This is a genomic window from Fastidiosibacter lacustris (assembly GCF_003428155.1).
GTDB lineage: Bacteria > Pseudomonadota > Gammaproteobacteria > Francisellales > Francisellaceae > Caedibacter > Caedibacter lacustris.
On record NZ_QLIR01000002.1, the window covers coordinates 115,343 to 173,013 of the forward strand.

Sequence of the window (57,671 nt, forward strand, 5' to 3'; positions counted from 1 at the left end):
CATGGTGGGTTCTGTGCTAATCCAAAGGATGACTCAAGAGCAAGATTTTAATCGATTTAACTCTGTTTTTTTCAGTACTTCACAAAAGGGGCAGATTGCACCAGAAGTCATAAATGGTAATGCAATACTTCAAGATGCTTATGATATGAAGCTGCTTACAGAAATGAATGTCCTTGTAACTTGTCAGGGTAGTGAGTATAGCCAGCGAGTGTTGCCACAATTAAGAAAGCTGGGTTGGAAAGGTTTTTGGATTGATGCAGCATCGTATTATCGCATGGAGCAAGAAAGTATGATTGTGCTAGATCCGATTAATCGTAAAAAAATAGATGCAGCATTGAATTCGGGTATTAAGAACTATATTGGTAGCAATTGTACAGTCAGTCTTATGATGTTAGCTATTCAAGGTTTAATCAATGCAGATCTGATCAATTGGATTTCAGTGATGAGCTACCAAGCAGTATCAGGAGCAGGAGCCAATGCCATGCAAGAGCTTTTACAGCAAACAGCAATTTTAGATCGTGATGTAGTGGCGACAGGCGATATTTTAGAAACTGAAAAAGCAATACGACTTAAGTCACAAAGTGAAGCTTTTCCGTGTATGAATTTCATGACAGCTATGGCATTTAATGTGTTGCCATTTATTGATACGGTATTGCCAAATGGTCAAAGTAAAGAGGAATGGAAAATTCAAGCTGAACTAAATAAAATCTTGACAAGAGCAGATTTGATTGCAATTGATGGTATTTGTGTACGTGTTCCTGTATTAAGAGCACATAGTCAAGCGTTAACTATTGAGCTTAAAAAAACAGTTAGCTTAAGAGAAATAGAAACGTTGTTAAGTTCAGCTAATCCTTGGGTGAGGTTTGTTGAAAATACTCCACAAGAAACAGCAAAATATTTAACACCTATGGCGGTGACAGACACCTTGAATATTAGTGTAGGACGTGTTAAAAGGACAAATTTATCTAATCGTCATATTCAGCTATTTACAGTTGGTGATCAATTATTGTGGGGAGCGGCAGAACCGCTAAGAAGAATGTTAAATATTTGTGTGATGGAGCAATAATTTTGGCTATGTGCAGCATCCAGTCCTTGATTTACCAATAGATTTAACTAATATAACGATAAATATTTACAGGAACCCTTTATAAAGGAGATAGCTAACATGAAAAACTATATTGCTTTTTTAAGACGTGCTTTGCTTGTGTTGTCCATGCTACCACTAACCATTATGGCTTCGTACGCAACTGGGACACAAAACAATGCATTTTCTGCAATGACAGGACCGCTTCAACAAATTATGGATGTCATCTCAGGTCCAATTGCGCAAATGGCGGGTGTTATTTGTATTGTGATAGCGGGTCTAGGCATTGCTTTTGGTGAAGGTGGCAGTGGTGTTAGACGTTTATTTCAGGTTGTGATGGGGCTTGCGATTGCCTTTACTGCTGCAAGCTTGATTTCTGGACTATTTAATCGTGGGTCAGGTCTTATTTTCTAAACGTCCATTTCTAGTGGTATGCTTGTGTTTATGATTGTGAGTTTAATGCTTGCAGTAGATAAAGAGCAAGAGGCAAGCTTTCATCTTACAATTTAAGCGTTGCAATAATTTAGAGCTTGATTGAGTGGTTTAAAACTCTAAATATGTTTTGAAAATATATTAAAGGATGTGGTTTAAATGGCAGTGCCAGGTTTTGTGATTAGAATACATAATTCGTTGACAACACCATTGTTAACAGCAGGGGTACCTAGACAGTTTTTTATTTTAAATGGGACTTTGGGGGCAGCAATTGTTCTTGGTATGCAGTCTTGGTATGGTATTCCAATTTTCATCGTTTTGCATACTGTAGCAGTACTGATGACAAAGAAAGATCCACAGTTTTTTCAGGTCATGGTGCGACATATTAAACAAAAAAATTATTATGGTGTATAAGAGATATGTTCAATATTGCTGAGTTTCGCAAAAAACCTGACAGAATTACCGATTTATTGCCGTGGGCAGTGCTTGTTGATAAAGGTGTAATATTGAACAAAGATGGATCATTTCAAAAGACATTTGGTTTTCGTGGACCTGATTTGGAATCATCTACACAATCTCAACTTGTCTCAATTACAGCAAGGCTAAACAATACCTTAAAAAGGTTAGGTTCAGGCTGGGCATTGTATATTGAGGCAAGACGCAAGCCTGCAATGCGTTACCCTTCGGAGAATTATTTCCCCGATCCAGTAAGTTGGCTTATGGATGTTGAGCGTAAGGATCTATTCGAACGTAAGGGTGAAAACTATGAAAGTGAATATTTTTTAACTTTCCAATATTTACCGCAAAGAGAATCAGTATCCAAGTTATCAGGACTGTTTGTCAAAGAGAAAAAAAGTGATGATGAGCACGATACTGGTTACAAAAAACTGATGAATTATTTTTTGGCAACGATCAATCAACTGTACGATATCATGCAAGATTTCATGTATGAGATTGATGAGTTAAGCGATGAAGAAACGCTGACTTATTTGCATAATTGTATATCAGAGCGTGCACATAAGGTGACTGTACCGGACAATCCAAGCTATTTAGATGGAGTATTGGCAGATACGCCACTGTTAGGAGGGCTTGAACCTAAACTTGGTGAGTATTATTTAAAAACTATTTCTATCTTAGGTTTCCCAACAACTTCGGTGCCAGCTATTTTGGATGGTTTGAATCATTTACCGTTACAGTATCGTTGGGTCACACGTTTTTTGCCGTTAGACAAAGATGAAGCAGAAAAAGTACTCAAAAGTTATAAACGCCAATGGTTTGCTAAACGAAAAGGTGGTTTAACTATCTTAAAAGAGGTGATGTCCAAAAGCGAAAGTGCAATGGTTGATAGTGCAGCTGTGCAAAAATCCAATGATGCAGATGAAGCATTGTCAGAGCTATCAGATGATTTGGTATCTTTTGGCTACTACACGGCAACGGTGACGGTTTGGGATGCCGATAGGGAAAAAGTTTATGAGAAGCAGCGTGAAGTTGAACGGGTGGTAAATGGTTTAGGTTTTGTAACTGTTTCTGAAACGATTAATTCAGTTGAAGCTTGGCTATCGTCTATTCCTGGACAAGCAAATGCTAACGTGCGGACGCCTCTAATGCACAGTTTGAACTTAGCACATCTGTTACCATTTTCTGCCGTTTGGGCCGGACCAGAGATGAATATGCACTTGAATGCACCACCACTGTTGTATGCGCGTACTGCAGGCAATACGCCATTTAGGCTGTCTAACCATATTGGCGATGTTGGACATCAGATGATTTTAGGACCAACAGGAGCTGGTAAGTCAGTATTATTAAATGTGATGGCAGCACAGTTTCTGCGTTATCAAAATGCGCAAGTCTTTATTTTTGATAAAGGTGGTAGTTTTTTTGCATTAACTCAAGGGGTTAAAGGGCACTTTTATGAAGTTGGAGATGTTGGTAAGGGTGGTTTGGTGTTTCAACCTTTGGCTGAGATTGATCAAAATAGTGAACGAGTATGGGCACATGACTGGGTGCTTGGACTTTTGGAGAATGAGAAGGTTGAAATTACACCAGAAGTAAAAGAAACAGTTTGGCTTGCACTTATTAATCTCTCAGAAGTTCCCAAGGAGCAAAGGACTCTAACGGGTTTAAGGTCTTTCGTTCAAGATAGGGCACTTAGAATGGCGTTGGACTCCTATGTATTAGGTGGTCCATATGGAGAAATTTTAGATTGTGATGAAGAGCATTTTAGTGATGCAAATTGGCAATGCTTTGAAATGGAACGCTTAATGGCGATGCCAAAGATTATTGCTCCTGTACTTGCTTATATCTTTCATGTATTAGAAAAACGATTTAATGGTTGCCCAAGTTTGATGATTTTAGATGAAGCATGGCTTTTCTTAGATCACCCAATTTTTGCATCAAAAATCAAAGAGTGGCTAAAAACGCTTAGAAAGTTAAATGTATCGGTTATTTTTGCTACACAATCCGTGGATGATGCCATTAAATCTCCTTTAGTATCAGCACTTAACGAGTCGTGTCCATCACGAATTTTCTTACCAAATGATCGTTCAATGGAGCCTGCTGTATCACAAGGTTATGAATCATTAGGGCTGAATTTAAGGCAAGTGCAAATTTTAGGGCACGCGATTCCGAAACGACAATATTATTTTCAATCACACAAAGGGAATTGTTTGTTTGATTTGGGTTTAGGTCCAATTGCATTGGCATTTTGTGCAGTAAGTAAACCTCAAGAGAGAAAATACATGTGTGAGATTTTGGCGCAGAATAAAGGTTATAACTATTTTCTAAAAAGTTATTTACATGGCAAAGGATTGGATTGGGCATATGAAATAATAGAAAAGCATTATAAAGGAGTAGACTTAAATGCAACCCAATAGCTTTCCTTTTGGTAAGGAGGTTCAGTCTTATCGTCAAGCTGAGGTCATAACACCCTTTCAAAAGCAGAATCAGTTATTTGATAAACCAATCGGACAGCTTGTCTATAAGTCATATATTTGGCGCGTAGTATTTTTTTGTGGTGTTGGATTCAATTTTATTTTAACGCTTATTTTAATCGCTTACTTTAATACTATTCCTTATAAAATTTTGGTTGAACAGATAACAAATAAGGGTTTTTTAAAGTCCCCGCCTCAAATTTTAAGCCCAAATTACATTGTAAATGAAGCTGTTGTGGCTGAGTTTATCAAATCTATGTTATTAAGTGTAAAGGGTGATAAAGCGTATGAAAGTTTTGTTGATGAAGTATCATGGTCGATTTTACAAGCTGGTTTAAAAAGTTTTAACAAAACACAGATGACACAATCTGTATTTAAAAATTTCATGATTAACGGTAACAACTTTAGCGTTGAATTAGTCGATAAAAACAACAAAGCAATTTTGATGATTTCTGGGAGGTTTGTTCATCAGCCACTTGAAACACAAAAACAGGTGAATATAAATCCTTTAGGAATTTATATTCAAAAACTGACAATCCAAAGGTTGTAATGAATGAAAGAAGAGCAACAAGGTAAAACAAACTATCAACGAGCCTATGAAGAGTGGGAAGCTCGTATTGGTAGTGCTAAAAAGCAAGCACGTAATTGGATGATGGCAAGCATTGCGATTTTGATTATTTGTATTTTATTAGTGCTAGCAATTATCATCGAAGCAAATAGACAAAAAATGTATGTTTACGTTGCCGAAGTAAAACCACAAGAAAGTGTTGTCAATGTCCAAACAGCTTCACAGAGTTATGTTCCAACGGTGGCGCAGAAAATTTCGTTTGCAAGTGACTTCATTAAGAATATTACTGAAATTCCGCTTGATCCTATTGTTTTAAATCGCCAATGGCAAGCAGCACTACTTTCTGTATCAGGGCGAGCAGAAGATCAACTCAAACAAGTGTATCAAGCGCTTAACCCGTTAAAGTTGATTGGTGATAAAACCATTACCACAGTGGTGACAAATGCAAATGAAGCGAGTAATAATAGTTTTGAAATCACGTTTCAAACGACAACTTATAACAGAGATGGTGCAGTTGAGAGTGTAAAAATTTACTCTGGAATTTTTACTTTCTCACCCAGCATTCCACCAAAAACTTTAAACCAAATGATCATTAATCCATTAGGGTTAAAATTAGGGTTCTTCTCATTTAGCGAAAAAGGATCAAGTCAATGAAATTGAAAAAAATAAGCCATTTACTTCCAATAACCACTATTGTAATGCTAGGTTGTGCAACCAATAGTTATCAAGGTGATATTGATTCAGGTAAATTTGTTGAAGCAAAGCAAGAAGGTAGTGCAGGTGCTAAAGTAATTCGTGAGTATATTCCTGTGCCTATGCCAGGACAACTTCGCCCTGTACCAAATGCAGAAGTTGAAAAAACGACACAAAAACCAATTTTGACAAAAGAGCAAGTAGTTGCACAAGCGAATAAAAATGCACAACACTTTCCGGATCAAAACGATTTCTTTAATGCAATGATGACATATAGTTATATGCCAGGTGCGATGTACACAATTTATACAGCACCTCTTAACATTACAGATATCGTCTTTGAACCTAATGAAAAAATCATTTCGCAAGCAGCAGGTGATACACTTAGATGGCAGATAGCATCTACTTATAGTGGCGAAGGAAAAGATTTGCGTTGGCATATTTTAGTTAAGCCACAAAAATCTGACCTTACTAACTCAATGATTATCACAACAAATAAGCGGACGTATCACGTGATCTTGAAATCAGTAGATCCAGATCAGGCAATGGTTTCAGTTAGATGGCAATACCCAAGTGATATGGTGCAAGGCTTTAATGGTGGTAATTTAGGGAATTTGAATGCTGGAGTTGAAAATAGTACATTACTGCCACCACCACAACAATTATCAGGTATGGATTTAAATTTATCAGAGATGAAGTTTAACTATACTTGGAGCATGTTAAAAGGTGATACGCCAGCGTGGTACCCTGAGCAGATCTTTAGCTCAGGACATCAAACTTATATCAAATTCCCACATGAAGTCGTAGTCAGTAATGCGACGATGCCTGTCCCATTTATTAAATCAAATGATGGTGGTTATGGTACGGCAAACTTCAACTGGCGGATGAAAGGCGATTATATGATTGTCGATACAGTAATCAAAGATGCATATTTGAAAATTGGAACAAAACAATCTGGTGAAACAGTCGTTGAAATTTCACAAAAATAAATATAATCAAGGGTTATTATGGCTAAGAAAGAGCAAGATAAACTTTCGGTAAGAACAACGCCACCAAGGTCATCTGAGCTAAACAAAAAGTTAATTACGTTCGTTGGCGGAGCATTATTACTTATCATTATCGTTGCATTTATTTTTTCAATTAATGCACCTAAAAAAACAACCACAGACATCAATAGCTCGAATCTTAGTGCCCATTCATCAGGACAGAATCTCAAGGTTTCAGATGAACTGTCTAGCTATAAAGATGCACAAGCAATTCGTAAAAAGCTAGGGATGGATCAACCCGTTAAGGTCGTTCAACAGGAGAATCCAGAGTTGCAGCGCATGATTAATCAGCAGCGCTCACAACTGCAAGAGTTGCAAGTGCAAATTAATAACCTGAAAACTCAACCAATAGCACCACAAAAACCAACTGAGCCAAGTTACTCACCAATGGATCGGGAGGCGATGAATGCGCCGATTTTCTTTGGTGGTGGAGCGCCTCGCCCAATTCCACAAGATAATCAGCAGCCAGAAAAAGCAGCTCAAGATGGTCAACAAACTGGAAAAACAGCAGAAGAGCAGAGAGAGAACTTCATGAAAGGCGGGCTTACGGCTAAGGATATTACCAATCAAAACATAATTCAAAAACCCATATCTGACAACGTCATTATGGCGGGTAACTCAATTCCTGCGATTTTGCAAACAAAAATTATTTCAGACTTGCCAGGTACAATTGTTGCTCGTGTGTCAAAAGATGTCTACGATACTTTAAGTGGAGGGGTGTTACTGATCCCACGTGGTAGTTCCTTGATTGGTCAGTATAACTCTCAAACTGTCTATGGTGATACCAGTGTCCAGGTAAAATTTATTCGTTTGATTAGACCAGATGGTACATCAATTATTTTACCAAATCAGCAAGGCATGGATGACTCAGGAGTATCAGGCTTAGCAGATGAAGTGAATAATCACTGGGGACAACTCATTGGTGCTGCGGCATTATCAACTGTATTTAATGTGCCAGCAGTAGCGGCTCAGGTAGCCAGCCAACAAAGTGGTGCAGTTTGTACTGTCAATAGCGATGGAACCAAAAGCTGTACACCCGACTATGGCCAAGTAGCGCAAAGCTCAGTATTGCAAAGCTTAGGTCAAACAGCAACTCAAGTAGGTGGTAAGGTTACAGAGCGTGCAATGAATATTAAACCTACAATTACTATTAACGCAGGTAAAGAATTTTCTGTTTTGGTCACTAAAGACACTTATTTACCGCCTTATGGGCAGAGTGAATAATGAAGCGCGGAATAATTTTACTGTTGACGATATTGAGCTTACATGCCTATGGCAATGACTATGGTTCGGATAATGGTAACAATATGTATGGTAATACTCCTGCAACCTCAGCAACTAATAATAGCAGTAATAACAATAATAATGCGCAAGGAAATCAGCAGCTTCTGCAAGAGATGAATAAGAAAACCTCTAAAGGTTTGAAAGTTTTTGATAAATTGTTACGGGATGACGGTCAATCAAAAGAAGACTTTCTTGCCGATGTGGGACAAAATCCAACTGCTGATCAGTTTGAAGGTGGTGATAGTAGTGGTGGTCGTGTTGAAAACCCGTTTGCAAAAATATTGGGTGCTGATGCACAAAGTAATCAATAGGTAAATTATGGCAGATGTAACAAATGTTTTAGGTACACGGTTATTAGACGATATCCAGTTTGGATTTATTGGGCAGATCAATCAGCAGCTTAGCACATTACAGAATTCTGCTTTAGCATTGTTAGCAATTGTTGCAGGATTAGAGCTTGTTATATTTGGATTAGTCTGGATTATTAAACATGACGAAGGTGTAGGCAATCTTATCGTTAAGATCATTAAGATTGGTTTTTTCTTTACAATCGTTAAGTATTTCCCCGAATTGCTAAACATGATTTTAGTTACCTTTCTTAAAGTAGGTTATATTATAGCACCTGAAAAATCGCAAGCGTTATTGTATAGTCCTGGTAAGGTTTGGGTGATAGGTTTTAAAGCTGGAGTGTCGACGATGAAGATCTCAGTAGAGTATGGTACATTTAATGTGGGACTTTCTATGCTTTACTTGATTTTAGGAATGGGACTTCTCTTGATTTTTGCTGCTATTGGTGCGCAGATTATTATTTCTGTAGTATTATTCTATTTTGTTGCGGTTTTATCATTAATTGTGGTGCCTTTAGGTGTGTTTAAACCGACTCAGGATTTATTCTATAAAGCGATTCAGCATTTGTTGCGTACAGGCGTTAGATTGCTAGCAGTGATTTTTATTTTAGGAGTTGCATTTACATTGTTCCAAAGCTTAAAAATTACATCAATTAGTGATTCAACCAGTTTAGAGAAACCATTAGCATTATTTTTTACGTCGTTTATCTTACTGATTCTGATTTATACTTTGCCTTCTTATTTGGCAAGAGCAGTTGGTAAACCGGGTGGCAATATCTTCCAAAATATGATGGCCCCTGCAACGGCAAATGTTGTCGTATCACCGTCGATGCAATCCACACATGTTTCAGTATCTCCTGTGGGAGCTGCTGCGTCTATGCATGGTGTAGCAGGTTCTAGTGTCGCAATGGGTGGAGCGGTACAATCAGGTGCTACTATTGTATCAGGTGGATCTTATGCAGGTAGTGGAAATACAAATGTCAACGTTTCAACCACTGTTCAAGGTGCTTCACTTAATAGTCGTAAGCAAGACAAAGTAGCAGAGGCTTCAACTGTTAACAAGAGTATTTCCGATAGTACCATACGTAAAATTAAAGAAGATTAAAATAAATGATCCGCTTTGAAGCACTTTATAAGGGACTTATTACCATTGTAATTTTTTACGTTATATATTGGATATTGTACACCTTTCATATAGGTTTTATTAAACAACTTACACCAAGTATGCCACAAGGGTGGTATTTTACTTATCCAGTGATTGCGTTAGATAAAGGTGATAACGTTGTTTTTATGCCTAATACGCAAACAGAAGATTATGTAGTTGAACGTGGTTGGTTGCCAACTGGAGTGCCATTTATAAAGAAAGTTGTTGGATTACCTGGGGATTTTCTATGTATAAAGGATCAATCCGTTTATATTAATGAGAAGTGGATTGCAAGCGTATATATCAAAGATGATAAAGGCAGGTCATTACCTGTATTTAGGTACTGTGCACAAATCCCAAAAGATCAATATTTTATGCAAGGTGTTGCCCATTCTCATTCTTTTGATAGTCGATATTATGGGCTTGTTAGCCGTAACCAAATTGTGAGTAAGGCAATAAAGTTATGATACAAAGAGTATTAATTGAAGAACGCCAATTAAACATGCTAAGAACAGCATTTGGTCAGCAGATTATGGCGTATTTATATGATGATAAAATTATTGAAATCATGTTAAACCCAGATGGTCGAGTACATTATGAACGTATTGGTGAGGGAAAGGTTGCAACCGATATTTATATTCCAGCAGAGCAAAGTGAGAATATCGTTAAGCTTGTTGCTTCATTTAAGAATCACGTGGCTAATGAGGAGCACCCTGAAGTAGCTGCTGAGTTGCCATTCCAAGGTGCACGTTTTCAAGGTTGGTTACCTCCTGTTGTAAATCGTGCTTGTTTTTCGATCCGAAGACGTGCGATTGCAATTTTTACTTTGGACCAATACGTTGAGCAAGGTGCATTAACCAATAATCAGTCAGAAGGGTTAAAACGTGCTGTGCATGAACGTAAAAACATTGTCGTGGTTGGCGGAACGGGTTCAGGTAAAACCACATTTTGTAATGCATTATTGGCTGAACTAACAGGTAGTCAAGATCGTGTGCTGGTGATAGAGGATTTACCAGAGTTACAGGTAGACGTTGACGATTTGGTGTCGATGACAACAACCTCTTTTGTTAGTATGCGGGAATTAGTAAAGGGTTCGTTGAGAATGCGTCCAGATCGGATTATTATTGGCGAAGTTCGAGATGGTTCTGCCTTGGACTTGTTGAAAGCTTGGAATACAGGGCACCCAGGGGGAGTATGTACGATTCACGCCAACAGCGTAGAATCAACACCTTACCGCTTTGAGGATTTGATTCAAGAAGCCGTAGTAACTGTACCTAGAACACTTATTTTACAAGCAATAGACCTTATTGTTTTTATTGCCAGAGATAGAGCAGGCAAGCGTAAGATTACCGATTTGGTTGAATTATCTGGTTATCAAAATAATCAATATCTATTAACGCCTTATAAAGTATAGTATTTACACTGTTTTTCTTACGAAGCTTAGTTATACTATAGACAGTTTTATTTAATGGACTAATGTGCATGTTGTCATTTTTGTTATCACGCTTGCAAAGCAGAACACTTATTGCAATTGATTGGTCAGATCGCTATTTGCGCATAGTCGTTTTAAAGAAAAAAGCTATAGGTCAGTATGTATTGGAAGTCGCAGATTGCGAAGTATTGGAAGCAGGGATCATCGAGAATAATCAAATTATTGATTTCGCAACTGTGGCTGAAACGCTCATCGATTTGTTAAAACGAAATAAGGTGAAGAGCAAAAAAGTAGGATTTGTCTTAAGCAGCACCAATGTTATTAGCAAAACAATACAGATAGATAAAGGACTTAACGAAACACAACTTAAAGATGCGATCTTATTAGACTTCAATAAATACGTTTCTTATCCGGTTGAAGATACATTTTTTGATTTTAAGTTAATACCACAAAGTGATAGTACTAGCCAAGCACTATTACTTATTGCAGCACATAAAGACCACATTGAACAATATCAACGTTTGGCTAAAATCTGTAGGTTATCGATTGAGGTTATTGATGTTGATAGTTATGTGTTGCAGCGTTATATGCAGATTTTTCATGTCAGTTATAATGAAGATTATAATGTGCTCGTCTGTTTGAATTATAAACGATTTAAGATTCACATCTTTGATAATGATAATATTTACCTAGCTGAACATAAAAGCGTTTCTGCAAGCTTAAACGAAGAAGACTATTTGAATACACTTTCCGCTTGGCTTATACGTAATTTGCAGATGTTTGATGTATCTAATAAAGGTAAAAAACTTGAGCGATTGATGCTTTATGGTGATCGTGTTGAGATTGATAATTTGACGCAAGTAGTAAAAGACTTTACAGGGCTAGAGGCCATAATGATCAATCCTTTTACTCATTTGTTGAATATGAACCAAGCTCAACAAATTAAGCATGGTGCAGGTTATGTCCTTACGGTTGGTTTAGCAACAAGAGAAGGAATCAGCTGATGCACGAATTTAACTTATTGCCGTGGCGACAAATTTGTCAAAAGAGGCATTTGCAAGCACTTCTTTTTGACTTGATTTTCGTAGCACTAATAGGTGTTTTAATTACAATTATTTGGGTGATCATCGCTTCACAAGGATTGTCGAATCAATATAAGCGCAATAATTATTTAAAAGAGCAAACTACAGTTTATGCAAAAGAAAATGCTCGCATCGTTAAATTAGAGGAGGAAAAGATAGCATTATTGGGAAAAATTGAGCTATTAAACAATTTAGAAACTGAGCGTCAGAGAGTATTATCAGTTTGGTCGGGCTTATCTTCAGCTTTGCCTACATCCGTTTATCTAACGAGCATCCACAAAAATAAAAATGAACTTTCATTTGAAGGACGTGCTGAGCATAGTAAAGCAGTTGCACAATTGATGCGTGCCTTAGAAAACGATCCAACTTTTGATAGACCAGTGTTATCTAATATTAGTTTAATTGGTAAGCCTGGTTATGGTGCTGAGAATGCCTTTAAAATAACTGTTAACATTACTCAAAAAATAAAAAAGGAACCACAATGAAGAAGTTGATAATTGTGGTATTGGATAGCTTAAGCGTACAACCATTTTGGATCAAGCTTATTTTAAACTTAATCACCCTATTGTTCGTAATAGGGCTAGGTTATGTTACTGTAGTGAGTATGCGTTATCAACAAAGAGAAAATGCCTTTGCTCTTGAGTCTCAGTATAAAGAACAGTTGGTTAAGAGTATTTCACGTAGTAAGGCGTTACCTATATTGGCACAGCAAGTAGAAACCTTACAAGAAATATTTAACTATTCGCTTGATGCGTTGCCTACCGATAGTGAGCTACCACAATTAATAGAACAGCTATCAGATTTAGCCTTTCAAAATGGACTGCGTGTTAAGTTACTCAATCCACAACCATTGGAGTATAAAGAAAATTATGCAATTTTGGATATAGATCTGTCTTGTGATGGAACTTTTGAGCAATTGTCTAATTTCGTTAATAAACTAGAAACATTACCGCGTATTATATTGATTGAAAACTATCGTATTGTGCCTTATACCTCAGTCAGTGAATATGGGATATTACAAATGAGTATGAGCTTGCAAACTTTTAGCTTGAAGCTCAAACCAAATATGGGAGAAAACCAATGAAGGTTTGGTGCTTGATTTGGTTAGTAACACTTATGTTGTTGCTTTGTGGAAAAAATGCGCTTGCCATGCAAACGGATTTAGTAAGTTACGTAAATGAAATTTCGGCTAAAACACCCGCACAGGAAATAGCACCTTTACCAAAAATTAACGTAGTAAAAGTTCAACAGCTGAATTTAACCAACCTGCGTAATCCATTTGACACCCCAGCAAAACTACTCGTCAAAGAAGCACCTAAACAAGTTGTTGATGATAATAAGTACCAACCAAATTTAGCACGTAAAAGGCTGCCTTTAGAGCAAATTCCACTTGAAGACTTAAGATTTTCAGGTGTAATTGAACAAGGCGATCAAATTTGGGCTATTATAACCAACATTAAAAATCATCATGCAAATGTTGTACAACTTGGAGACTATCTGGGGCGAGATTATGGACGGATAGAGAAAATTACGGCAGAGTATGTAGAGATAGACGAGCGTAAAAAAGGAAAAGAAGGGAAATGGTACAAAGTAACAACGCTTTTAAAATTAAATCAGGTGGCTAAAAATGCTGAAAACTAAAGCACTTAAGTTATCTGTATCTATACTAACATGCGTTTTTACTTTGTCAGTAGATGCAAGTATTTTGCATTTTGGTTCGTTTTTAACGCTTGAATTAGATTTGTCAAAATATTTAAATCAATCAGCTGTGATTGATAAAAAAAGTGATGCTCCTGTTCCAAAAACAAATTTAGCTGTCATTCAAGGTACTACGGTAAAAGAAATAAATTCGCCAGAAAATATTTTAGAAGTAATAAAAAACCAAACAAATTTAACTAATATTTCGCATACGCATCGATTTATTGAGGATATTCGCTATCAGCGTTCAGTGAATAATGGTGGGGTATTGAAACTGCTGTGGGAAAAACAACCGGAAGCAATTGATTTCTTGGAACATAAAAATACTTTAGTGATCACATTTAAGAATACAAGCATTGCAGATTATTGGTTACATAGTATTGATACTACAATATTTAATACAATTGTGTCTTCGCTTGATTTGCAGCAAGAAGGCAGTTCACTTATTATGATTATGCGGATGGATGTCCCATTTCACTATACTCATAAAACAACAAGTACAGGACTTGAAGTAGAAATTAGTAATAAGCAAACGGAAATCGATGGATTTAGCGTTAATAAGAAAATTTCACTTAAATTTCAAGATGTACCGATCAGGTCACTTTTGCAAACAATGGCCCAATTTGCTGGTTTAAACTTAGTCATAAGTGATGGGGTTGAAGGGCAGGTATCATTGAGTCTCACTCAAGTACCGTGGGAGAAAGCACTTAATATCATTTTGTTATCAAAGAGCTTAGGGAAGCGGTTGATGGGGAGCATACTCTATATCGCACCTAATGCAGAGATTGCGGCACAAAATCAAGAGGCTGCGGTAGCTGAGCAAGCCAATCAAGCAGCAGCACCACTGACAACAGAATATATTCATTTAAACTACGCCAAAGCTGAAAATGTGATGAAGATGCTAGAATCTAGTAAACAGGGATTTTTGTCTTCACGCGGTTCGATAGCAACAGATGAGCGTACCAATATGTTGATTGTGACGGATACCAAAGACTATATCAGTGGCATTCGCTCGATGATTAATAATTTAGATGAGCCTGTTGATCAAGTGCTTATTGAGGCACGCATCGTTGAAGTATCAAAAAAGTCAGCATTTGATTTAGGACTTGGTTATAAAGCAAATAATGGCAAAGATAGTAGTATTAGTATCTTACCTAATTATCAAGATCCATCTAAACCAAGCCAAGGTTCAACCAATGCAACTTTAGCGTTTGCAGGTTTGTTTGGTGGGATTGATCTTACTCTTGAGTTATCTGCATTAGAAACAGAAGGAGATGCAAAAATCATTTCATCTCCACACTTGGTTGTAGCAGAGAATACAGAAGCATTTATTAAGCAAGGTAAAGAGATTCCATATAATGAAAGTAGTGCTTCGGGAGCTGCTAGTGTTGCGTTTAAAGAAGCAGTATTAGAGCTTAAAGTGAAACCTCAAGTCGCCCCAAACGGGGATGTTATTTTGGATGTTACCGTTAAAAAAGATGCGCCATCTACTGATGCGGAATTAAGCACAAGTGGAGAACCTGCATTAGACAAAAGGGAAATAAAAACAAAATTGATGATTAAAAATGGTCAAACAGTTGTTTTAGGCGGTATTTATGAAAAAACGATTGAATACTCTAAGAGTAAAGTTCCATTTTTAGGTGATATTCCACTTTTGGGTTGGTTATTTAGTAGTGTCAGTAATAGGGTTGAGAATAAGGAGTTATTGATTTTTATTACTCCTAAAATTATTAAAAGCGAAACAAAGATTTAGATTTTTAAACAAAGAACTTACGTTATTTATGGCTTATTTTGCTAGTTTCCCTAGACTCTTTAAAATTAAGCCAAGCATCTGTGCTGAACTCCCCTAGATATAATCGATGACTCAGAGCAGGCATTAGCGTAAACTTTTAATCGCTATATAACGTAGCACGAGGCATCTTCTATCGTGAATTATTTTGTAGTATTACGCAAAACAGTTTGTGATGGATATATAAAATTGATGGAGGAAATTATGCCAAATCAAACTAAAAAAGTAGCCGTATTATTAGCAGGGTGTGGTTCATTAGATGGCAGTGAAATTCATGAAGCTGTATTAACGTTATTGTCATTATCAAAACGTGGTATTGACTATGAGGTTATTGCCCCGAATAAAAATCAACACCATGTGATCAATCACATCACAGGCCAAGAAATGTCAGAAAATCGTAATATGCTGGTTGAGGCGGCTCGTATTGCAAGAGGTAAGATAAAAGACTTGGCTCAAGTGCAGCCATATGATTATAGTGCACTTGTCCTACCAGGTGGTTTTGGCGCAGCCAAAAACCTATGTGATTTTGCTTTTAAGCAAGATGCAACCTATCAGGTTGACTCACAAGTGAAAAAGTTTATTGAAGCGTTTAAAGGTGAGCATAAACCAGTTGGTTTTATTTGTATTGCACCTGTGATTGCAGCCGAAATTTACCCAAGCGTAAGCTTAACAATTGGTCAAGATGAGGCAATAGCGAACATACTTCAACAAAAAGGTGCAAAACACGTTAAGGAATGTGTCAGTAGTGTATGTATAGATCATGACAATCAAGTAGTGACAACGCCTGCATATATGTTAGGAAAATCGATCGCTGAGGTAGCTGAAGGTATTGATAAATTAATTGAAGCAGTTGCCAGCTTGATAGATGAGAAAATTCATGTTTAATGTCTTAATCAAGATAAAAACGTGTAACACGAGGGTTAATGGCGGTAAGTATGGCATAGCTTGAAGTACCAATTTGTTTGGCAATCTGATCAACAGTCAGTTTTGGTACACCAAACAAAGTCACGACATCTCCAATTTTGATATCATGATTTGCACCAATTTCAATTGCCATTAAATCCATCGAAACTTTGCCCGCAGTGGGATAGGGGATATCGTTAATTAACACAGTTGTCCCATTTGGTGTAGATTGTGGATAACCATCACCATAACCGATACTGGCAATTGCGATATACGTGTCTTCTTCAGCAATATATCTACGATTGTAACCAACCGATTCACCTTTTTTGATCGGCTGAATGGCAATCACATGGCTGTGTAAAGACATCACGGAGTGAAGTGTACAACCAAGATCTTTTGCATCTTGCGCACAAGCTCCATATAAAGCAAGACCAATTCGAATCGTGTTGGTTTTATCAATGTTAGCATTCAGTAGAGAGGCAGCAGAGTTAAATGCACTGATATTGACAAGTTGTTTATCTTGAATAAGTTGATAAAAACGGGTTAATTGTAACTGGGTAAAACTTTGATCTTTATTTTCTGATTCTGCTAAATGAGTTAAGGCGTTTAGTGGTTTTTGATAGAACTGGGCCTTGTTGTATAAATCATTAAACTCGTTATAATTTAAGCCTAAACGATTCATTCCAGTATTGACTTTAAGCCATATTTCAGCGTTGCATCTTTTAAAATAAGGTACAAGTAATTCATATTGGTAAGTGCTATGAATGATAGGGATGAGGCTGTGATTGATCAACTTTTGTGTCATTTGTTGACAGAAAAAGCCGGAAAAAATAATGATTTTAGTATTTATGCCATAATCGCGTAGCTCAATACCTTCTTCAATACTCGCAACGCCAAAATAATCGCATAAACCATCTAGTGCATGTGCAATTTCAATTGCGCCATGACCATAAGCGTTTGCTTTGAGCATGACAATCACTTTTTTGTGTGGATGTAGTACTTTAATGTTGTGTAAATTTTGGTGTAAGTTTGTAAGGTGAATATCTGCAAAAGCTCGCAGATTGTGGTAGTTATTCATAACAAAAAGGCAAATAAAGTTAAAAAATTTAACGATGTGTTTAGGATAACGCCTTTTAGAGTAAGTACAAGTTGTTTTGCGAGGCTATTGTTCTTAATAAATCATTTACCCTGAAATCTTTACTCTTTTTCGATGGTGACCAGTACCCTCTAATTTTGATAAAAGTTTACCGCAAAAATCGCTTGTGGGTTTTATTGGTAATGGTAATATAAAACTTCGTCAAATATCTAAGACTATAATACATAAATTATGTCGGAAACTTATACAATGCTATCGGTTTCAAGGATGAAACAACTCGGTGGTATTTTACTTATTGCAGGCACATCAATTGGTGCAGGCATGTTAGGTATTCCCTATGTGGTAGCCGCGATTGGTTTTAAAAGCGCAGTGGTTTTGCTTTTTATTAACTGGATCATCATGTTGGCTACAGCATTACTGATTGTAGAAGTGAACATTAGGCAGCCGTTATCGGCGGATTTAAATACGATGGCTTATGCTACGTTAGGTAGAGTGGGGCAATTCATTAACTGGATTGCCTACTTATTGCTATTATATGCTTTAACAACTGCTTATATTTCTATGGGTGGGAGTTTGCTTAATCAATATGTTTTACATTTATCAAGCTCAAGTGGTTATGGCGCTTTATTGTTTACGCTTCTGTTCGGGATGGTGATTTATTTTGGTACATCAGCCGTTGATCAGCTCAACAAAGTGTTTTTTACACTTAAGACTGTGTGTTTTATAGCGATTATTGTGGTCGTTGTGCCTTATGTACAAACCAATTTGTTAGAAAGTGATAGTTTGGGTATTGGTTATGCTTGGTATGCCTTTCCAATTTTAATTACTTCTTTTGGTTTTCATATAGTGATCCCGACAATCCGTAATTATTTTAAAAACGATCAGGCCCTGAAAAAAATCGTTATAATTGGTGCCAGTGTACCATTTGTGGTATATGTTATTTGGGTTGCTATAACTTTAGGAGTCATTCCAGTATTAGGAAATTATGGCTTTCAATATTTAATGAAACATAACATAGATTTAGGGTTAGCTTATCACAACCTTCTGAATGTAGATGTAGTCAGTGGATTTATTGTTGGTTTTTCTAACGTTGCAGTTACGACTTCATTTTTAGGAGTAACTTTAGCGTTATTTCATTTTAACCAGGATACTTATAAGCTTAAAAAAACGATGAAAGCGCGACTTGTGAATTTTGTAATCACCTATGTTCCGCCGTTAATATTTGCTGTATTTTTTGTCAATGGCTTTTTAGCTGCTTTAGGCTATGCTAGTATCTTTGTCTGTATTTTATTAATCATATTGCCAGCCTGCATGACATGGTCATTAAGACAAAAAGAAAAGCGTAATGGGTTATTGAGTAAGGCTTATCTTTTGCTGTTAATTGTAACGGGTGTATTTATCGTTATTCTCCAATTATTGGCAAGCATAGGACTTTTAGCAGTATTATCGTGATTTAACTTGAGTTTTCGAGTTTTTTTAGTAATAATTCGCACATCGAGTTTACGTCTGAATAATATTTCTGCTAAACCTTGCTATGTAGCGCTCTTTCTACTTTTATGAAAGTAAATAACGAATACGTGGAAAATACGTAAACTTTTAGGCTTAATATTGATTTTTCTACGTATTATTGATTTCACTCGCTCAGTGCTGGCGTGTTAAAGGTATGCGTAGTGTAGTGTAAAATTCTTGAAATAAGGGAATTCATGTCCGAAGAGAATCAAATTACTTATGAAGAAGTGTCAGCGATTGCTGATCGGTTAAATAAGGAGGGTCGTCGAGTCACCCTGGAGTATGTGCGTAGAGAGTTAGGTAAAGGTACACATGCACAAATTGCTGTATTTTTAGGTAGGTGGCAAAAAGAAAATACGCATTTATCGGAACAGGAAAAATCAAAAAATAGAACTCAATGTTTTCGTGACAAAAACCATGATAGGTCAAACGCTCAAGGTAAAGAAAGATCTAATATGCTTCGAAGACCTGATATGTCAACCTTTAAAGAGCATCGAACTCATCGACAACAGCAAGATGAACTAGAATCATTGCAAAAGCGAGCTTTCGCTCGTAATTCGAAACCCCAATTTATCACAAATGGGAATGGGGAAGAATCGTATGAATCTATTGCACCAATGGAAGAGCTAACGACAGAGCGTTTACAAAAAGAGCCAGTCATTATTCAAAAGTTATTTCAAGCAATGATCGCGATTAAAGCAGCAAGGGCAGTGGCACTAGAAGAGTATCAACAAGCCCAAAGCGAGCTCTTAAGCACTCGCATGGAGTGTGATCAAAAAGTGCGTGAATTTAAAAAATACGCTAATGAGCAGTTATTGGCATTGCAAAGTGAATATAGCCGTCTTAAAGCAATTACTGAACGTGAAGTCATTGCTATTCGTCAACAGCTAGACATATAATAATATTGCTAAGTTGGTCAGACAGTCGCGTCTTACCACGTTATTACATTAGTGTTTAGCTTAAAATTATTGTCTAAAGATTAAGATGTAAAAAGTGGTAGGGTGAGGAAAGTCCGGGCTTCACAGAGCAAGATGCCAGGTAATGCCTGGGAGGTGTGAACCTACGGAAAGTGCAACAGAGAGTAGACCGCCGATGGTATCTAAATATACACAGGTAAGGGTGAAACGGTGTGGTAAGAGCACACCGCGCTTTTGGTAACAAAAGTGGCACGGTAAACCCCATCTGAAGCAAGGTCAAATAGGGTTGTGATAGCATTGCTCGTGTTGCAACTGGGTAGACTGCTTGAGCATGATGGTGACATAATGCCTAGATAAATGACTGTCCACGACAGAACCCGGCTTATAGACTGACTTAGTAAACATATTAATGTTTATTTCTATACTTTCACTAGGGTTTTTGACTCATTTTCGTTATGCTTAAAGGCAAAGACTCTAGGCATTGTTATAAATAACGGACAAAGTACAAATGGTGAAAGTTACTGATCGCTATGTTTTAACAAAGGATGGTTTTATTGACTTTGAAAAATGGTTACCTTTGTTAGAGGAGTTTTATCCAAAGTCTAGGTTACAAACGATTGCTGGTGCTATTGATATTCTGGTGGAATATGGCATAGATCAACCATCAGTACATGGTGGAACATGTTTTAGCTATGGTGTGGAAATGGCCGCAGTGCTTTTTGATTTGCAAGCAGATGAAGATTCTGTAGCCGCCGCCTTATTATTTGAGCTGCACTATAACCAAAAAATTCCGCACGAAAAAATCATTGAAAGATGTGGCGAATCGGTGCTTAAAATCTTAGATGGAGCGTGTGCGATGTCCGCAGTACGCGCTTTGCAAAATGTAAAACCTAGCCAAACGCAGGTTGATACCTTTCGTAAAATGCTATTAACCATTGTTGAAGATGTACGTATTGTGTTGGTGAAGCTTGCTGATCGTGTGTGTACGATGCGAGCAGTCAAACATTGGACAGAAAGTTATAAGCAAACGATCGCTAAAGAAATCCTCGAAATATATGCCCCTTTGGCTAATCGTTTAGGATTGGCTAAAACAAAATGGGAGTTAGAAGACCGTGCATTTGCTTGCTTGTATCCTGTTGAATATAAAAAAATAGCACGAGGACTTAAGAAGAAGCGGCTACAAAGAGAAGCCTATATTCAAGATGCGATGGATACATTGGCAGCTATTTTAGAAAAAGAAGGGATTCACTTTGAGTTAAGTGGACGTGTTAAGCATATCTATAGCATTTGGCGTAAGCTTAGGAAAAAAGAGCGTGATTTAAATGAAATTTATGACATCCGTGCGATGCGTATTTTAGTTGATTCAGTGGATGAGTGTTATCGCGTATTGAGTATTGTTAATGAGTTATGGGAACCGATTCCCAATGAGTTTGCAGACTATATTGCTACACCAAAACAAAATGGTTATCGCTCTGTACACACTGTTGTTTATGGTCCTGACGCATTGACGCTTGAAGTTCAAATTAGAACCTTTGATATGCACAACGAATCAGAAATGGGTGTGGCTGCACATTGGCGTTATAAAGAAGGGGTACGACATGATCCAAGTTATGAGGCAAGAGTCAATTGGTTAAGGTCATTATTAGATTGGGAAAGTGAGCTTGCCAATGAACTCAATAGTGATGAACTAAGAAAGAATATTACTAGTAATCGTGTTTATGTGTTTACACCCAATGGTGATGTTATTGATATGGAATCAGGTTCTACTGTATTAGATTTTGCCTATATGGTGCATACAATGGTAGGACATCGAACCAAAGGCGCGAAAGTTAACGGTAAGATTGTTCCATTAACAACAAAGCTTGATACAGGTGATAGGGTTGAAATATTAACCCAAAAGGAGCCACATCCAAGTTTGGATTGGGCAAATGTAAGCAATGGCTTTATTTACTCGGCAAAAATCAGAGCTCGTGTTGCGCGTTGGTTTAAGCAACAAAATAAGGAGCAAAATGCGCTACTAGGACGTGAGCGTTTACTAGATGAGCTGAAGCACCATCGATTGAGGTCTGTTGATTATAAACTGATTGCAGAGCATTTTAACATGTCTGATGAAGAAACTTTTTATGCAAGTATCGAAACAGGGGATCTTCGTTTTAATCAAGTGATTAACTATATTGTTGAGCACTATAAACAGTTAGACAAAACAGTCCACGATGATAAGGCATTAAAAGGGTTTAACACAACACAAAATCTGGATGAAAAGGTTAGGAAAACGGACTTAACAATTTATGGTGTGGATAATTTGTTATCACACATGGCTGGTTGCTGTAAGCCTGTGCAAGGAGACGATATCGTTGGTTATTTAACACAAGGTAGAGGCGTGACTGTGCATCGTACAGTATGTCCAAACTTCTTGAAATTACGCTTAAATGCACCTGAACGTGTACTTGATGTTCAATGGGGGAAAAAGGATTTGCGTCGCTATCAAGTTGATTTATTACTCGTTTGTAGTGACGTTATCAAGGCAGTGCATGAAGTAACAAGCATTTTGGCAATTGAGAAAATTACTATTGTTAGTTTGCAGCCATCATCTTCTGACAAGCACAAAATCATTAAACTCAACCTCATTTTAAGTGATATGCAAACCTTGGAGGCTTTAGTAAAGAAGATCAATAGTACGGAGCATGTTGAAACAATCTCAAGGGTGATTTGTTAGCTTTTACTTTGTCGTTCAAATAAACTGTTACCATCTAAAGACTTTTATAAAACTCTGCGTATAATGCTGGATAAATCCATCGTTACTTAGATCATAATGAATTACGCAAATCAAGCAAACCCTATAGAAGATAAGATATATTCCCTATTTGCCAGTTGTGCTAAAGGCATTGAGCTCTTGCTAAAAGATGAGCTTTTGAACTTAGGTGCACTAAGTGCACAAGAGAAATTAGCAGGGGTAATGTTTGAAGCATCATTGTCAACGAGTTACAAAATATGTTTACATTCCAGGCTTGCCAATCAAGTGCAGCTAAAACTTAACGAATTCAAGTTTAAAGATATAGATACTTTTTATAACGTGTTATATGGTTTGCCGTGGAATAGTTACTTTAGCGTTGATAAGTCAATTAAGATTGAAGTCTCTGGTAAACATCAAGCCTTTAATAACACTCAATTTGCGGCACAAAAAGCAAAAGATGCAATTGTGGATTGTTTTCGTGACCAAATGGATGAGCGTCCTAATGTTGCGTTGGATATGCCGGATATTTTTATTGCTATTCATTTTCAAAAAGATGAGGCTTATATTTATTTGTCTTTGAGCGGTGAGAGTTTACATCGTAGAGGTTATCGATTAGCTCAAGGTGAGGCTCCGTTAAAAGAAACCTTAGCTGCTGCGATTTTAGTACGTTTGGGGTGGATAGAAATGCTAAAGACAGAAGCGCCAATATTGGTAGATCCTATGTGTGGCTCAGGTACTTTACTGATTGAAGCGGCAATGATGACATATGATATTGCACCAAATTTAAATCGTGAAAATTTTTGTTTTATGCAATGGCGGAATTTTGACGTAGATGTTTGGAAAAGCTTGAAAGCACAAGCCATCGAAGCAAAAAAAGCTGGGTTAAAAAATCAGAATGTTCGTTTTATTGGCTATGATTATGATGAGAAAGTGATTGCTAAGGCAAAGGAAAATGTTTTAGCTCTAGGACTGACTGAATATATAGAGTTAGCGGTTAAGGACGTTAAGTATTTAACTAATTTAACCAAATCACACACGGGGTTGATTGTAACCAATCCGCCTTATGGCGAGCGCTTATATTATAATGAAACCGAAAAATTGATACGTCTATTTAAAACGTTTGGACAGATGCTTATAACCGAATTTAAAGGTTGGCGCGTGGGAATATTTAGTGCAGCAAGCGATTCGGTCAAGGCATTGGGATTGAGAGCATTCAAACACAATAAGTTTTTTAATGGTGCTTTAGCAACGACTTTGTACCAGTTTGAAATTTCTGATCAGTGGGTCATGAAGCATGAAACAACTAAACAAAAGTTAATGCGTCAAGCAAGTAATGCAATTTTACAGGATGATGCACATTTGGCATTTAAAAACCGCTTATCAAAAAATCATCAGCAATTACAAAAATGGGCAGTTCAGCAGGAAATCGAATGTTATCGTGTATATGATGCTGATATTCCAGAGTATGCAGTAGCAGTTGATTTGTATCATAGAAATGCCCACATTCAAGAATATCAGATGGGGAAAAACGTTGATCAAAAACTTGCGCAAAAGCGCTTACTACAAATGGTTTATCATGTAAGTGAAGTGCTAGGGGTGAAGTATGACAATATTTATGTTAAAACAAGGCAAAGGCAGCAAGGCGCAAAGCAATATGAGAAACAATCCGAAATAGGGCAATTTCGTGTGGTTAAAGAACATGACTGCTTGTATTACGTAAACTTTACGGATTACCTAGATACAGGTTTATTTTTGGACCACAGGAAAATGCGTCAGCTGGTTGCCAAGGCAAGCACAAATAAAACACTGTTGAACCTATTTTGCTATACCTGTACGGCAAGTGTGCAATCAGCCTTAAAGGGTGCCAAGACCATTAATGTTGATATGTCTAAAACTTATTTAGAATGGGGTAAACGTAATTTTAATCTCAATAAAATAGACCTAAGTCAGCATTTATTTATTCAGGAAGATTGCTTTAGTTGGTTAAAATCAGCATTTAAGATGCGTAAAAAGTTTGATGTAATTTTTTTGGATCCGCCAACGTTTTCAAACTCTAAGCGAATGCAGAATGTGTTAGATATTCAGAAAGATCAGCTGGAACTCATTGAACTTACAATGCAGTTGTTGACAAAAGATGGTGTGCTTTATTTTTCGAACAACTTCCGGAAGTTTAAGTTTGATGAAAGCTTGATGAAGAAATTTAATTGTCAAAATATAGATGATAAATGCCTCTCGCGTGATTTTTTAAGGCGCCCTAATATCCATCATTGTTGGGAGATTAGGGAGTTTAGAAAAATGGTAAAGAACTAAGGTTAACATCTATGCCATTTTCGCGTGCTTGACGTAGCCAGTAGTTGGATTTAAATAAATTGGCAGACACTCCTATCCCTTTTTTATACATATAGGCAAGGTAAATTTGTGCATGTGGATAGTCGTTTTTTGCTGCTTTTTCTATCCAATAAAAACCTACTGCAGGATTAGATTGTACGCCTAACCCTTGAAAATACATAAGACCAAGCTTAAATTGTGCTTCAGCATAACCAGTTGCCGCAGAATATTGAATATAATCAACTGCCTTATCAATATTGTAATTATCCACATTACTTTGCTGGCTATATTCTATTCCTTTATTGTATGCGTCTTTAGGAGAAAGATTACGGTAGTTGGTTTTATTTTCAGCATCGTTTTGCTTTTTAGTGACATGTCCATTTTGATTGTTAGTAGTAGCAGTTGTAGTTTCGGTACGATCAATTGTGTTAGCGTGAGTCTTGTGAAAAACAACAATCACTATTGCCGATATCAAAAGGCAAAAAAGGCTTAAAATTGACCAAAATGAAGGCTGTTTTTTTGTAATACTCATAATATACTCCAAACTTCTCGGGGCTATTATGCCTTGTTATGTAAATGCTCACAAGCAAATAACGTATTTTCAAGTAGGGTCACAATGGTCATAGGACCTACACCACCTGGCACCGGAGTAATATATGCAACTTTATCGATGGCGCCATTAAAGTCGACATCGCCTACAATACTACCATCTTCGAGGCGATTAATCCCAACATCGATAACAACGGCATCTTTTTTAAGCCATTTACCTTGAATAAACTGAGGTTTGCCAACAGCCGCAACGACTATATCGGCGCGACTTAAATGCGCTTGTAAATCCGTTGTGAATCGATGACAAGTTGTAACGGTTGCGCCTGCTAATAGAAGCTCCATTAACATCGGACGACCAACAATGTTTGATGCTCCCACGATAACAGCATGCTTACCCTTAAAAGTATCTATAGTAGATTCTAATAGTGTCATGACACCTTTAGGAGTACAAGGGCGCAGTAGGGGATTTCTTTGCATAAGTTTGCCAATGTTATAAGGGTGGAAACCATCGACATCCTTATCAGGGCGAATCGCCTCTAGAATGCGTTCAGCGTCGATGTGTTGTGGCAAAGGTAGCTGTATCAAGATACCATCAATTGTAGGATCATTATTTAGTTTATCGATTAAACTAAATAAAGTGTCATTATCGGTATCAGTAGCCAAATCATAGTTTTGAGAGAGAAAGCCAACTTCTTCACAAGCTTTACGTTTGTTATTAACATATATCCGAGAAGCTGGATCGTTACCAACAATAACAACGGCAAGACCCGGGAGGCGTTTACCCTTATTTTTGAGCTCAACAACATGTTGCTTGATATTTAACCTGATTTCTTTGGCTTTTTGTTTGCCATCAATGATGCTACCCATATTCGCTTACTGTACACATTCCATTTATTGGCTGTATATAATAGTCAATCTAGCGGTTATTTAAAACAAGAAGTTATCTTAAATTAGTGAGTTTTTTTATTAACTAGATGTATATATTTTGTGGTTTTAAAACTATCAAAAATTTTATTGGAAGATTATCCATAAGTATGATAGTTTTCTTTGCCATCTAAACTAATCATCTAGGTAACGTTCCTTGCAAGTGATATATGGGATGAATCTAAAATAAAGATGTGCGGAAAATGAAAGAAAAAAATAATAACCTTCAGAAGATAGAGCAATTTCGTTTAGATGAGCTAATTAATGAGATACTGATGACATTTAGTTGTTGTGGTGTGGATTACGCGTTAGTAAATCAATCGTTTACTTGGTGTACCCCTTTGCATGCTCATAGATATATTTATCGTTTTTATGGCAATAAGAACCAATATTGCTATCAAGATCCTTATCATAACTATAATTTAATTGGTTTATTGCCAAGATTTTGCCACTTATCTGAGATTGCAGTACATGCAAAAGCTTGGCAAGAGTTGTTTACTCCTGAGCATTCTAAGTATGGCGATTGCTATGCCGTATCTTATTACTTTTGGGGTGATACTAATATACATCGTTTTGTACTTTATTTTGATAATATCCATAATATAACCACGCTTTATCTTCGGTTTATAGATCTGTACCATACGCTAAACAAGCTTGTTTCTCATATTGCACCGTTAGTGACAAAATTTTTTGATGAGTTTGTCATTTACCCTGAACAGCTATCTTCATTAGCATTACCACCACATTGGTTAAGAGCGCATAAACATAAAAATATTCAGGTAGAATTTAACCTAAGTGATAAGGAAATGCACTTTTTTACGCTTTTAGGTCAGGGAATAACAGAAAGAAATGAATTGGCCCAGCACATGAATGCCTCAACACGCACTGTAGATAACTATATTCAAAAATTAAAGCAATTATTTCGTTTGACAGATAGTTATGAGTTGTTTGAATATATAAAGCGATATTGGCTGTTGGAGTAAATTGTTAGAGTGGATTTCCGTTTGGGTCGTAACTACCTATTTTAGTTGTGATACCTATATTATTTATATATTGTTGTGTAGAATGGATTGGGGAGCAATAAATTTGAATAATACTATTGATTATATGTGCTTGATAAGTCGAGTAATAATCAAACTTATTGCAATACGTTGTTACAATAGATGCGCTAGAATTGCGTATAGTAATGTTATTTAGGTAGCTGTGTTGTAACTTAGTGATATCTAACAAGTTTGAAGTTTCAACTTGGTTAAAATATAGGGTATATGAAGGGATATTGTTTCTTTCTACCTCTCCAACAAAAGTTGACACATCATTAGTCTTGATATTGTTGAAATATATGTTATTTGTTTTTATAACCTCATGATTATCTAAGTAAAAAAATGTATTAGCATTTATTGCTATAAAGTTTTCAAACTGGGTATTTGGTTGAATGTAAAGATTTCCACCTTCCAAGATTGCATGGTTTTCCCCATCAATGATGATACCTTGTGGAACCTTGATAGGCTCGGTAATTTTATAGGTAGTTGGAGCAAGCTTAATAATGACAGGATGATCCGCATCAAGTTTAGGTGAGATGTTTGGATCATTTTGTGCAATATTGATCACATCCTGTAATGATTGCCCACTATGCCCGTAAATGACACGATCTGATATTGCAAAGCCTTGTTTAGCTATGTTATCTACTCGAGTAGATAGATTCGTCAATTTTGTATTATATTTTTCATCTAAATCCGTTACAAAACCTTCTGTCTTATTAGCGCTATCTTTTGCTTCTTTAGCATTATTTTCAGCAGTGCTAATTCTTATATCGAACTGATCGACTTTATCGGCAGAAGATTTAGCTGCATCAGCGGTTTGTTTAGCATCATTAGCCTTTTGTTTTGCTTCTGTGGCATTGCTTTCAACAGTAGCAATCCTACTATCATAACTAGAAACTTTAGTCGTAGCTTCTTGAGCAGCTATTGAAGCAGCATCTGCTGTTTTATTGGCGCCTGCTGCAATTTGTTGAGCAGAAGTGGCATCACTTTCTGCATTAATTAATCTTGTATCAAATGTCTTAACAGTTGCTGCTGCATTTTGGGCAATCGTATTTGCTGCATTGGCAGTTTGTTGTGCATTTACTGCATTTTCATTTGCCGTGTTAGCAGTTATTTCAGCAGAGTTAGCATGGGTTTCAGCGTTATGCGTTTGATTTGTGAGTATTTCAATACTAGCGTTAATAGGTCTTTTCCAGCTTGTATTAAGGTCTACGGCTAACTCTCCAACGTGAGTGACGTTAGTTGGTAAATCTGGTACTGTATCTGCATAACTTAGTATAGTGAGAGCTAAACCAAGTGTTGTTATAATAAGTTTTGCTTTCATTTATGTTTTCTCCTTTTGATTTTAGTAATTGGTTTTCTTGATAAAAATTTGTATCCAAAGTTTTGTAGATTCATCTTTGCTGGTGATACGCTTATCGTGGTAATTGATTGGCTATGATTAGAATAGTTTTGAAGTTATTTATCACTTTTAATTTAAGTGAATATATACTTTAGTACCCAAAATTAAAGATTAAAAGCAAACTAAAGGTTAAAAATGGTATCCTAAGCTGGCAGATAGATTGAGCATATTTGGTACATAGCTACTACCATAATAAGGACCATAAATATTTTTACCAATACCAAAAATATACTTGGCTTCTATCCCTAGTGTAAAAGCATAGGGTAATTGGTATTGATACTCAATCGCCAAAAATGGGCGAATATTAATTTTAGAGCTTTTTGTCAGCTGTGGGTTTTGATAATTAGGTAAAGTTGTTTGTGGACTAAATTTGGAAAAAACTATAGTGGGTCCAGCAGAAAATAAAATTTCACTATTCACACTTGGTATTGGTAGATGAGTAGTAGTATAAAAATCAACCCCAGAAAAAGCCATTTTGCTATAGCCATTTGCTTGAATCACTGTTCCATTATCATTATCAAGTTGTGATTTTGTACTGCCTGCATTCCAATAGCTAACAGCAAATGACAAATATTTAAATGGACGTATGCCAAATTTAGCAGCAAAGTATGGTGACCATTGTTTGCTTGATTGATAAATGTCATCAGAGCCCCAGGGCTGAGTGATAATTTGTTTTGCACTAGGAAAAGCCTTGTATGATGCTCCACCATAGATATTAATATAAAACCAATAGTTAGTAGCTTGCGTTGTATAATGATCATCTTGTGCTAAGGTTTGTTGAATGGCTCTATCTAAGTCAGATATCGAATTGATTGAAAGATTATTAGTATTTGAGTCGGCATAACTTATCGTATTGATAATGCCAATTAAAGGTAATATAAAGCTAATTTTTTTCATTGCTGGTCTCTTCTCTTCTTTAGTCTATGTAAAACAGGGTGAAGTGTATTGAAAAACCTAAACAAGATCATGATGAAATTAAAATGTTAGACAAAATGATGAAATTAACGTAATTATATTGCAGGTATTTGAAACCTTGATTCAGTAAATCACTGTATGAGTTGAAAAGTTGTTAGCAGCTCGAAACTAGGCAGCCATCGAAGGTGGGATAAAAGAGGATGGTTGTCAGCATAAGGTTTGAGTAATAAACCAAGGTGATCTTTAAAGTTTGCTTGAAAGCCAATAATTTCATCTAAAGGCTGGGAGTGTTCTGAAAGCTCCAATATAGCTTCTTGAATAGCAAAAACATTATTCTTTTGTTTAACCATTGTTTGCCACTGATGGTAGTAATGGTTGAGTGTCTCTTGAGATTTTGTTGGTAGATAAATAATATATTGCTTAGGTACTTCGTTGTGAAAGGTCAGATCCAATAATTGAACATAACTACAAAAACCACATGCCAGTGTAAGGTTTTGCCAATCGTTATTATGGTAGTTATGATCAAGATTGATGATATAAAGTGAAGTGTTTTGTTGTTTACAAAAGTAACAACTCTCTTGTTGTTGAGCGAGTTTTTGAAAACAAGCATTATACTTTGGTGCATGTAAACGCTTTAAAAATAACTGCCCATTCATGGGAATAGACAAAAGCTTTAGCGGTATTTCAGATTTTGTCATGATTTAATAACTCATAAAGTTGATATTCATGTTGTAAAGCATTGATAACGTTTTGAACCATTGGTGAAGACATAGGTGTTTTTATCGCTTCTTCAAATTTCCAATGTGCAGTAATAGCTGCACCTTCGCTAAAGAATGTTTTTCTGCCCACATTGTTTAAAGCATACCAAAGGGTACGGTTAACTTTTTTTAACCATAAAAATGATGCGGAAGGGACAATTCCACTTTTCCTTGCTGTGTGTAAAAGTGCACATATAAGTGTGTAGGTGTAATGGTGTTGAGAAATAATTGCTTGGATATCTGAATGAGAAATACATTCGGTTAAGTGCGCATTAATAAATTGATTTAATTTGCGCGTGTTAATATATTTTTTAAATGAATTTGAGTTGTTGGTAAACTCGGCATTTAAATAACCAAAAAGCTTGTCAGCTTGTTTGCGCTTATCGCAGATACACAACGAAAAAGCAACAAATAACCCATATATTTCAATAGCCATTTGCTTTGTTCCAAGCCAACGTGAGCCTAGTTGTTGGCTTAAGTTATTATGTAGTGCATGGATATCAAGTTGCTTGTTTTCTATAAGTTTGTATTTTTGTAAATATTGAACCGGCGTTAAAGCAATATCAAAAGCAGAATCAACATTGCCTTGTAGGTCGTTTGGGAGGCAGACTTTTTTAAAATGTTTTCCAATAAAGCGCGATAAACTTTGCATTGAAAACGTTTGGCGATATTTCCGACTCGGGTGAAAGAAAAAAAGTATTCCGATAAGACCTGTGCCGACGATCCAGAATAGTGGTTTAAAAGCATCGGATATGTTGTAAGCTAAATACTTAAGTTGCTTAAGTGTGACAGTAGATTCTAATACATGATTACACCAATTCATAAGCATCATATAACGCGTATCCCACGACATGATAATCATTAGCTCAAGGCGTTTAATCAAAAAAACAACTCTAATGATCTGGTTGTGAAACAACCAATAAAATAGCAGTAGCATTAATAAAATAATGGATACGACGTAAAAAGGTGCCATCCCGTCGTCATTGTTATTAGGTGCATTAGCCATCGTTTTTTTCTCCTAAGATTTTATCTACATTTACTATATTATCTTGCGCTATACTCAGTAGCGCATCATAGGTAAATAAAATACTCATCAAATCAAATTGAGTATTATTTATGTTTGCCATAGAAGTATCAAAAACATAAAGATAATTACTATTAGCCTTTGCAATTAGCGAGTTGATTAACAAACCAGAATGCTTTAATTGAGCAAAATGCTTGTGCTGCTGATTTTCAATAAAGGTTAAGTCATGTTCTTCACTTAAGTGTTTAATAATGTCTGTCAGTGTCATCATTTGTTCTTTTTCATATTTAAGTTAAGTTGGAATGGTTTTTGGCTAAATAGTTCATTTACCTTACTTTCGGAAGTGTTTTTCAAATATTGGCTAGAGAGATTTTTTATATGTTGTAATTTTTCTATGATATGAGCTTTATTTTCACTTAACTTTAACCCGTTCATAGTGTTAAGGCGATAGAAAAGGTCACGTAGCATTTTACCATCAACGAGTTGCTGAGTTAAATTCGATTGTGTTAAATCAAAATATGCGTTATTTAATTTTGCTTCAAGAGAGATAGATTCAAACAAAATACTATCTTGCAACATCGCTATATCTTCGTCAGCTTTATTGGCATAATGATCTAAAGCTTGTTTGCTTTGATATGCTGATTCTGATGTGTTTGTTTGATAAGGAGATTGTTCACTCGATTTGCCGCTATCAAGTGCATATGGTTCGCCAACAGGAGCGTCATTTAAGTTGGGCATCCCTTCTTGTAATAGCATCGAGCTTAATGGTAAGGCATCTATTTTTTTATAGTGAGTATTTCCAAGTGCAATTTTTGTCGATTGAATAAAAGCAATACTATAAGGCTCAACTTTTAATAAGTGATTCAATGCAATATGCTTAGTTTTCTTAGGAGCTGCATAAAAAGAGCGCATTCTGACAATATTGGATTTAAAGAATACATGTGCTTCACCAGGCAGTTGATCTTTTAAATCCATAAGGTCAATCCTAGCACGTTTTTCAATTCCTGCTTCTCTTGAGTCTTTGTAACCTAAGCTATTGCCATCTTGTCCCATGTTGTAACTTCTAACGGTTGATACATATGCTTCTCCTGCCGTTTTATTGAAAAAATCCCAGGTTTCAGTAGGATCTTCAAGTTTCATACACAGTTTGATGTTAGTGTTGGCAAAAATAGAAGCAGCTTCTTCTTTAGATGCTTTTTGAAAGGCGGGAATATCTTGACCGGCAAACACAACAGAGAAGCCCAAAGAGCGTGCTTGAGCAGGAACCACAGCAAATCCTTCAACCGCATAATAACCATACTCATCTAGAATACATAAAAAAGGTGTGTCGGAGTTAGAAGGTTTCGATTCGATAACTTTTTTATATTCACCTTGAATTTTAGAACCAAGACCGGCTGCCAGCATGGCTTTCAATGAAGCGATAATAAGCTTTCCTAAATTAGACAATTCATCTGGTGATTTTTCTAATGCAGGTAAAAGTACAACTAAGATACGACGATTTAAAATCACATCACTAAAATCAACGTCCGCAAGGTTGGTGCGCATAATATGTGCATAAACATCAGCTAATGAGCCAAAGATGCGTGTCAATTGCATTGTGATGTAACCGTGTTGCTCATAAGTTTTATCTGATTGTTTACCAATGTTTTTTTGCTGATAACCAGGTAACGTTGCAAGATAGTTATACATCGGATCAGTAACATCCGTAGGAAGCGTTTCTTGGATGATAATGGTTTGGTTATTATGGTCGACTACTTTTTGTTTGTGTAGTAAATCCTCAACAACATCAAGTATAAAATATCTACGAATGGTATTGGCCTCAAGTAATAGATAACCTTTGTCTCGAAGATAAACAAGCAAACGCATCAGTGCCTCGACAAAAGAAATCGCTCTTCCTTTCCACATATCACCATCGCCACCACCGCTATCAGAGGATGACATCATACTCACGATTAATTGGGATAACATACTAGAAGAGCCTAAGGCAAATGGGTTTAAGGTATTAGAAATCATGTCCTTTTGAGGGCCAATAATGTCTTCAGCTCCTGTCATGTAGTTAATAACAAGTAAATCGTCTTCTCGCCCCATATATTTAGCCATTGAAAACACTTGAGCATATAGTGAATTATCTCCTTTACCATCAACATAAATAAAGCCTGAGCCTTGAGATAGTGCATTAAACGCAATAGAAAGTAAGGTTTGTGTCTTTCCTGAACCAGTAGACCCAAGGATAAGGGCATGGGTGCGCATATCTTCATCACTAAACCAAAGCTCTTGATTGTTGCTAATTTCGTTACCAAAAAAATAAAGACCAGCTGCTTTGGAGATTTTTTTTTGCAATAAGTTACTATTGGAAAGATCAGGATGTTTAGTGCCTAAGGGCAAGCGAAAAGGTAGTATTGGTATTTGCCAGAATGCATTCCAGAAAATTAGTAAAACTAAGATAAAAAGGAAGTCGCTTAATAATGGTAACCAAGTTAAAGCAAGAAGCGACAAAAAAATTAAACACATGCTTCCTAATCGTGATGAAGCAAGTTCATAAATTTGAAAGATTAAACCTCGTGTATCGCGAATACTGTCGCTTGGGCGCGCTTCTTGGGAGCGGGCGAGTCCCCTTAACCCTTTACTCATCTTGGTTGATCTTCTGCGTTAATTTCTCACGACCCAAAAGCCATTCTCTTAAATTTAATAAAAATACCCAAAGAGTGACTTGATAACGACTAAGTATAAAAAGCAATATACCTGTACCAATGCTTAGACATAAGGTCCATGTTCTAAAGTGAAATAAGCATAAAACAATGGGAATAAAAACCTGAGCTTCAATAATAAAGAACTTAGGCTTTCTACCGGAATCACGCCAATGTGTGTGACTGTTATTCATTATATTTCTCCATGTTGGTAGTAAAAATCATAAGTTTCTTTGCTAATGTAGTCTTCTTGTAATAATTGTGTGGCATGGTGAGTTAAGGACGTTTTGTTTTTATCCATTTCAGTATTGATAACAGTGGATACCTCATCAATTGAACAAGATAAAAGCTTGGCTCTTAGCATGGGATCAATCGTAATATACTCCCTTAAGGCGACACGCTTGCCATTTTTGCAAGGTATGAGCGTTTGCCAAATAATGGCTTGTGTGGTGCTAAAAAAGTCATAATAAATACGTGTTTTTGCTCCTTCATGGAAAAGCATCAGCAGTCGATTTATCGCCTGAGTTACCGACTGACTATGAAGTGTACTAAAAACGCTATGGCCAGTAAGGGCTGCTTCAATCACAGCAGAAATTGTTTCATTATCTCTTGATTCCCCAACCATGATGGCTGTTGGCGTACGTCTTAATGCGTTTCTAACTGCATAAGCAAAATCAGGTAAACATCTAGGCAGTTCAGATTGTGAAGTAATTGAGTTTCCAGTATGGATTGGTAGGATATACTCAATTGGTGCTTCAAATGTAAGAATTTTTTCTCCTACAATACTTTTTTGAGCTCTTAAGGCCAACATTGAAGCAAGCAAAGTAGATTTCCCCGATCCTGTTGCACCACAAACTAAAACAATACCTTCTTTGATAAAACTTAAATTGATAAGTTCATTTGGTAATAATAGATTCTCAATAGGTGGTGGGGTTGTGGCTAATAATCGCATTGAAATTTGGATACCTAATTTTTCATATTGGCTTATTAAACTGGCATTTATCCTAAAACGCAGCGTTTGATTGCTATTTATCCGATGTGTGTAACTAAAATCAAGATCGCTACCACTTAATACTTTAGCTACAGCGTTGCTGCCGTATAAAAGATTAATAAAGTCTTCCACTTCATTAGAGCTAAGACACCTAGTGGTCAATTTTTTATGCTGTCCATATTGTAGTCCAAATATCGGGCTGTCTGTTTGCACTGTCAGGTCACTGATATTAATATCTGCTGCATGAGTTAACAGTGCATAGTAGTGCTCTTGCAAAAAATACGGTGGTTCATGTGTGAATAAAAGAGAAGTCACGCCAGTCATAGTAAGCTCATTTATTTTTTGTTATTACTTATTACATCGTGTAGTGGATCAAGCATGACTTGCCATAGTTCAGTATTGCTTTGAAATTGTGGCTCAATTTTTAAATTGATTTCTTTATTATCAATAGCCAGATTATCAGAATCAGATATGATGGCTTTTGTTTCTTTAGTGATGTAAGGTGGAACAATCATGTTGCGGTTTATAAGTTCATAATACATAACCATGCCACGAAAATCCCGGTTTAACTTATACACTTGCTGTTTAAAAATATCCACCGCTTGTTCGATACCGCTCTCCCAAGCATAGCGAATAACTGTTTTCCAAATCTTTTGTTCTTCCTCATTTTGTGGAAGTACGGAACGATCAGGTAATTCAGGTTGAGTAAAGTGGGTAATAAGGTAATCACGCCAAGTTGGGACAGTTGAGACGAAATAAGCTTGCCTTGTAATATGATATGACTGACCATTTAAAGTTATTTTACGGTTATCAGTACCAACATTGGATTGATTATAACCTGTTTCAATAATAGGTGGTAAAATGTTGTCACTTAATAATAACGTATTAAAGTTATAGGTCTGATACAACATAGGTGCCAGTTTATCTAGACTTTTATTAATCATGTTTTGACCAACATAGAGTCCACTTTGAATGCCTAACTCTAAAGCAGCTTCTTTAATTGCTTTTTGCCTTAAAGTGAGGTGAGTGCTATCGTATTTTACGATTGGAGCATTTGTGTTCAAATTTTCTAGTTGGTGTAATTCGATTGCTATCATGCTTGTAAATACCTGACACTGATGACTTTGGCTTCTGTATTAATACTTAAGCTTGCTTGTTTACCCGCTTGAACAGCGATATTCCTTAAAATATTAAGGGCAGTTTCTTGTATAGGGGCATTAAGTTGACCAATAATGATGACAATTGGAAAGGGTGGTGTTTTACCAAAGTATTGCACCTTATAATTTACCGCTAAGCCAATTTTAGTTAGCACATTTTCTAACGGACCATAATAAGTTAGTGAAAGTGTTTGCAACAGCTGAGCATCATTAACGTTAGTAAAAGGAATATTAGGGTTGCCATAGCGAATGGTGTTAGAACGATTGAGCTCATTAAGTGAGCTTTGAATTGACTCACTCGAGGTTTTAAGCTCATTAATTACCATATTGTTGATGTACTCAGGCTGGTATTTCTCTGGCGTGCTTGTGTCAACATGACTGCATGCGCTCAGTAGTACTATAGAAAGAGAAAGAATAAGTGATGTAGTTTTCATAAGTTAGAACTCTGATAAAGTTAAATTATTTGCTAAAAATATTTTCGTCTTGTACTTCAAAAGTTTTTGTTGCACCATCTTGTCCCATGTTTTTTGAGATCGTTCCTTGTAACATTTGAATAGCTGGTACAAGGCACATTAAGAATACACCAAGTACAAGGTGACCTGCGCCATGTTTAACATGTTCCCCTTGAGTGCCTTGAGTGGTGTGATGTTTTCTAAAGAGTTGTAATGCACTATATACAAACCACATACCAACCACTGTAGCGACAATTTGAACGAACGTCTTTATTTGTTCAAAAAAAGTGACAATTCCTTGGGCCCACTCACCAAATTTATGGACAGTGCCAGAGGGAGTATCAGCATAACTAATAGCACAAGTAAGCGTTAATAAAAAAACACCAATTAAAAATTTTTTGATGCTAGGGATATTCATTTTCATATTTATTCTCCATTTCTTGGTTTGGGTTTAAGGGTTTTGATTTTTATCTATATCACAGTGAGTAAAAAGTATTTTTTATGGTCTTTACCCAGTCATATATTGTTTAAAGTCATATATATTATTTAAAATTGTCATACAATAAGCCGCATTCATGCCTACAACCCCCGCAATAAGATGACTTACAACTTGTCCAATTCCACCCTCATGTTGCCCTTCTGATACTTTAATTAGTAAAAAAACGCCGCGAATGAGTGAAATAAATCCCACGATTGCAAGTAGTGAAAACACTAAATATTGCTGGGCAATATTAATATCTTTAGACTTCTCTGCCCCATCTGCATAAGCGCTGATCGTATTAATTGGATTAAGTGACGTATCTTGAAACAATGCAGTACTTACCATTTCTAGAAAGCCTGTCATTGACAATAACATAACCCCTGAGAAAAGCATCAATATGGTGGTTGATGGTGCGTAATAGCGAAACATCTGCTGAGTTTTACCATGTTTTGATAAGCGAATAATGGCAATAAATAAGAGGCAAAAGCCTATGATTGTGCCAATGACGCGTATTAAATCAAACACGGTGAAGTCTGTGGTATTTTCAGTACCAATCAGCATTTTAAGTATTCCAACGATATAGTCGATGGCTTCGGTATTATTCTTATCCATGGATTTTCAGCGTTTTACAAGTTGTTTTCGATTGTTTGGCATTTTTTTCTAAAAGCAGTTACTCATCAATAGGTTTGAAATAACTTCATCATTTTGTCTTAAACTTTAATGTAATTTTCTAACTTTCGAAAAATGAATAAAAATAGATAAAGTGTGATCTTTTAAATATTGATTGGTTATCATAATTATGCGTAGTTTTACGCTATTTTTTTTACACTGATCATGTATTATACGCATCTAGTGCAATATTCTTTAAATGAATTTTGATTGCTAATTAAGTATGACACTTGTTAATTTCTGGTTAGTACATTATTAATTTAATATCACTAAGCATTTAAAGAAGACAGCACTAATTGAAAATGGGACGTGTTTAAATATTATGGTCATTATGGGGTTAATTATGACGCAATATCAATTTGCCTTTTTTGAAAAGGATAAGTCTGGAAAATTAGTTAACATTAATAAACAATATTTAAGCTATCTTGGAATACAAGATGAAATCGAGCTTCAAGGTAAGAATGAAGTGGATATAGCAGAGTTAAAACCATTTCATAAAATGTATTCAACTGGAGAACAAGAAGCACGTTTGCTCAAAGGTGTATCGATACAAAAGGAATTATTTTATTTTGATGGAAAAGGTCCTGAGTCAATTATTACTACGCGCACATATATTAATTCAGATAAAGTTGAAATCAGGGGGTTCTTTTTTAAAATAGCGAAAGTACCTGTAACTTGGGATGGTAAGAATCTAACGATATGGAATTACTTCAAACCTGTTAAATTACCTTTGCTTAAGTTTTACGTACTGACATTAAAATGTCGAGGTCATAATAACCTTGAAATTGCTAATCGTATTTTTCGTGCAGAATCTACCGTTAGAAATATCGTTCAGGATTTATATTGTGCATTTGAAGTCTACGACTTTGTGACCTTAACACGTTATTATGACTTAGGAGAATGGTTAAATAAACTGACCATACAGCTATTGAGTGAATCTTTTTAGCGCAATAATCAGTTAATCTCACCATGAACTCCTTGACACTTAATAACACCCTAAAATAGTGCAACTTGTATAGAGCAATTTCGCTCTCCCCACTACAATTAAACTTAACTCTTGATATAAGAGTATTATCGCAAGCAGATTGTTAAAAGTCCCTTCTTTGTATATATAAAATGAAAAAATACGTTTCATTTTATTATTTTTGATAACTTGGGTGTAGTGTTAGAAAGATATAGTATGATTTGTGTCACTACACTGAATGGGTGCGTTAAACAGATAGCCTTTTCCGTGTATGGTTTTAATTATTTTAGGGTTCTGTGGATCAGTTTCTAGTTTTTTTCTAATACGCATGATCATGATATCAATATTCCGATCATACCCATTGTATTCACGTCCATATAAAGATTGAATCAAGTCATTTCTAGATAAAGTTTGTCCATCGTTTTCAACAAGTAGGTGCAATAGTTCAAATTCTTTTGTTGTTAATTCAACAGATACACCATGATCGTTAATTAATGTTCGCTCTCTAAGATCAAAACACCAGTTGTTAAAGTAAATATAATTAGCATTGTGAAATTCTTGGTGCTCCATTGAATTGCTATTTTTAGTTGTTCTACGAAGTACAGCTTTTATAGTGGCAAGTAGGACTTTTGGATTAAAGGGTTTTGTTATGTAGTGATCTGCACCTACCTCATAAGCAAGCACACGATCAATATCGTCGTCGGATGCTGTTAGCATAATAGTTGGAATAGGGTGTTGGCTATGTATTCTCCTACAAAAATCGATACCATTTTCTATGGGTAGATTAATATCCAGTAGCATCAGGTTAGGCTTTTGTAAGTTAATTTGCTCTTGGGCCTCGTTGACGCTTCCCACTGTGATTGCTTTGTAGTTATTTTTTGTTAATGTATCGGATAATAATTTTCTTACGTCATTATCATCGTCAACAATTAAAATTGTAGCTTGTAACATTGTTGTCTTCTCTTAACTATATACAAAAATCATAATTTGAAGATACTTTATACCTTAAAGCCTCTTTGTTCAAGTGAGTTATTTTGATATTTTGACTAGGGCATTTGAAACGCAACTTTAACAGTTAATCCATTTGCATTTTCATTATTGTATATCATTAATTCAGCATTGTTATGCGTCAGTATTTCTTTAACAATAGCTAATCCAAGACCAGATCCTGGTATATTATGACTACGGGCACTGTCAACACGATAAAAAGGATCACATATTTTAGTCAAGTGTGCATTTGCAATACCTGGACCTGAATCAGTAAACAATAAATATAATTGTTGGTTACTTTCTTCAATGTGAACCATAACGCTACCTGCATATTTTATCGCATTATCAATTAAATTTTGCACAACACGCTTTAGTGCCTTATGTCGAAAGATGACGATTGCTTTTTGTAAAGTCGTTGAAAAGCTCACTGCAAAACCGTTAATTTGGTATTCATGACACACTGATTCAGCAAAATCAATCAGGTCAATTTTCTGACGCTTTTCTTTAAAATAGGTTTTCTTTGCATAAACACTAATTTGAGCGAGTAAATATTCCATATCATCATAATATTTAATTAGTTCATCGTGGTATTTTGTTGGGATATTATTGTACATATAAAGCTTAGCTTTAGTAATAGGTGTTTTAAGATCATGTGATATAGCTTGTATTGTATACATTTTCTCATCAATTAAGGTATTGAGTTTACTACACGTTTTTTCCATTAAATCAGCTAGATTCTTGAAGTTAAATGGTTTAGTGACAGTGGAGCCACTGGTTAAATTCAATTTATCTGCCAAGGCTTGCATGCGTAAAAATGGTTGGACCAATTTTTGTTTATAGACAAAGTGGATTGGGATAAGCAAAAGCATGAATATTAAAAAAAGCAAAAGCAAAAAATAAAGATAATAAAGATTGGGAAGCTCAATTTTAAAATTTGCACATTGTTTAAGGTCAACATAGCAAATAGAAACATCTTTTGAGTGAAAAAAAGGAAGGCTCCCAAGCTCAGTTTCAATTTGTTTTCTTATGTCCGTATATAAAAAATAACTATTTTTTTGATACTTCGTAGGAATATCTAACCCAATTACTGGATAAAACGTTGGTTTATCGCTAAAAAAATACGAAATGTAGCGTGGAACACGATGTATATTTGCTTGATCAGAACTTTCTAGTGCATTGTTGTGACGTAAATAGACTTGAAATATTGTATTTGTTAATGAATGCAGCGTTTTATGATACTGGCTATCACGGTATTGTTGGTAGGAAAGAATAATGAAAATAAGGTTTAGTGTCATAAAGATAAGGAATAAAACGGGGAAGAACCAATAACTAAGATGTTTTTTAATATTCACTTTGTTTCCTCTTTATCAAAGTCAAATGCTATAAGATTCTCTATGGTAGAAAATCTACTTCTCTTTTTCCTTCCCTGTCAATTCATAGTGTCGATAAAATAGTTAAGTGTAAGTTTATCTAATAGGCTTATCACGAATCATTTTACAGAGTTTTTGTCTTTGAATTTGATGGTGAGGTTCTTTTGTTTTTTTACCTTTCAGCGTAGATCACTCATACGCTTAACACCACTTCCCCACCTCTTTAAAAATTGTATTCACAAATAAACTAAGATAGCAAGTGTGTCAGTTGATTTATTTGTAAATACATATTGATTTCTGGGATGATTTATTATCTATGTATACAAATTCATTTGCATACATAGAACCTATTGATACGATTTCTAATGAATATGTGAGTTAAGTTGTACTGCAATCTGATTCAAAATAGCCCAATATCCTTGTTCAGGTGTCACAGCGAAGTGTTTAGCTGTAGCTTGTGCAAAAGAGACGATCATTTTTGCAAAGGCATTTTTATCGCTGGCTTGTGCTATAGCTTCATAATTACTTATCGCTGTCAAATCTGTTTTCATTATAAACATCAATGCTTGATAACTGTCGGTTAGTCCTGTTTTATTCTCGGCATTGTGGACAAAATCAATAACGCTTTGTGGTAGTTTTAATGTAAATATTGTTACACCAAAAACTTTGATTGGCACGTTAATATTCAATGCCGATTCTAAGCCATTATTAACATCGACAACAGCTTGAGTGACCCCCGAAACAGTCGCATTTTGGCGCAACAAAGCTACGTTTGACTTTAAAATTTCAGGGGTGATGTTATAGACGTCATCAATTGCACCTTGCTTGATTTTGACATAAGCATTTTGTGCATCAATCTGAAGCTGATAGGCCATAGTATTGATTTGTACATAGCTATCCTTGGCATGGTCCATGCCTTGTTTTTGGATGTTTGCCAAACCATAAATCATCATGTAATTTACAAAATGATTAAAATCTTGTGCTTGCTCGCTACTGTTTTCGTTTTTCCAGAATGCAACGCGTGCCTGCCATGCTTTATCAAAGGCGCTCTTATAATTTACTAGATGCTGATCCATAATAGGAAGTATATTGATGTTTTGAAGTGCATTATAGAGTTCTTTGGCTGCATCTTTAGTTTGCTTACTGGCTTCTGTTACATTGACATCTTTATTGTAAATCGGATATTCCTTAATAATTAAATCGGCAAAAGATATACCTTTAGTGATGGTATTGATATAAGATTTGCTCTTTGCTGCATTATAAAATGCATTCAATTGTTTAATACTCTCAGGATTACCAGATAAACTCTCTGCTGAGAAGTTTTGTAAAGATTCGCTAATAATATTTTTGTCAATCGGTGTTTCTTGTGATTGAGCATAATTTGCATAAGATACATTCGCTGTGATAACGGCTATAGATAAAGGTGCTATGAACAGTTGAAGCTTCTTAAAATTCATTTATTTATTTCTCCTTTTATTGATTACATATTGATGTGCACACTATTTCTTGTGAGCGCTGCTGATTCTAATCGCCTTAAAATGAAACGTTTATGAATTCATATCAAAAACGGACAAACTGTCTTTAATTACAAAAGGTATTTTCAAAAAGTAGAAAATTGGGAGGAGTGTAAATTCATTTCTTACAATTCATAGGTCTATAGAGAGAATATGAATAAAATAATAATACTTTTCAGCTATTTGGTGTGACGTAGGTTGTGTTGTTAATATTTAAAGGAACATTGAAAATAGTAGTTGGATAAGGTTTCTGTGTTGTTTTGTGAGATGTGAGTTCAGTATTTGCATTTAAAAATCGATTTTTTTGATAAAGGTTGTAGAGACTTCCAAAAATCACCATCGCTGAACAGAAAATGGTAGTGGCAAGTCCAAAAGTGGCCATATTAGCACCAATGCAAAATAAAACAACTGCCAAGATACCCAGTGCAAGCGTTGTGATGGTATAAAAGTTCAGTGGCTTTTCTAAGCGATAATATAGTTCACGCTTTCTGACTTGACTTTTGCATAGACCCAATGCAAGCGTTGCCTCATGATGTTCATTTGATTTATTTGCGTCAGGATGAGTAAGAAGGTTGTTTTCAAGTGTTTGTAAAGATTGCATAAAGTTCTTATAGCTTACTTCGCTATTTTGACCTTGCTCGATTTTATTGCACCAGTTTTGATAATTTGTGGTGGTTTGTTGTATGATTTCAGATGGAACAAACATTGACAATTTTTCTACACACAAACGTTCATGGATTAAATAATCAATACGAGCATCACATAATTTAGCAGTGCGCTGACTAAGTGCCCATGAAATGACCAAAGCAATCACTCCACCTACTCCTGCTGCAAGTTGGCTCGCAAGGCTTAATGCGCTACAAGTGCTTACCAATAAAGCACTCAGCATAATGCTATTACAGATCATAAGCTGTGATGAGCAAGAAAGATTGACATTTCTTGCCCAAGTATCCTGTTTTTGATCAGCATATATAGCCATAGTTGTAATGATAAGTGTGTCAAATAATTGCCAAGCTAGCCCAATAAATGGTAACTGCATAGTTAGTGGTTTTACAGTAAGGGCGATCAATTCATAAAGGTTACGAAATAAATTTAGCCAATCAACACAATATATATAAGTGTGAACAATTTTTTCAGTCACGGTTGGTAAACCTTGTTGAAAAAGATAGTCAAGTTTTTTCAATATCAGTAGGTCAGCTGGATGATCAGAATGAAATTTCGCACGTAGGAAAGCTTTAAATTCTGGAGATACATTATGAAGGTTTTCTAATTCTAGCAGGGCGCGTTCCCAATGTAGATTTGTTGATCCTTGGTAAGAAAAAGGCCAGAAATCCAGTGTCGGTTTTCGTCGATATTTAACTTCGTTGTTTGTGAAAATTGGCATAATGTTTTTTCTCTTACAATTAAAAAGAAAATCTAAAATTCTAGGTTAAAAGTATCCACTAAAGGGATGTTATGCAATAAAAGAAATTAAATTCAGACACATTGATTATGATCACTTCTGTGACTAATTAGTAAAAATCCTTATTTTATATTTTTGAATTTCAGATAGTGTGGAAAAACCAAGGGGCAGTTGCTTCATTATGAATAAACGAGCTTAATCTAAGGATGAAAGAATTACATAGGCATTAGGTTTTATTGAACAGTTTCTCTATAAACCAATCAATTTGTCCGATAAAAGTGCTAAATATTGTGCCTTAAAATTAAATCTTGTAATTTTATCGCAAGGCGTCAGTACAGATGCTTTGGTAAAAACAGTTAAAAATTAATGTTAGGAGAAAAATATGGCGATTAAAATTTTACTTAAAGGTAGTAATGAATTTTTTACTATTAATAAAAGTACCACTTTTTTTAATAAAGGTAGTAAAGCTGTTGATGGAAATGCAAGCTACTTTGAAACTGGAAGAGCACATAAGCGAGGCGTTTATTCTGAAGATATAGAACAAGCACTAATCGAATTAGCTAAAGTTGAAGCAATAAAAAACGAAACCCCCGGTACATTCGGGGGTATAAAACCAGGTGTATCTGGGGGGTTTAAGATAACAGGGTTAGATAAACATGTAGTTCGTAATGAAAATGGCGATTTTATTTTATCTCCAGAGTACTATCATAAGCTTAGGTTATGTTATAGCTTAGACACTTCAAACAGTGAAGAAACCAGAGCTTCAATAGAGGCTATTACTAACTTAGGGGACATTGTTAGATCTGCTAAGGAAAACTCCGTTGATAATGAGAAAGCGCTTAGAGACTTTAACGCAAATGTAATAAAGCATTTTTTGCAAACTGACATAAAGAATACAGAAGTTCTCCAAGCGAAGATTAAACAGGAAGCTGGAGTATTGCAACAAGCTTTAGAGTTTAATTCCCCTTCTTGGTCACAACGTGCTGGTAATCATATTAAAGATGGATTAGATAGAGTAGTTACGGCTATTGTTAATTTCTTTAAAGATGTATTTAACAAGCTTGGGCTTTTTAAGACTTCTGCTTTAGAAAAAAGACAAGCAGCATTAGAGTTAGAACTACAAGCTAAACTACCTGGAATTTACGAAGATAAAGACATAGTTGGACAACTAAAAAGCTTAATGGCTGAGTTTGATCAATCAAGGAACGTTGGTGTTCCAGTTATGGTAAGTGATGTGTACAGTTTTATAGAAAAAGATTCTTCTCGATATAAATCTTTAATCGATAGCGTCGGCTTAAACAATGCATGTGTAGCGATAACAAATGCGTATCTACCTAAAGAGTTAGATGATAAAAAAGCAAGAGATCAATTAGCACGCAATAATCATAAGCCTAATTACTCGAGAGCTAAAGATAGAACTCAAGGAACAAAAGATGAGCATAGAAAGAATTTTGATCAGAATCTTGCAGAGTATTTCACGCAACGAAGAGAAAAGGAAAATCCCAATCAAAATCATAACAGTGAGGACTTAGATACAGAAGTGAGGGATAGAAGGCTAACTCCGTACCTAAACGCTTATATAAATTCAGCAAAGGGAATAAATAAAATTGGTGAGGTAAATACCCATAGCGTTGAATCTAAAGTTTTATCACCTGAAGATAAATTAATTAATTTGCTTGCATTTATTGATAAAAACACTATGCCAGCAAATGAAGTAAACGGTTGGAAAAATGGTACGTATACATATAATGCAGAGTATCAAGGCAAGACTTACAAGCTTCCTTTTGATATAGTAAAAGCATATCGTGCTCATTACTATAAGGGAAATGAAGTTAATATGGATACCTTAAGCAAAGGAATATTAGAAGATCTAAAAGGTAGCTCATCTGAGAATATTATTACGAAAGTTATACAGCAAAGAGGTGACAATAACTATGGTGTAACGAATACATATCTGGAAGCTTTAGGTGCCGTTAATCGATTTAATCCAGATAAGAGGTTGGTATTAGAACAAGTTAATAAGAGGAACTCCAACTTTGATAACGTTCTTCAGTATGGTGATATAAACAAACCACAAGTTGATATGAGTCAATCTAATAACGAAAAGCTGTTTGATCGTAATACCCGAACAATACGTAATGAAGCTACATTAAACAATTAAATAGTACGTGATTATAGTGGAGACTAATTAGTAACAATCCAAAAATAAATTAGTCTAATCACTTCACCTCTCTTGGGGGGATTTACTCGCGCTGTTTTTCAGCGCGAGTAAAGAAATAGAAGTACAAGTTTAATATATTCTTTTTGTTACATAAGGGGTCAGATCAACCTTAGTTGTGTTTTACCATTACCACTAGCTGATATGACCCACTTTAAAAGTAAATGAAAATCAAACAATCAACTTAGTATGTCCTGCAAATGGCTAATCTATGTACACAAGTTATGATTTGGTAGCAGTATTTTGAAGCTCCGAAAGTTGTGTGCATAGATGAGCCTATAAAGGTAGGAATAATTTAACATAAGATAGTAAATAGGTGAATCATGATAAAATATCAACTAAAAGAAAATGGTGGTAATAACAATAACGATTGTTTAATCATAGCAATTGGTCGTCTAGCTAATCCAAATTTGAGTGAGCAAGCAGCAGTAGTAAAAGGCTGGCAGGCTGTTTTTGATGGTGTTAATACTATGGAAACAGACGCTTTGAAAATGCTTTATACCGAATTAAAAGGCGCTTACGTAGAAGATATTGATAATATTAACAATTATTTTTCTTTAGATTTTAACGATGATAAAACGATAGAATCATTCGAAACTGAACTAAAAAAAACATTTGGGGATAATGATTTATCATCAGAAATTATGCAAGATCAGTTGCATGATAAAGTCAAGCAAGAAGTTACGGGTTTTTTAAGGCATTTACAAGAGCAAGTAAATCTTCAAAAGTATGTTGAATTGCTTAAAATCATTCCTGAGGATAAAAAGCAAAATCTGATGCTGGTATCTAAAAATGATTTAGACTCTCATCCCGGGCAGGTTTATGAAAAGTTTCGAGATTTAATTATAGCAGGTAAAGTCCCGCATTTTTTGGTACACAATGGTGCACATTATAGCAATATAGTGCCAACTGCTATTGACTATAATGAGTACGACCAAGCTATTGATCCAGAACCTCTAATCAAAAAAGCCTTTGTTGATCTTATGAATAATGCTTTAGTAGATGCTGCTGGATTTACTCACCCTGAGGTCTTGACACAATTAGGCAACGATGATTTAAATCTGCCGCCATACACATTACAAACCTTAGAGAATGATCTTAAATTTGAACAGGATATGCGACAAGCAAAGGAAGAATCAAATACCCTATCTGCTAATATTCAAAAAAATCAGATTGATGTTAAGCAAGCAATACCAGTTCAATCTGATATTGATAAGTTAAGTAAGTTACTTGAATTTGTTAATGATAATATCGATCAGCAATACCTTAACAACACACGTTATACCTACCAGCTTCAATATAAAGGGCATACCTACAGCGTTCCTTGGAGTTTAATGCAAGCATATGATCCTAGAAAGCTTGGTAGTTACGACGAAAATAGAATATTACAGGGGTTGAAAGAGGATCTTGAAAAAGAAAATGCGGCTGAAGTTATTTCTCAAAAATTACGTGCGCCTATGTATGGTACTATATGGAATAACACATATGGGGTAACGAATCAGTATTTAAATAGCCTAGTGAATGCAAGTCAGTTCAATGAAGTGATCATGACAGCTGATGAGAAAAAAGAAACTTATCAATCTTATTTTTTAAACGAATTAAGCGAAATTTTGTTAGATAATCAAAAAATGATTGACGCTTTGGTAGCGCTTGAAGTGTTCCGTTCTAACACAGGTGAAAAATTAGATAATTCGGCGATAAAAGCAGGGCTTGAGGGTTTAAATACAGCTAATTTATTTGATTATCAAACAATAGCAGATAATTATAAATTGGATTCTTCTATTTCTGCTGAAGCACTTAATCAATATGGTGTGAAGAGTAATAGTTGGTCAGAAGCGCAACAGTTGTTTATTGGTACAGCGATAACTTGTGCAGCAGAAAAGACGCTTCAACGTTTTCTTCCGCAAGGTAGTGAAATTAATTCTGAAAATGATTTTAAAAAGCTTGAATATTTAAAACCAACTGGTGGATTGTATCAAGACCTTGCAAAGAATCCTATATACCAAGATATTATCCAATCAGCAAAGAATAATTGGGCTGTAGAGAAGGATAATGAATTCAGTTTATTTAATCCTAAAAACCAAGAATATTTACAGGATTTAGCTAACAACAATCTTTAGTTTATACAGATAAGTAAATGTAATACCTAAATTTAGGCGTAAAATATGAGCGTTAATATTGAGAAAATAAAAGAAAAACTAAAATCTTTACGAAAAGAAAATTTAGATAACGGAAGCCGTACTGTCGTAATGGAGAAATGTCTTTTAACAGAAGAGGTTGGGTTTATACAAACGTTAGTTGAAAAAGGGATAAATAAAGATGATGCTTTCGTTGCTTGGTTTGCCTTATCCCCTATGGCGACAAGCTCAAAAACATTTGATCAATTTTCAGCATTTGTTGATATGTTGGAAAATAAACCTAATGAATTTTCAAGTATGATGCAAGACGTAAGAGATAGTTATCTAGTAGCAAGTGGAGCTCCACATCTAAAAGTATTTTTATCTGAAAATAGATATAAAAATGAGCAATTTGAAGAAGCTTTTAATAAGGTCTGCAAAAAAATAGACGCTTCTAAAGTGAAGAATGAAGGTAATTTTATTTTTATGCAAAATCAAAAACCATTAGAAAAAAGCATGACCTTTAAATAATCTCAGTTCGGTATAAAAGGGTAAAACTCACCTATTGCTTGGGTTGATTGCCTATTGTTTTCAAACTTAAAAAACCAAGTTTACGTGCTGAAAAAAATGAGTGGGTTGTATTATAAACTTTTATATCTAACCCAAGTTAAGTAAAGGAAAGTCTATGGAAGTGACATTTGTAAACTCAACTGAAAGAGTGACTGTAACAAAGACAGATAAAACTCAAAAAATAGATGGTAAGAACTCAAGAGGTGGTAGCCAATATAATGGTTTTTATACATTTTATAAAGAAGGTCAAAATCCAAATGAACAAGGTGAATATTTTATAAAGGTTCCTAAAAAAGAAACTGAATTTTTCTTTGAAGCCTTAGCGGCAAGGATTATTTGTAAATTTAAAGATAACAAAATACTACCGCATGACTATCACGATTTGCTTGTGACTGCGGAGCCTGTTACTATTTTTGATGGGGATAAAAAGACAAAGGCGCTTGCATCAAAAAAGGCAAAGGTTACTGAGCTTTTTAAACTCTTTTTCCCTTGGGAAAAAAGAAGCATAAGAAGTAATAAGTTAGAGAAATTTGATAACAAATATTTATACCAGCTGATTACTAGCTTTAAATCTGCCAACAGTGGGTTATCAATGGTTATATTTATCTCACTTTTGCTTGGTGATTATAGTGTTCACTCAGGTAATATTTTTGGCACAATAGGAAAAGATGGCAAGATTTGCCTTGGGAAATTAGATTTTGGGGCAGCTTTTCGTGACTTTATGAAAAACAAGAGTCTTGTTAAGGCATATGAATATGAAGTTAGTTTATATAAAAAATGGTATAAAAATTATCTTGAGTATTATCTGAGAATCCCAGGATTTATAGAATCGTTGGAAAAGGCGAGAAATACTTTTTTCTCCCAAGCGTCTCCAGATATCATACTACAGTGTTTTAACGAGGCATTTGATGAATGTTATAACTTTTTTGAACTTGATAAAAATAAGACACTTCGACAATCATTGTCCGAATACAGTGGTCTTAACTTTGAAAGTCCAAAAGATAGAACAGATCAGTTTAATCGTGTAATTTCTGATAGAATGACACAAAGTTTAATCAGCAATACGCCTGAATACAACGATAAAAATATAAAGGCATATAAAAGATATACAACTATCGTTAATAAAAAAGAAGAAGGGGACTGTAATACTGATTATTGTAATACTAGTAACAAACAAGAGCGATCTGAAAACGATAATCCACAAGGAAGTGATGCTAAGCATAACTTGCGGAGCATCCTCCTGAGTGCATATGAGCGAAAAAGTAACGATAATGAGTTTAATATGAAAGCGCTTTTTACCAGCTTGATGAAACTTTATGCGCATATGCTAGGAAAAAACTCATCTAAAGAGGCAGTACATAATAAAGACTTAAGAAGGCAAAAATATAATATTTTAAGTAACCTCATAAAAGATATCAGTGAGATTTTGACCAACAGCAATAGTAATGGTAGTGATGGGCAAAAATCAAAATATCAAAGTGTTATGGAAAAGTTTAATGAAATTGAGAATAATGGTGCCCTAAGCTGTCTAGATATCCATTCCTCTAGATGGAAAGAGCTGTTACGATCTTTTGTTTATTTAGTTTTATGCCCTATGCTACTCTTTATACCATTAGCATTTCAATCCTTTAGAGAATGTCTGGCACCAACGAGCGCTACGCTTTTCAATCAAACAAAAAACATACTCAAAAAAACAAAGGAAAATGACTTTGATAATATAAATATATAAAAAATTTATCCGCTATATATTAGCAATTCAATGTCCCCAATGTATCTAAATCAGGCAAAATTGAAAGTTAGAAATGGTGTAAAATGGCTAGTGATGAGTATATACTAGTGCAAGTATAAAATTAACCTTAATTAGCTTACATGAAAACAGCAAAAGTCATTGCACTTCTACAACAAAAAGGTGGCTCAGGTAAGACCACAACAGCTATGAATATTTATGGTGGATTAAAAGAATTAGGGCATAATGTTCTTGTTATTGATATGGATAAGGATAAGCCAGATGCTTGGTCATGGGCAGCAAAGAGTGAAAGTCTGGCTGATAGTGTGATTCAAGTTGACGAAAAACATGCTAGAGAAACCATTACCGAAATTAAATCAAAAGCTGATTTCATTGTGATTGATACGCCACCTAATTTTCAAACAGCAGCGCTAAAAGCTGCACTTTTAGCTGATTTGGTAATTATTCCCTCTGCTCCTAGCGGCATGGATTTATCCGGACTCTTAGAAGCAAAGGATTTAGCATTAACTGCTGATCGTCCTTATCGGTTATTAGGTAATCGTGTCATGAAAGGCTCAAATATGTCTAGAAGCTTGTTAAAGGTATTGGAAGAAGAAGGAAAGTCTTTTAGCACTTATATTCCACAGAGTGTAAAATTTGTAGAAGCAGAAGCATCGGGCATGTATATTGGTGATTATGCGCCAGAGAGTAATGTTCATATTCAGGTTAGGAGGTTAGCAAAAGAAATTGTAGCATTTTTTGTGGGAGTTTCTGCATGAATGCTAAAGTATCATTGGCGAACCGAAAGCGTATCCACGAATTAGGCAACAAAGAAGGTAATTCTGACAGCAAAAAAGATGAACTTTTGGCACTACAGCTAAAGCAATTAAATGATAAAGCACAAAGTGCAGGTACGTTGCGTGATATTAGGTTAACAGAGTTGTTACCCGATCCTAATCAACCGCGTAAAATTTTCAAAAATATCGATATGCTAGCGCAAAGTATTGAACAAAAAGGTATCATCCAACCGATTATAGTTACGCCTAAAAAAGAAGATGGTTTTTATCATATTATTGCGGGTGAGCGACGTTTTCGAGCAGCAAAGGAATTGGGCTTGTCTGTTGTGCCGTGCATTTTACGCGAAGAAGCTGATAATGAGATTTTAATTGTTCAGTTATTAGAAAATGAACAGCGTGAAAAAGTATCTCCATTTGAAGAAGCAGATGCGCTAACCGAGTTAGTTCTAAAGCGTAAAATGAATAAGATAGATGTTGCAAAATCATTGGGGCGAGAGCCAAGTTGGGTGTCTATGCGCTTGAAAATTGCGAAGTCTTCAGTTGCAATACGCATGTTAACGGTGGATGGTTTTATCGAAGATGTGCGTACACTTTATGAGCTGAAAAAACTAGAAGATGAGCTCCCACAAGTAGCCAATCAATTTGTCCAAAAAGTGCGCGATAATAAGGTACATGGTGCTTATCGTCAAGCAATAAAACGTGCCAAAGAAGTTTGGTATAAAAAGCAAGAGCAGTTAGGTGGCAAAGAAAGCGCAATTCAGATAGAAGAAGTTTTGAACTTAGATGACGGGCTTATTGGTTTTAAGTCAGAAAAAGCACATGCTAGTAAGCTTTATACGTTTAAGCTATCCAAAACCGCAATCATGCAATTAAAAGAGATGCTTTAAGGTAATAAAAAATGAAGGTTGCATTATTGCAAGCCGATCATATTCCTGAGTATCGGCGATGCGTATCAGGTGGTAATTATCCTGAGATGTTTGCTAATCTTTTTTTAAAGGTCTCCACAATAGTTGATATTGATGTGTTTGATGTAACGATTGGTCAATACCCGCATGATTTAAATAAGTATGATAGATACATTATCACTGGCAGCAAAGCCACAACTTTTGAGAGATTGGATTGGATTTACGAATTAGAAGGAAAAATACGAACCTTATATACACTTAGGAAAAAAACCATTGGTATTTGTTTTGGACACCAAATTTTGGCTCAAGCATTAGGTGGTCGTGTTGAGCGCTCTATAAAGGGATGGGGTGTGGGTGTTCAATGTATTAAAATCATGGAAAGAAGAAGTTGGATGCATCCCTTTTATGATCATTTGAGTTTAAATTTTTATCATCAAGACCAAGTTGTTACATTGCCAGATAATGCAATAATAATTGCAACAAATACATTTTGCCCGATCCAAATGTTTGTCATAGATGATGTGGTTTGGGGGATGCAAGCACATCCTGAGATGTTGCGTGCACATAATCATCTTTTAATTAAAGAACAAAAAGAAGCATTGGCACATTGTTTTAAGCCTAGCATAGATAGTTTAAGGATGCGTGATCATGGACAAGTGGTTGCGCAGTGGATGGTAAATTTTTTTGAGGGAGTCATAAATGAAGATTGGTAGTATTGTCGTATTTGGGGATAGCTTACAAGATAATGGGAATGTAGTTAAAACTTTAGGCATTCCAGGAGAGCCATACGATCGTGGGCGCTTTTGTAATGGTTTGGTTGCATGTGAACACTTAGCCGATATGATTAAACAAAGGCAAGGTGCAGCGGCGATGATGCTTACGAATTATGCCATTGGTGGTGCATATACTACAGGTAAGAACCCAAAATCACTCTTAACCGATCACGCATTTTCAGTGTGTCAGCAGATTGATCGTTTTGTAGCACTAGAAGGTCGATTTCAACATGATTCATTAGTGATGATAAATGGTGGCGGTAATAACTTTTTATTTGCTATTCATAACGAAAAGCCATACTTTAATTTACCTGCTGTGTATCGTGTTGCCAGTGATCTTGTAAGGAGTGTTGATCGTATCGTTAAATTGGGTGCACGCAACATCGTGGTTTGGAACGTTCCTGATGTGACGGTAGCACCTGCTTATAAAGTTATACCCTTGCCAGGCTGGTTAGTCGTAAATCTTAAAAAATATATTAAAAAGCATATTGTCAAAGAAAACAAAAAACTAAGTCAAGGTATCTTGGAACTGCAAAAGAAGTACCCTGATGTACAGATTAGGCTTTTTGATGCTTATTCATTCTTACATGAAGCATTAGACTCACCTTTGGCATTTGGTTTTGAGGATGCAGTAGAGGCTTGTGTTAAGAGTTTTGGTGGGGTAGATGCAAAAGGGGAAATTCAAAAAGATATTTCAATTGAACATGATCCACAAACCTATTTGTTTTGGGACTATGTTCATCCAACTGCAAAAGCACAAAAAATGTTGGCTGAGCGTATTTTTACACTCATCTACCCATTATAAAAATACCCTTGAACTATGTGTTTATTTCTTCCAAGGAAAGGTATCAAAATGCTTGAGAGTTCACGATCTTTAAGCTATTATGTGCTGCGTTTTTATTTTGCGGTATCTAGGATGGGCCTAGGTGGCGGCAATAAAATTGATAAAGAGGTTTTAACTTATGAATACTGAAATTCAACCAAAATACGAAAAGGTAAATGTGAGCTGTAGCTGTGGTAATACATTTGAAACATATTCTACAAAATGTGCTGATATTAATTTGGATGTCTGCTCTATGTGCCATCCGTTTTATACTGGTAAACAACGTGTTGTGGATACAGCTGGGCGTGTTGATAGCTTCCAAAAACGTTTTGGTAGTCTTAAGTCGCGCAAGGTCTAAATAGCTTAGCTGCTTGAGTTTTGAAGCAGTAATACAAATAAAAAAGGCGCTCAGTTTAGGCGCCTTTTTTATTTGTGCAAAGAATCCGTGCTCAAATGAGGGTATGGAAGATAAATTGAGCGCTTCAGATGGGGGCTGAAGTTCTTTGCACACGCGTCAAGATTAATCACGTTAATGATTAATGTAAAGGGGTGTTGTGTAAGAAGCTGAAGAATTTGTATGTTTTTTTGTTATATCTATAAGTAAATCTTATGCTTTTTGTAATTAATATACTCTACATTTTAATGTAGAAAGTCCTAATGTGATAAAGGTATCGTTGCTTTAGCTTTAAAAAAAGCAATCTTTATACGGTTGTTTTTATTGTTTTCTGCTAGGGGCATAAATAAAATGTGAGCTGTTTGTTAAATCCTGTCAATTGCAAGGAATTTTTAATGTTATTATGGCTCACAAATTGGCTAAGCCAGTACTTTAATCCATTTCATATTTTTGGGAGTTATGTGACAGTTCGTGCGTTGATGGCTGCTCTTAGTGCACTTATCATCAGCCTTTTTATGGGTAAATCAGTGATTAGATGGCTGACGAATATGCAGATTGGTCAAGTGGTACGTGACGATGGTCCACAAACCCATTTAGTCAAAAAAAACACCCCAACTATGGGGGGATGCTTAATTATTTTTTCAATAATAATTGCAATTTTATTATGGGCAAAATTAAGTAGTCCATTTATTTGGGTGCTTTTGTTTGTATTAGTGAGTTTTGGATTGATTGGCTTTTTAGATGATTTTTTAAAACTGGTATTAAGGCATCCAAAAGGATTAAAGGCAAAATATAAATATTTGATGCAGTCGGCGTTTGCGCTTGTGGCAATGGTATGGATTTATTGGCTTTTAAACAGTTATATGGACTTTAGTTTATCGATTCCATTTAGCAAAAATTTATCTATTCCATTAGGATTTGGGGTAATTGTATTAGGTTATTTTGTTATTGTTGGTAGCAGTAATGCAGTAAATTTAACGGATGGTTTAGATGGACTTGCAATCTTGCCTATTGTATTAGTAGCGTCAGGTTTAGGAATATATGCTTATGTGATTACAAATAGTGCTTTCGCTGGGCATTTACTTTTTGATTATATGTCAAATGTAGGCATTGAGGAGCTTGTTGTATTTTGTGCAGCAATTGCAGGCGCGGGTTTTGGTTTTTTATGGTTTAATGCCTATCCTGCTGATGTGTTTATGGGGGACGTTGGCTCTTTAGCTCTAGGGGCAATACTTGGTACCGTTGCAATTATTATTCGCCAGGAGCTTGTGTTTTTTATCATGGGATTTTTGTTTGTTATGGAAACGGTATCTGTGATTTTACAAGTAGGATCATACAAACTTAGAAAGAAACGTATTTTTAAAATGGCGCCTCTACACCATCACTTTGAATTAAAAGGTTGGTCAGAGACAAAAGTGGTTGTGCGTTTTTGGATTTTAACAGTGATTTTTGTATTGATTGGTTTGGCAGCGTTAAAAGTACGTTAAAGATGGGGCAATTAGATGAATAGACCAATATTTTTTTACCAAAATCGCGAAATTAAAAAGGTACTTATTGTTGGTTTAGGCATATCTGGTTTCTCGGTATTTAAGTGGTTTAATCAATATGACGTTATCATTGATACTTATGATCAAAAACATTATGAAGTAAGCACAAATGCTTATTTTGACGATTTTAACGCCCTTGAATTGATGCATTATGATTTAATTGTAGTAGCGCCTGGTATTCCAATCAATAAAGCACCTTTTAATCGACTTTCTCAATATTGGGATAAAGTAGTTGGTGATATTGAGTTATTTGCTTTAGAAGTAAAACCATTAGGACAAAAAATGCTTGCAATTAGCGGTTCAAATGGTAAAAGTACAACTGTTTCACTACTTTATCATGTGTTACGTGATCTGGACATAAAAGTAGCATTAGGTGGAAATATTGGTACACCTGCATTGAGCTTAATTGATCCAAAAGTCCAAGTGTATGTGCTAGAAATTTCTAGTTTTCAAATTGATTTATTAAAAAAAGCACAGTTTGATGTAGGTTGTGTGTTGAATATATCACCTGATCACTTGGATCGTTATCCAAACTATGCGGCATATTGTCAGTCAAAGCTTAAGCTTTTTGAGCATAGTCATTATAAAGTAACAAATGGCAAGCAACGAGAATTAATCCTCGCAGACAAAGCAAATATGAGTTATTTTAATTCAAAAGACTGTTGGATAGATGGTAAAACGTTGTTTTTTCAAGGACAGTTGTTTTGTACAACTGATGAGCTCCTTTTGCAAGGAGCCCATAACCTTGAAAATATATTAGCAGTCTTGTTGGTATTAGAAAGTTTAATGGATTTAAATGAAGCTGCATGGGCAAAAATAAAGCAATCAATTAGGCATTTTCGTGGTTTACCACATCGTTGCCAATTGGTTGCCACAATTAATGGTGTAAAATACATTAATGATTCAAAGGGAACTAATATTGGTGCAGTAGAGGCTGCATTGAATGGCTTAGCGCAGGATGAAAAGAATATCATTATTTTCCTTGGTGGGTTAGCTAAGGGTGCGGATTTTAGCATGCTTATTCCTGCATTAAAAAAATCTGTTAAGAAAGCGATCATCTACGGTCAGGATAGATTGCTCATTACAAAAGCCCTGGAAAAAGATATAGAATGTATAATTTACCCTCACCTTGATGAAGCATTTGCTACAAGCTTCGCATTCGCAAAACAAGGAGATATTGTGCTATTATCGCCAGGGTGCGCAAGTTTTGACGCATTTTCTGGGTTTGTACAGCGTGGTGAGTATTTTGAACAATTAGTCAATCAATATAAGGTCCAGTAGTGTTGTTTTTTATTCGGAATTTATTTAGTCAGCGCAATACTAAGAAAGTACGTTTAAGAGCGAACATTGAACTTGATATGGCATTTGTTTTTTTTGTGTTGGGATTGCTTGCTTTTGGTTGGGTTATGATTACCTCTGCTTCAATGGTGGATGCTAATTATGACTATGGAAACCCTTATTTTTACTGCATTCGTCAGGGTTTTTTTGCCGTTTTA

General features: G+C 35.6%; 55 protein-coding genes and 1 other RNA gene (2 of these 56 running past the window's edge). 37 read left to right on the top strand and 19 right to left on the bottom strand.

Going from position 1 to position 57,671, the window contains the following annotated elements; translation table 11 throughout:
• From asd to elbB, 18 genes are all read left to right on the top strand, one after another.
• On the top strand, positions 1-1,066 hold the 3' portion of the coding sequence (asd, locus tag DNJ77_RS01800; protein ID WP_116963291.1) for an aspartate-semialdehyde dehydrogenase. 38 nt of this gene lie to the left of the window's left edge; 1,066 of the gene's 1,104 nt are visible here — the last part of the coding sequence; its start codon lies beyond the left edge, outside the window; it ends in the stop codon at positions 1,064-1,066.
• Between the two features lie 99 nt (positions 1,067-1,165).
• The gene (locus tag DNJ77_RS01805; protein ID WP_116963292.1) at positions 1,166-1,498 is read left to right on the top strand and encodes a TrbC/VirB2 family type IV secretion system protein; all 333 of its coding nucleotides are present in this window, start codon (positions 1,166-1,168) and stop codon (positions 1,496-1,498) included.
• Positions 1,499-1,675: 177 nt separating this feature from the next.
• A complete protein-coding gene (locus DNJ77_RS01810) occupies positions 1,676-1,930 on the top strand; it encodes a VirB3 family type IV secretion system protein (protein WP_116963293.1) in 255 nt (84 codons plus the stop codon).
• Positions 1,931-1,935: 5 nt separating this feature from the next.
• Entirely contained in the window at positions 1,936-4,389 is a 2,454-nt protein-coding gene (gene trbE, locus DNJ77_RS01815) for a conjugal transfer protein TrbE (RefSeq protein ID WP_116963294.1), read from the top strand.
• On the top strand, positions 4,376-4,996 hold the full coding sequence (locus DNJ77_RS01820; RefSeq protein ID WP_116963295.1) for a hypothetical protein: 621 nt from the start codon (positions 4,376-4,378) through the stop codon (positions 4,994-4,996). Before trbE ends, DNJ77_RS01820 begins: the two co-directional genes overlap by 14 nt.
• Before the next feature lie 3 nt (positions 4,997-4,999).
• Positions 5,000-5,668, top strand: a complete 669-nt coding sequence (locus tag DNJ77_RS01825; RefSeq protein WP_116963296.1) for a VirB8 family type IV secretion system protein — start codon at positions 5,000-5,002, stop codon at positions 5,666-5,668.
• Positions 5,665-6,696, top strand: coding sequence for a TrbG/VirB9 family P-type conjugative transfer protein (locus DNJ77_RS01830; protein WP_116963297.1), 1,032 nt, complete (start codon positions 5,665-5,667; stop codon positions 6,694-6,696). The genes DNJ77_RS01825 and DNJ77_RS01830 overlap by 4 nt, the downstream gene beginning before the upstream one ends.
• An 18-nt stretch (positions 6,697-6,714) precedes the next feature.
• Positions 6,715-7,977, top strand: a complete 1,263-nt coding sequence (locus DNJ77_RS01835) for a TraB/TrbI/VirB10 family type IV secretion system protein (RefSeq protein WP_116963298.1) — start codon at positions 6,715-6,717, stop codon at positions 7,975-7,977.
• Positions 7,977-8,348: a hypothetical protein gene (locus DNJ77_RS01840; protein WP_116963299.1), complete on the top strand. Its 372-nt coding sequence runs from the start codon at positions 7,977-7,979 to the stop codon at positions 8,346-8,348. The genes DNJ77_RS01835 and DNJ77_RS01840 overlap by 1 nt, the downstream gene beginning before the upstream one ends.
• A 7-nt stretch (positions 8,349-8,355) precedes the next feature.
• Positions 8,356-9,489: a type IV secretion system protein gene (locus DNJ77_RS01845; RefSeq protein ID WP_116963300.1), complete on the top strand. Its 1,134-nt coding sequence runs from the start codon at positions 8,356-8,358 to the stop codon at positions 9,487-9,489.
• 5 nt (positions 9,490-9,494) lie between these two features.
• Positions 9,495-9,995, top strand: a complete 501-nt coding sequence (gene lepB / locus DNJ77_RS01850; RefSeq protein WP_116963301.1) for a signal peptidase I — start codon at positions 9,495-9,497, stop codon at positions 9,993-9,995.
• Entirely contained in the window at positions 9,992-10,942 is a 951-nt protein-coding gene (gene trbB / locus DNJ77_RS01855; RefSeq protein ID WP_116963302.1) for a P-type conjugative transfer ATPase TrbB, read from the top strand. Before lepB ends, trbB begins: the two co-directional genes overlap by 4 nt.
• Positions 10,943-11,010: 68 nt before the next feature.
• Positions 11,011-11,964, top strand: a complete 954-nt coding sequence (gene pilM, locus DNJ77_RS01860) for a type IV pilus biogenesis protein PilM (RefSeq protein ID WP_192877923.1) — start codon at positions 11,011-11,013, stop codon at positions 11,962-11,964.
• The gene (locus DNJ77_RS01865; RefSeq protein ID WP_116963304.1) at positions 11,964-12,527 is read left to right on the top strand and encodes a PilN domain-containing protein; all 564 of its coding nucleotides are present in this window, start codon (positions 11,964-11,966) and stop codon (positions 12,525-12,527) included. The genes pilM and DNJ77_RS01865 overlap by 1 nt, the downstream gene beginning before the upstream one ends.
• Positions 12,524-13,126 carry a type IV pilus inner membrane component PilO gene (locus DNJ77_RS01870; RefSeq protein ID WP_116963305.1) on the top strand — a complete coding sequence of 201 codons (603 nt, stop codon included), beginning with the start codon at positions 12,524-12,526 and terminating at the stop codon, positions 13,124-13,126. The genes DNJ77_RS01865 and DNJ77_RS01870 overlap by 4 nt, the downstream gene beginning before the upstream one ends.
• Positions 13,127-13,158: 32 nt before the next feature.
• Positions 13,159-13,683 carry a pilus assembly protein PilP gene (locus tag DNJ77_RS01875; protein ID WP_157966552.1) on the top strand — a complete coding sequence of 175 codons (525 nt, stop codon included), beginning with the start codon at positions 13,159-13,161 and terminating at the stop codon, positions 13,681-13,683.
• Positions 13,670-15,493: a type IV pilus secretin PilQ gene (locus DNJ77_RS01880; RefSeq protein ID WP_116963307.1), complete on the top strand. Its 1,824-nt coding sequence runs from the start codon at positions 13,670-13,672 to the stop codon at positions 15,491-15,493. Before DNJ77_RS01875 ends, DNJ77_RS01880 begins: the two co-directional genes overlap by 14 nt.
• Positions 15,494-15,733: 240 nt before the next feature.
• Positions 15,734-16,414 (top strand): isoprenoid biosynthesis glyoxalase ElbB, encoded by a 681-nt coding sequence (gene elbB / locus DNJ77_RS01885; protein ID WP_116963308.1) that lies wholly within the window; start codon positions 15,734-15,736, stop codon positions 16,412-16,414.
• 4 nt (positions 16,415-16,418) lie between these two features.
• On the opposite strand, the gene alr is transcribed toward elbB, so the two are convergent.
• On the bottom strand, positions 16,419-17,510 hold the full coding sequence (gene alr, locus DNJ77_RS01890; protein ID WP_116963309.1) for an alanine racemase: 1,092 nt from the start codon (positions 17,508-17,510) through the stop codon (positions 16,419-16,421).
• Positions 17,511-17,777: 267 nt separating this feature from the next.
• Here alr and DNJ77_RS01895 point away from each other — a divergent pair, with 267 nt between their 5' ends.
• The 5 genes from DNJ77_RS01895 to rlmKL all read left to right on the top strand — a co-directional run bounded on the left by DNJ77_RS01895 (position 17,778) and on the right by rlmKL (position 24,998).
• Complete coding sequence (locus tag DNJ77_RS01895) at positions 17,778-18,980, top strand: amino acid permease (RefSeq protein WP_116963310.1); 1,203 nt, start codon at positions 17,778-17,780, stop codon at positions 18,978-18,980.
• A 251-nt stretch (positions 18,981-19,231) separates the two neighbouring features.
• A complete protein-coding gene (locus DNJ77_RS01900; protein ID WP_116963311.1) occupies positions 19,232-19,936 on the top strand; it encodes a DNA-binding protein in 705 nt (234 codons plus the stop codon).
• A 9-nt stretch (positions 19,937-19,945) separates the two neighbouring features.
• Positions 19,946-20,355, top strand: an RNA gene (gene rnpB / locus DNJ77_RS01905) — RNase P RNA component class A.
• Positions 20,356-20,462: 107 nt separating this feature from the next.
• Positions 20,463-22,670 (top strand): RelA/SpoT family protein, encoded by a 2,208-nt coding sequence (locus DNJ77_RS01910; protein WP_116963312.1) that lies wholly within the window; start codon positions 20,463-20,465, stop codon positions 22,668-22,670.
• A 96-nt stretch (positions 22,671-22,766) separates the two neighbouring features.
• Entirely contained in the window at positions 22,767-24,998 is a 2,232-nt protein-coding gene (rlmKL, locus tag DNJ77_RS01915) for a bifunctional 23S rRNA (guanine(2069)-N(7))-methyltransferase RlmK/23S rRNA (guanine(2445)-N(2))-methyltransferase RlmL (RefSeq protein WP_116963313.1), read from the top strand.
• Here rlmKL and DNJ77_RS01920 read toward each other — a convergent pair.
• Both DNJ77_RS01920 and folD read right to left on the bottom strand, forming a co-directional pair.
• Complete coding sequence (locus DNJ77_RS01920; protein ID WP_116963314.1) at positions 24,976-25,548, bottom strand: tetratricopeptide repeat protein; 573 nt, start codon at positions 25,546-25,548, stop codon at positions 24,976-24,978. The genes rlmKL and DNJ77_RS01920 overlap by 23 nt on opposite strands.
• A gap of 26 nt (positions 25,549-25,574) precedes the next feature.
• A complete protein-coding gene (gene folD, locus DNJ77_RS01925; RefSeq protein WP_116963315.1) occupies positions 25,575-26,432 on the bottom strand; it encodes a bifunctional methylenetetrahydrofolate dehydrogenase/methenyltetrahydrofolate cyclohydrolase FolD in 858 nt (285 codons plus the stop codon).
• A 260-nt stretch (positions 26,433-26,692) separates the two neighbouring features.
• Here folD and DNJ77_RS01930 point away from each other — a divergent pair, with 260 nt between their 5' ends.
• The gene (locus tag DNJ77_RS01930; protein WP_116963316.1) at positions 26,693-27,472 is read left to right on the top strand and encodes a hypothetical protein; all 780 of its coding nucleotides are present in this window, start codon (positions 26,693-26,695) and stop codon (positions 27,470-27,472) included.
• A gap of 4 nt (positions 27,473-27,476) precedes the next feature.
• On the opposite strand, the gene DNJ77_RS01935 is transcribed toward DNJ77_RS01930, so the two are convergent.
• The 12 genes from DNJ77_RS01935 to DNJ77_RS01990 form a co-directional block, all read right to left on the bottom strand.
• Positions 27,477-28,853, bottom strand: coding sequence for a hypothetical protein (locus DNJ77_RS01935; RefSeq protein WP_116963317.1), 1,377 nt, complete (start codon positions 28,851-28,853; stop codon positions 27,477-27,479).
• Between the two features lie 207 nt (positions 28,854-29,060).
• On the bottom strand, positions 29,061-29,828 hold the full coding sequence (locus DNJ77_RS01940; RefSeq protein WP_116963318.1) for a hypothetical protein: 768 nt from the start codon (positions 29,826-29,828) through the stop codon (positions 29,061-29,063).
• Positions 29,829-29,977: 149 nt separating this feature from the next.
• Positions 29,978-30,544, bottom strand: a complete 567-nt coding sequence (locus DNJ77_RS01945; RefSeq protein WP_116963319.1) for a hypothetical protein — start codon at positions 30,542-30,544, stop codon at positions 29,978-29,980.
• Entirely contained in the window at positions 30,531-31,610 is a 1,080-nt protein-coding gene (locus DNJ77_RS01950) for a secretion/conjugation apparatus DotM-related subunit (RefSeq protein WP_116963320.1), read from the bottom strand. Before DNJ77_RS01950 ends, DNJ77_RS01945 begins: the two co-directional genes overlap by 14 nt.
• On the bottom strand, positions 31,603-31,899 hold the full coding sequence (locus tag DNJ77_RS01955; protein ID WP_157966553.1) for a hypothetical protein: 297 nt from the start codon (positions 31,897-31,899) through the stop codon (positions 31,603-31,605). Before DNJ77_RS01955 ends, DNJ77_RS01950 begins: the two co-directional genes overlap by 8 nt.
• Complete coding sequence (locus DNJ77_RS01960; RefSeq protein WP_116963322.1) at positions 31,896-34,259, bottom strand: type IV secretory system conjugative DNA transfer family protein; 2,364 nt, start codon at positions 34,257-34,259, stop codon at positions 31,896-31,898. The genes DNJ77_RS01955 and DNJ77_RS01960 overlap by 4 nt, the downstream gene beginning before the upstream one ends.
• Positions 34,252-34,509 (bottom strand): IcmT/TraK family protein, encoded by a 258-nt coding sequence (gene icmT / locus DNJ77_RS01965; RefSeq protein ID WP_116963323.1) that lies wholly within the window; start codon positions 34,507-34,509, stop codon positions 34,252-34,254. The genes DNJ77_RS01960 and icmT overlap by 8 nt, the downstream gene beginning before the upstream one ends.
• Positions 34,509-35,630: a type IV pilus twitching motility protein PilT gene (locus DNJ77_RS01970; protein ID WP_116963324.1), complete on the bottom strand. Its 1,122-nt coding sequence runs from the start codon at positions 35,628-35,630 to the stop codon at positions 34,509-34,511. Before DNJ77_RS01970 ends, icmT begins: the two co-directional genes overlap by 1 nt.
• Positions 35,631-35,641: 11 nt before the next feature.
• Positions 35,642-36,403, bottom strand: a complete 762-nt coding sequence (locus tag DNJ77_RS01975; RefSeq protein WP_116963325.1) for a type IV secretory system conjugative DNA transfer family protein — start codon at positions 36,401-36,403, stop codon at positions 35,642-35,644.
• A complete protein-coding gene (locus DNJ77_RS01980; RefSeq protein WP_116963326.1) occupies positions 36,400-36,897 on the bottom strand; it encodes a DotD/TraH family lipoprotein in 498 nt (165 codons plus the stop codon). Before DNJ77_RS01980 ends, DNJ77_RS01975 begins: the two co-directional genes overlap by 4 nt.
• Positions 36,898-36,922: 25 nt before the next feature.
• Positions 36,923-37,339, bottom strand: a complete 417-nt coding sequence (locus DNJ77_RS01985) for a hypothetical protein (protein ID WP_239986711.1) — start codon at positions 37,337-37,339, stop codon at positions 36,923-36,925.
• Positions 37,340-37,423: 84 nt separating this feature from the next.
• Positions 37,424-38,008, bottom strand: a complete 585-nt coding sequence (locus tag DNJ77_RS01990; protein WP_116963327.1) for a hypothetical protein — start codon at positions 38,006-38,008, stop codon at positions 37,424-37,426.
• 400 nt (positions 38,009-38,408) lie between these two features.
• Here DNJ77_RS01990 and DNJ77_RS01995 point away from each other — a divergent pair, with 400 nt between their 5' ends.
• Positions 38,409-39,011, top strand: coding sequence for a helix-turn-helix domain-containing protein (locus DNJ77_RS01995; protein ID WP_116963328.1), 603 nt, complete (start codon positions 38,409-38,411; stop codon positions 39,009-39,011).
• A gap of 219 nt (positions 39,012-39,230) precedes the next feature.
• On the opposite strand, the gene DNJ77_RS02000 is transcribed toward DNJ77_RS01995, so the two are convergent.
• The 4 genes from DNJ77_RS02000 to DNJ77_RS02015 all read right to left on the bottom strand — a co-directional run bounded on the left by DNJ77_RS02000 (position 39,231) and on the right by DNJ77_RS02015 (position 44,287).
• Positions 39,231-39,980: a response regulator transcription factor gene (locus DNJ77_RS02000; RefSeq protein WP_116963329.1), complete on the bottom strand. Its 750-nt coding sequence runs from the start codon at positions 39,978-39,980 to the stop codon at positions 39,231-39,233.
• Positions 39,981-40,075: 95 nt separating this feature from the next.
• Positions 40,076-41,371 (bottom strand): sensor histidine kinase, encoded by a 1,296-nt coding sequence (locus DNJ77_RS02005; protein WP_157966554.1) that lies wholly within the window; start codon positions 41,369-41,371, stop codon positions 40,076-40,078.
• Between the two features lie 380 nt (positions 41,372-41,751).
• The gene (locus DNJ77_RS02010; RefSeq protein WP_116963331.1) at positions 41,752-42,846 is read right to left on the bottom strand and encodes a hypothetical protein; all 1,095 of its coding nucleotides are present in this window, start codon (positions 42,844-42,846) and stop codon (positions 41,752-41,754) included.
• Between the two features lie 232 nt (positions 42,847-43,078).
• On the bottom strand, positions 43,079-44,287 hold the full coding sequence (locus DNJ77_RS02015) for a hypothetical protein (protein WP_116963332.1): 1,209 nt from the start codon (positions 44,285-44,287) through the stop codon (positions 43,079-43,081).
• Between the two features lie 400 nt (positions 44,288-44,687).
• Between DNJ77_RS02015 and DNJ77_RS02020 the strand changes: the two genes are divergently transcribed.
• The 12 genes from DNJ77_RS02020 to ftsW all read left to right on the top strand — a co-directional run.
• The gene (locus tag DNJ77_RS02020) at positions 44,688-46,466 is read left to right on the top strand and encodes a hypothetical protein (RefSeq protein ID WP_116963333.1); all 1,779 of its coding nucleotides are present in this window, start codon (positions 44,688-44,690) and stop codon (positions 46,464-46,466) included.
• A gap of 380 nt (positions 46,467-46,846) precedes the next feature.
• Positions 46,847-48,643 carry a hypothetical protein gene (locus tag DNJ77_RS02025; protein WP_116963334.1) on the top strand — a complete coding sequence of 599 codons (1,797 nt, stop codon included), beginning with the start codon at positions 46,847-46,849 and terminating at the stop codon, positions 48,641-48,643.
• Positions 48,644-48,688: 45 nt separating this feature from the next.
• Positions 48,689-49,171 carry a hypothetical protein gene (locus DNJ77_RS02030; RefSeq protein WP_116963335.1) on the top strand — a complete coding sequence of 161 codons (483 nt, stop codon included), beginning with the start codon at positions 48,689-48,691 and terminating at the stop codon, positions 49,169-49,171.
• 154 nt (positions 49,172-49,325) lie between these two features.
• Positions 49,326-50,939, top strand: a complete 1,614-nt coding sequence (locus DNJ77_RS02035; RefSeq protein WP_116963336.1) for a hypothetical protein — start codon at positions 49,326-49,328, stop codon at positions 50,937-50,939.
• A 140-nt stretch (positions 50,940-51,079) separates the two neighbouring features.
• Complete coding sequence (locus tag DNJ77_RS02040) at positions 51,080-51,715, top strand: ParA family protein (RefSeq protein ID WP_116963337.1); 636 nt, start codon at positions 51,080-51,082, stop codon at positions 51,713-51,715.
• Positions 51,712-52,620, top strand: a complete 909-nt coding sequence (locus DNJ77_RS02045) for a ParB/RepB/Spo0J family partition protein (RefSeq protein WP_116963338.1) — start codon at positions 51,712-51,714, stop codon at positions 52,618-52,620. The genes DNJ77_RS02040 and DNJ77_RS02045 overlap by 4 nt, the downstream gene beginning before the upstream one ends.
• An 11-nt stretch (positions 52,621-52,631) precedes the next feature.
• Entirely contained in the window at positions 52,632-53,351 is a 720-nt protein-coding gene (locus tag DNJ77_RS02050) for a glutamine amidotransferase-related protein (RefSeq protein ID WP_116963339.1), read from the top strand.
• Positions 53,338-54,216 carry an SGNH/GDSL hydrolase family protein gene (locus DNJ77_RS02055; RefSeq protein ID WP_116963340.1) on the top strand — a complete coding sequence of 293 codons (879 nt, stop codon included), beginning with the start codon at positions 53,338-53,340 and terminating at the stop codon, positions 54,214-54,216. Before DNJ77_RS02050 ends, DNJ77_RS02055 begins: the two co-directional genes overlap by 14 nt.
• Positions 54,217-54,373: 157 nt before the next feature.
• Positions 54,374-54,592: a 50S ribosomal protein L31 gene (rpmE, locus tag DNJ77_RS02060; protein WP_116963341.1), complete on the top strand. Its 219-nt coding sequence runs from the start codon at positions 54,374-54,376 to the stop codon at positions 54,590-54,592.
• Positions 54,593-55,023: 431 nt separating this feature from the next.
• A complete protein-coding gene (gene mraY, locus DNJ77_RS02065; protein ID WP_116963342.1) occupies positions 55,024-56,115 on the top strand; it encodes a phospho-N-acetylmuramoyl-pentapeptide-transferase in 1,092 nt (363 codons plus the stop codon).
• A 15-nt stretch (positions 56,116-56,130) separates the two neighbouring features.
• Positions 56,131-57,456: a UDP-N-acetylmuramoyl-L-alanine--D-glutamate ligase gene (gene murD, locus DNJ77_RS02070; RefSeq protein ID WP_116963343.1), complete on the top strand. Its 1,326-nt coding sequence runs from the start codon at positions 56,131-56,133 to the stop codon at positions 57,454-57,456.
• A protein-coding gene (gene ftsW / locus DNJ77_RS02075) for a putative lipid II flippase FtsW (RefSeq protein WP_116963344.1) crosses the window boundary here: on the top strand, positions 57,456-57,671 show its start. 1,017 nt of this gene lie beyond the right edge of the window; the window shows 216 of its 1,233 coding nt (coding positions 1-216); it begins with the start codon at positions 57,456-57,458; its stop codon lies beyond the right edge, outside the window. Before murD ends, ftsW begins: the two co-directional genes overlap by 1 nt.

What these genes read in the sequence shown, in the direction of transcription:
- DNJ77_RS02045 (WP_116963338.1), top strand. Translation starts at nt 51,712, where the DNA reads ATGAATGCTAAAGTATCATTGGCGAACCGAAAGCGTATCCACGAATTA.
- DNJ77_RS02000 (WP_116963329.1), bottom strand. Translation starts at nt 39,980, where the DNA reads ATGTTACAAGCTACAATTTTAATTGTTGACGATGATAATGACGTAAGA.
- DNJ77_RS01990 (WP_116963327.1), bottom strand. Translation starts at nt 38,008, where the DNA reads ATGGATAAGAATAATACCGAAGCCATCGACTATATCGTTGGAATACTT.
- DNJ77_RS01845 (WP_116963300.1), top strand. Translation starts at nt 8,356, where the DNA reads ATGGCAGATGTAACAAATGTTTTAGGTACACGGTTATTAGACGATATC.
- DNJ77_RS01995 (WP_116963328.1), top strand. Translation starts at nt 38,409, where the DNA reads ATGACGCAATATCAATTTGCCTTTTTTGAAAAGGATAAGTCTGGAAAA.
- DNJ77_RS01970 (WP_116963324.1), bottom strand. Translation starts at nt 35,630, where the DNA reads ATGACTGGCGTGACTTCTCTTTTATTCACACATGAACCACCGTATTTT.
- DNJ77_RS02015 (WP_116963332.1), bottom strand. Translation starts at nt 44,287, where the DNA reads ATGCCAATTTTCACAAACAACGAAGTTAAATATCGACGAAAACCGACA.
- DNJ77_RS01825 (WP_116963296.1), top strand. Translation starts at nt 5,000, where the DNA reads ATGAAAGAAGAGCAACAAGGTAAAACAAACTATCAACGAGCCTATGAA.
- DNJ77_RS01950 (WP_116963320.1), bottom strand. Translation starts at nt 31,610, where the DNA reads ATGGCTAATGCACCTAATAACAATGACGACGGGATGGCACCTTTTTAC.
- DNJ77_RS02050 (WP_116963339.1), top strand. Translation starts at nt 52,632, where the DNA reads ATGAAGGTTGCATTATTGCAAGCCGATCATATTCCTGAGTATCGGCGA.
- DNJ77_RS01910 (WP_116963312.1), top strand. Translation starts at nt 20,463, where the DNA reads ATGGTGAAAGTTACTGATCGCTATGTTTTAACAAAGGATGGTTTTATT.
- DNJ77_RS02020 (WP_116963333.1), top strand. Translation starts at nt 44,688, where the DNA reads ATGGCGATTAAAATTTTACTTAAAGGTAGTAATGAATTTTTTACTATT.
- DNJ77_RS01835 (WP_116963298.1), top strand. Translation starts at nt 6,715, where the DNA reads ATGGCTAAGAAAGAGCAAGATAAACTTTCGGTAAGAACAACGCCACCA.
- DNJ77_RS02055 (WP_116963340.1), top strand. Translation starts at nt 53,338, where the DNA reads ATGAAGATTGGTAGTATTGTCGTATTTGGGGATAGCTTACAAGATAAT.
- DNJ77_RS02025 (WP_116963334.1), top strand. Translation starts at nt 46,847, where the DNA reads ATGATAAAATATCAACTAAAAGAAAATGGTGGTAATAACAATAACGAT.
- icmT (WP_116963323.1), bottom strand. Translation starts at nt 34,509, where the DNA reads ATGAATAACAGTCACACACATTGGCGTGATTCCGGTAGAAAGCCTAAG.
- DNJ77_RS01810 (WP_116963293.1), top strand. Translation starts at nt 1,676, where the DNA reads ATGGCAGTGCCAGGTTTTGTGATTAGAATACATAATTCGTTGACAACA.
- folD (WP_116963315.1), bottom strand. Translation starts at nt 26,432, where the DNA reads ATGGGTAGCATCATTGATGGCAAACAAAAAGCCAAAGAAATCAGGTTA.
- DNJ77_RS01805 (WP_116963292.1), top strand. Translation starts at nt 1,166, where the DNA reads ATGAAAAACTATATTGCTTTTTTAAGACGTGCTTTGCTTGTGTTGTCC.
- DNJ77_RS02040 (WP_116963337.1), top strand. Translation starts at nt 51,080, where the DNA reads ATGAAAACAGCAAAAGTCATTGCACTTCTACAACAAAAAGGTGGCTCA.
- DNJ77_RS01930 (WP_116963316.1), top strand. Translation starts at nt 26,693, where the DNA reads ATGAAAGAAAAAAATAATAACCTTCAGAAGATAGAGCAATTTCGTTTA.
- elbB (WP_116963308.1), top strand. Translation starts at nt 15,734, where the DNA reads ATGCCAAATCAAACTAAAAAAGTAGCCGTATTATTAGCAGGGTGTGGT.
- DNJ77_RS01900 (WP_116963311.1), top strand. Translation starts at nt 19,232, where the DNA reads ATGTCCGAAGAGAATCAAATTACTTATGAAGAAGTGTCAGCGATTGCT.
- trbE (WP_116963294.1), top strand. Translation starts at nt 1,936, where the DNA reads ATGTTCAATATTGCTGAGTTTCGCAAAAAACCTGACAGAATTACCGAT.
- lepB (WP_116963301.1), top strand. Translation starts at nt 9,495, where the DNA reads ATGATCCGCTTTGAAGCACTTTATAAGGGACTTATTACCATTGTAATT.
- DNJ77_RS01875 (WP_157966552.1), top strand. Translation starts at nt 13,159, where the DNA reads ATGTTGTTGCTTTGTGGAAAAAATGCGCTTGCCATGCAAACGGATTTA.
- rpmE (WP_116963341.1), top strand. Translation starts at nt 54,374, where the DNA reads ATGAATACTGAAATTCAACCAAAATACGAAAAGGTAAATGTGAGCTGT.
- DNJ77_RS01880 (WP_116963307.1), top strand. Translation starts at nt 13,670, where the DNA reads ATGCTGAAAACTAAAGCACTTAAGTTATCTGTATCTATACTAACATGC.
- DNJ77_RS01945 (WP_116963319.1), bottom strand. Translation starts at nt 30,544, where the DNA reads ATGACAAAATCTGAAATACCGCTAAAGCTTTTGTCTATTCCCATGAAT.
- DNJ77_RS01985 (WP_239986711.1), bottom strand. Translation starts at nt 37,339, where the DNA reads ATGAAAATGAATATCCCTAGCATCAAAAAATTTTTAATTGGTGTTTTT.
- DNJ77_RS01840 (WP_116963299.1), top strand. Translation starts at nt 7,977, where the DNA reads ATGAAGCGCGGAATAATTTTACTGTTGACGATATTGAGCTTACATGCC.
- DNJ77_RS01920 (WP_116963314.1), bottom strand. Translation starts at nt 25,548, where the DNA reads ATGAGTATTACAAAAAAACAGCCTTCATTTTGGTCAATTTTAAGCCTT.
- DNJ77_RS02010 (WP_116963331.1), bottom strand. Translation starts at nt 42,846, where the DNA reads ATGAATTTTAAGAAGCTTCAACTGTTCATAGCACCTTTATCTATAGCC.
- DNJ77_RS01955 (WP_157966553.1), bottom strand. Translation starts at nt 31,899, where the DNA reads ATGATGACACTGACAGACATTATTAAACACTTAAGTGAAGAACATGAC.
- DNJ77_RS01980 (WP_116963326.1), bottom strand. Translation starts at nt 36,897, where the DNA reads ATGAAAACTACATCACTTATTCTTTCTCTTTCTATAGTACTACTGAGC.
- DNJ77_RS01865 (WP_116963304.1), top strand. Translation starts at nt 11,964, where the DNA reads ATGCACGAATTTAACTTATTGCCGTGGCGACAAATTTGTCAAAAGAGG.
- murD (WP_116963343.1), top strand. Translation starts at nt 56,131, where the DNA reads ATGAATAGACCAATATTTTTTTACCAAAATCGCGAAATTAAAAAGGTA.
- trbB (WP_116963302.1), top strand. Translation starts at nt 9,992, where the DNA reads ATGATACAAAGAGTATTAATTGAAGAACGCCAATTAAACATGCTAAGA.
- DNJ77_RS01820 (WP_116963295.1), top strand. Translation starts at nt 4,376, where the DNA reads ATGCAACCCAATAGCTTTCCTTTTGGTAAGGAGGTTCAGTCTTATCGT.
- mraY (WP_116963342.1), top strand. Translation starts at nt 55,024, where the DNA reads ATGTTATTATGGCTCACAAATTGGCTAAGCCAGTACTTTAATCCATTT.
- DNJ77_RS01975 (WP_116963325.1), bottom strand. Translation starts at nt 36,403, where the DNA reads ATGATAGCAATCGAATTACACCAACTAGAAAATTTGAACACAAATGCT.
- DNJ77_RS02030 (WP_116963335.1), top strand. Translation starts at nt 48,689, where the DNA reads ATGAGCGTTAATATTGAGAAAATAAAAGAAAAACTAAAATCTTTACGA.
- DNJ77_RS02035 (WP_116963336.1), top strand. Translation starts at nt 49,326, where the DNA reads ATGGAAGTGACATTTGTAAACTCAACTGAAAGAGTGACTGTAACAAAG.
- DNJ77_RS01830 (WP_116963297.1), top strand. Translation starts at nt 5,665, where the DNA reads ATGAAATTGAAAAAAATAAGCCATTTACTTCCAATAACCACTATTGTA.
- DNJ77_RS01940 (WP_116963318.1), bottom strand. Translation starts at nt 29,828, where the DNA reads ATGAAAAAAATTAGCTTTATATTACCTTTAATTGGCATTATCAATACG.
- DNJ77_RS01960 (WP_116963322.1), bottom strand. Translation starts at nt 34,259, where the DNA reads ATGAGTAAAGGGTTAAGGGGACTCGCCCGCTCCCAAGAAGCGCGCCCA.
- rlmKL (WP_116963313.1), top strand. Translation starts at nt 22,767, where the DNA reads ATGAATTACGCAAATCAAGCAAACCCTATAGAAGATAAGATATATTCC.
- DNJ77_RS01870 (WP_116963305.1), top strand. Translation starts at nt 12,524, where the DNA reads ATGAAGAAGTTGATAATTGTGGTATTGGATAGCTTAAGCGTACAACCA.
- pilM (WP_192877923.1), top strand. Translation starts at nt 11,011, where the DNA reads ATGTTGTCATTTTTGTTATCACGCTTGCAAAGCAGAACACTTATTGCA.
- alr (WP_116963309.1), bottom strand. Translation starts at nt 17,510, where the DNA reads ATGAATAACTACCACAATCTGCGAGCTTTTGCAGATATTCACCTTACA.
- DNJ77_RS01895 (WP_116963310.1), top strand. Translation starts at nt 17,778, where the DNA reads ATGCTATCGGTTTCAAGGATGAAACAACTCGGTGGTATTTTACTTATT.
- DNJ77_RS01935 (WP_116963317.1), bottom strand. Translation starts at nt 28,853, where the DNA reads ATGAAAGCAAAACTTATTATAACAACACTTGGTTTAGCTCTCACTATA.